This window comes from Stutzerimonas stutzeri, assembly GCF_000590475.1.
Lineage (GTDB): Bacteria > Pseudomonadota > Gammaproteobacteria > Pseudomonadales > Pseudomonadaceae > Stutzerimonas > Stutzerimonas stutzeri_D.
In genome coordinates this window covers 342,172-399,842 of the sequence record NZ_CP007441.1, presented here as the reverse complement: position 1 = coordinate 399,842, position 57,671 = coordinate 342,172, and the positions used below count along the sequence as shown (strand labels likewise).

At 62.3% G+C, this 57,671-nt stretch carries 51 protein-coding genes and 2 pseudogenes (2 of these 53 only partly in view); 18 read left to right on the top strand and 35 right to left on the bottom strand.

The genetic code is table 11. From position 1 onward, the window contains the following. Positions 1-139: the end of an iron-sulfur cluster carrier protein ApbC gene (apbC, locus tag CH92_RS01860; RefSeq protein WP_025240103.1), read on the top strand. The gene continues 962 nt to the left of window position 1, outside the view; 139 of the gene's 1,101 nt are visible here — the last part of the coding sequence; its start codon lies off the left edge, out of view; its stop codon occupies positions 137-139. A gap of 59 nt (positions 140-198) precedes the next feature. Here apbC and CH92_RS01855 read toward each other — a convergent pair whose 3' ends face one another. Further along, positions 199-960, bottom strand: a complete 762-nt coding sequence (locus CH92_RS01855; protein WP_025240102.1) for a substrate-binding periplasmic protein — start codon at positions 958-960, stop codon at positions 199-201. 687 nt (positions 961-1,647) lie between these two features. On the opposite strand from CH92_RS01855, the gene CH92_RS01850 reads away from it, so the two are divergent. Further along, entirely contained in the window at positions 1,648-3,615 is a 1,968-nt protein-coding gene (locus CH92_RS01850; protein WP_025240101.1) for an AAA family ATPase, read from the top strand. Positions 3,616-3,723: 108 nt separating this feature from the next. Here CH92_RS01850 and CH92_RS01845 read toward each other — a convergent pair whose 3' ends face one another. The 5 genes and pseudogenes from CH92_RS01845 to CH92_RS01825 all read right to left on the bottom strand — a co-directional run bounded on the left by CH92_RS01845 (position 3,724) and on the right by CH92_RS01825 (position 8,512). Next, positions 3,724-4,341, bottom strand: a complete 618-nt coding sequence (locus CH92_RS01845) for a TPM domain-containing protein (RefSeq protein WP_025240100.1) — start codon at positions 4,339-4,341, stop codon at positions 3,724-3,726. 129 nt (positions 4,342-4,470) lie between these two features. Continuing rightward, positions 4,471-5,171 (bottom strand): annotated as a pseudogene (locus tag CH92_RS22390) (TPM domain-containing protein). Next, positions 5,168-5,791 carry a LemA family protein gene (locus CH92_RS01835; protein WP_025240099.1) on the bottom strand — a complete coding sequence of 208 codons (624 nt, stop codon included), beginning with the start codon at positions 5,789-5,791 and terminating at the stop codon, positions 5,168-5,170. Before CH92_RS01835 ends, CH92_RS22390 begins: the two are co-directional and overlap by 4 nt. Positions 5,792-5,875: 84 nt before the next feature. Then, positions 5,876-7,099, bottom strand: coding sequence for a CaiB/BaiF CoA transferase family protein (locus CH92_RS01830; protein ID WP_025240098.1), 1,224 nt, complete (start codon positions 7,097-7,099; stop codon positions 5,876-5,878). 231 nt (positions 7,100-7,330) lie between these two features. Beyond that, entirely contained in the window at positions 7,331-8,512 is a 1,182-nt protein-coding gene (locus CH92_RS01825; protein WP_025240097.1) for an acyl-CoA dehydrogenase, read from the bottom strand. Between the two features lie 183 nt (positions 8,513-8,695). Here CH92_RS01825 and CH92_RS01820 point away from each other — a divergent pair, with 183 nt between their 5' ends. Continuing rightward, positions 8,696-9,601 (top strand): LysR substrate-binding domain-containing protein, encoded by a 906-nt coding sequence (locus CH92_RS01820; protein WP_025240096.1) that lies wholly within the window; start codon positions 8,696-8,698, stop codon positions 9,599-9,601. A 144-nt stretch (positions 9,602-9,745) separates the two neighbouring features. On the opposite strand, the gene yghX is transcribed toward CH92_RS01820, so the two are convergent. From yghX to glcD, 15 genes and pseudogenes are all read right to left on the bottom strand, one after another. Next, complete coding sequence (yghX, locus tag CH92_RS01815; protein ID WP_025240095.1) at positions 9,746-10,636, bottom strand: YghX family hydrolase; 891 nt, start codon at positions 10,634-10,636, stop codon at positions 9,746-9,748. A gap of 166 nt (positions 10,637-10,802) precedes the next feature. Continuing rightward, positions 10,803-12,161 (bottom strand): annotated as a pseudogene (locus CH92_RS01810) (heavy metal sensor histidine kinase); the annotation flags it as partial. Next, entirely contained in the window at positions 12,151-12,828 is a 678-nt protein-coding gene (locus CH92_RS01805) for a heavy metal response regulator transcription factor (RefSeq protein WP_025240093.1), read from the bottom strand. The pseudogene CH92_RS01810 and the gene CH92_RS01805, both read right to left, overlap by 11 nt. Positions 12,829-12,838: 10 nt before the next feature. Beyond that, complete coding sequence (locus CH92_RS01800) at positions 12,839-15,934, bottom strand: multidrug efflux RND transporter permease subunit (RefSeq protein ID WP_025240092.1); 3,096 nt, start codon at positions 15,932-15,934, stop codon at positions 12,839-12,841. Beyond that, the gene (locus tag CH92_RS01795; RefSeq protein ID WP_025240091.1) at positions 15,931-17,094 is read right to left on the bottom strand and encodes an efflux RND transporter periplasmic adaptor subunit; all 1,164 of its coding nucleotides are present in this window, start codon (positions 17,092-17,094) and stop codon (positions 15,931-15,933) included. Before CH92_RS01795 ends, CH92_RS01800 begins: the two co-directional genes overlap by 4 nt. 159 nt (positions 17,095-17,253) lie before the next feature. Beyond that, positions 17,254-17,640: a hypothetical protein gene (locus CH92_RS01790; RefSeq protein WP_025240090.1), complete on the bottom strand. Its 387-nt coding sequence runs from the start codon at positions 17,638-17,640 to the stop codon at positions 17,254-17,256. 113 nt (positions 17,641-17,753) lie between these two features. After that, complete coding sequence (locus CH92_RS01785) at positions 17,754-18,026, bottom strand: HU family DNA-binding protein (protein ID WP_021207208.1); 273 nt, start codon at positions 18,024-18,026, stop codon at positions 17,754-17,756. Between the two features lie 150 nt (positions 18,027-18,176). Next, positions 18,177-19,379 carry an NAD(P)/FAD-dependent oxidoreductase gene (locus CH92_RS01780; RefSeq protein ID WP_025240089.1) on the bottom strand — a complete coding sequence of 401 codons (1,203 nt, stop codon included), beginning with the start codon at positions 19,377-19,379 and terminating at the stop codon, positions 18,177-18,179. A 1-nt stretch (position 19,380) separates the two neighbouring features. After that, complete coding sequence (locus CH92_RS01775; RefSeq protein WP_021207210.1) at positions 19,381-19,548, bottom strand: rubredoxin; 168 nt, start codon at positions 19,546-19,548, stop codon at positions 19,381-19,383. A gap of 157 nt (positions 19,549-19,705) precedes the next feature. Further along, entirely contained in the window at positions 19,706-21,415 is a 1,710-nt protein-coding gene (locus tag CH92_RS01770; protein ID WP_025240088.1) for an L-lactate permease, read from the bottom strand. Between the two features lie 216 nt (positions 21,416-21,631). Further along, positions 21,632-23,815, bottom strand: a complete 2,184-nt coding sequence (locus CH92_RS01765; RefSeq protein WP_025240087.1) for a malate synthase G — start codon at positions 23,813-23,815, stop codon at positions 21,632-21,634. A gap of 23 nt (positions 23,816-23,838) precedes the next feature. Next, positions 23,839-24,243 (bottom strand): heme-binding protein, encoded by a 405-nt coding sequence (locus CH92_RS01760; protein WP_025240086.1) that lies wholly within the window; start codon positions 24,241-24,243, stop codon positions 23,839-23,841. A 50-nt stretch (positions 24,244-24,293) separates the two neighbouring features. Then, positions 24,294-25,511, bottom strand: coding sequence for a glycolate oxidase subunit GlcF (gene glcF / locus CH92_RS01755; RefSeq protein WP_025240085.1), 1,218 nt, complete (start codon positions 25,509-25,511; stop codon positions 24,294-24,296). 8 nt (positions 25,512-25,519) lie between these two features. After that, a complete protein-coding gene (gene glcE, locus CH92_RS01750; protein ID WP_025240084.1) occupies positions 25,520-26,578 on the bottom strand; it encodes a glycolate oxidase subunit GlcE in 1,059 nt (352 codons plus the stop codon). Beyond that, on the bottom strand, positions 26,578-28,077 hold the full coding sequence (glcD, locus tag CH92_RS01745; RefSeq protein ID WP_025240083.1) for a glycolate oxidase subunit GlcD: 1,500 nt from the start codon (positions 28,075-28,077) through the stop codon (positions 26,578-26,580). Before glcD ends, glcE begins: the two co-directional genes overlap by 1 nt. Positions 28,078-28,313: 236 nt before the next feature. On the opposite strand from glcD, the gene glcC reads away from it, so the two are divergent. The 6 genes from glcC to CH92_RS01715 all read left to right on the top strand — a co-directional run bounded on the left by glcC (position 28,314) and on the right by CH92_RS01715 (position 34,446). Next, positions 28,314-29,084 carry a transcriptional regulator GlcC gene (gene glcC, locus CH92_RS01740; RefSeq protein ID WP_025240082.1) on the top strand — a complete coding sequence of 257 codons (771 nt, stop codon included), beginning with the start codon at positions 28,314-28,316 and terminating at the stop codon, positions 29,082-29,084. Between the two features lie 132 nt (positions 29,085-29,216). Then, positions 29,217-29,756, top strand: coding sequence for a chorismate--pyruvate lyase family protein (locus tag CH92_RS01735; protein ID WP_025240081.1), 540 nt, complete (start codon positions 29,217-29,219; stop codon positions 29,754-29,756). 48 nt (positions 29,757-29,804) lie between these two features. Next, positions 29,805-30,701 carry a 4-hydroxybenzoate octaprenyltransferase gene (ubiA, locus tag CH92_RS01730; RefSeq protein WP_025240080.1) on the top strand — a complete coding sequence of 299 codons (897 nt, stop codon included), beginning with the start codon at positions 29,805-29,807 and terminating at the stop codon, positions 30,699-30,701. A 134-nt stretch (positions 30,702-30,835) separates the two neighbouring features. Further along, positions 30,836-31,525 (top strand): phosphate regulon transcriptional regulator PhoB, encoded by a 690-nt coding sequence (gene phoB, locus CH92_RS01725; protein ID WP_025240079.1) that lies wholly within the window; start codon positions 30,836-30,838, stop codon positions 31,523-31,525. Between the two features lie 135 nt (positions 31,526-31,660). Then, positions 31,661-32,962, top strand: coding sequence for a phosphate regulon sensor histidine kinase PhoR (phoR, locus tag CH92_RS01720; protein ID WP_025240078.1), 1,302 nt, complete (start codon positions 31,661-31,663; stop codon positions 32,960-32,962). Between the two features lie 98 nt (positions 32,963-33,060). After that, positions 33,061-34,446, top strand: coding sequence for a hemolysin family protein (locus CH92_RS01715; protein WP_025240077.1), 1,386 nt, complete (start codon positions 33,061-33,063; stop codon positions 34,444-34,446). Between the two features lie 304 nt (positions 34,447-34,750). Here the strand turns inward: CH92_RS01715 and CH92_RS01710 are convergent, their stop codons facing one another. Together CH92_RS01710 and CH92_RS01705 are read right to left on the bottom strand one after the other, a co-directional pair. Then, complete coding sequence (locus CH92_RS01710) at positions 34,751-35,647, bottom strand: peptidoglycan DD-metalloendopeptidase family protein (RefSeq protein WP_025240076.1); 897 nt, start codon at positions 35,645-35,647, stop codon at positions 34,751-34,753. Between the two features lie 166 nt (positions 35,648-35,813). Further along, on the bottom strand, positions 35,814-36,725 hold the full coding sequence (locus CH92_RS01705; RefSeq protein WP_025240075.1) for a response regulator: 912 nt from the start codon (positions 36,723-36,725) through the stop codon (positions 35,814-35,816). 679 nt (positions 36,726-37,404) lie between these two features. Here CH92_RS01705 and CH92_RS01700 point away from each other — a divergent pair. From CH92_RS01700 to CH92_RS01680, 5 genes are read left to right on the top strand one after another with little or no spacing between them, the layout of a single operon-like run. Beyond that, positions 37,405-38,613, top strand: a complete 1,209-nt coding sequence (locus CH92_RS01700) for an ABC transporter substrate-binding protein (protein ID WP_025240074.1) — start codon at positions 37,405-37,407, stop codon at positions 38,611-38,613. A gap of 5 nt (positions 38,614-38,618) precedes the next feature. Then, positions 38,619-39,422 carry an ABC transporter ATP-binding protein gene (locus CH92_RS01695; protein WP_051517582.1) on the top strand — a complete coding sequence of 268 codons (804 nt, stop codon included), beginning with the start codon at positions 38,619-38,621 and terminating at the stop codon, positions 39,420-39,422. After that, entirely contained in the window at positions 39,415-40,125 is a 711-nt protein-coding gene (locus CH92_RS01690) for an ABC transporter ATP-binding protein (protein ID WP_025240072.1), read from the top strand. The genes CH92_RS01695 and CH92_RS01690 overlap by 8 nt, the downstream gene beginning before the upstream one ends. Continuing rightward, on the top strand, positions 40,125-41,012 hold the full coding sequence (locus CH92_RS01685; RefSeq protein ID WP_025240071.1) for a branched-chain amino acid ABC transporter permease: 888 nt from the start codon (positions 40,125-40,127) through the stop codon (positions 41,010-41,012). The genes CH92_RS01690 and CH92_RS01685 overlap by 1 nt, the downstream gene beginning before the upstream one ends. Position 41,013: 1 nt before the next feature. Continuing rightward, the gene (locus tag CH92_RS01680) at positions 41,014-41,997 is read left to right on the top strand and encodes a branched-chain amino acid ABC transporter permease (RefSeq protein WP_025240070.1); all 984 of its coding nucleotides are present in this window, start codon (positions 41,014-41,016) and stop codon (positions 41,995-41,997) included. Between the two features lie 6 nt (positions 41,998-42,003). Here the strand turns inward: CH92_RS01680 and CH92_RS01675 are convergent, their stop codons facing one another. The 4 genes from CH92_RS01675 to CH92_RS01660 form a co-directional block, all read right to left on the bottom strand. Further along, positions 42,004-42,777 carry a ParA family protein gene (locus tag CH92_RS01675; protein WP_025240069.1) on the bottom strand — a complete coding sequence of 258 codons (774 nt, stop codon included), beginning with the start codon at positions 42,775-42,777 and terminating at the stop codon, positions 42,004-42,006. An 89-nt stretch (positions 42,778-42,866) separates the two neighbouring features. After that, positions 42,867-43,661, bottom strand: coding sequence for a thymidylate synthase (locus CH92_RS01670; protein WP_025240068.1), 795 nt, complete (start codon positions 43,659-43,661; stop codon positions 42,867-42,869). Positions 43,662-43,767: 106 nt separating this feature from the next. After that, positions 43,768-44,568, bottom strand: a complete 801-nt coding sequence (gene lgt / locus CH92_RS01665) for a prolipoprotein diacylglyceryl transferase (protein WP_025240067.1) — start codon at positions 44,566-44,568, stop codon at positions 43,768-43,770. Between the two features lie 10 nt (positions 44,569-44,578). Then, positions 44,579-45,361 (bottom strand): sulfite exporter TauE/SafE family protein, encoded by a 783-nt coding sequence (locus CH92_RS01660; RefSeq protein WP_025240066.1) that lies wholly within the window; start codon positions 45,359-45,361, stop codon positions 44,579-44,581. A gap of 193 nt (positions 45,362-45,554) precedes the next feature. Between CH92_RS01660 and CH92_RS01655 the strand changes: the two genes are divergently transcribed. Next, on the top strand, positions 45,555-46,334 hold the full coding sequence (locus CH92_RS01655) for an NRDE family protein (RefSeq protein ID WP_025240065.1): 780 nt from the start codon (positions 45,555-45,557) through the stop codon (positions 46,332-46,334). A gap of 7 nt (positions 46,335-46,341) precedes the next feature. On the opposite strand, the gene ptsP is transcribed toward CH92_RS01655, so the two are convergent. Together ptsP and CH92_RS01645 are read right to left on the bottom strand one after the other, a co-directional pair. Next, positions 46,342-48,615: a phosphoenolpyruvate--protein phosphotransferase gene (gene ptsP, locus CH92_RS01650; protein WP_025240064.1), complete on the bottom strand. Its 2,274-nt coding sequence runs from the start codon at positions 48,613-48,615 to the stop codon at positions 46,342-46,344. A 19-nt stretch (positions 48,616-48,634) separates the two neighbouring features. Further along, on the bottom strand, positions 48,635-49,114 hold the full coding sequence (locus tag CH92_RS01645) for an RNA pyrophosphohydrolase (RefSeq protein WP_025240063.1): 480 nt from the start codon (positions 49,112-49,114) through the stop codon (positions 48,635-48,637). A 179-nt stretch (positions 49,115-49,293) separates the two neighbouring features. Here CH92_RS01645 and CH92_RS01640 point away from each other — a divergent pair, with 179 nt between their 5' ends. Together CH92_RS01640 and CH92_RS01635 are read left to right on the top strand one after the other, a co-directional pair. Further along, positions 49,294-49,947 (top strand): HAD family hydrolase, encoded by a 654-nt coding sequence (locus CH92_RS01640; protein WP_025240062.1) that lies wholly within the window; start codon positions 49,294-49,296, stop codon positions 49,945-49,947. Positions 49,948-49,963: 16 nt separating this feature from the next. Continuing rightward, on the top strand, positions 49,964-51,184 hold the full coding sequence (locus CH92_RS01635) for an MFS transporter (RefSeq protein ID WP_423833199.1): 1,221 nt from the start codon (positions 49,964-49,966) through the stop codon (positions 51,182-51,184). An 18-nt stretch (positions 51,185-51,202) separates the two neighbouring features. On the opposite strand, the gene CH92_RS01630 is transcribed toward CH92_RS01635, so the two are convergent. Together CH92_RS01630 and ilvA are read right to left on the bottom strand one after the other, a co-directional pair. Next, a complete protein-coding gene (locus CH92_RS01630; RefSeq protein WP_025240060.1) occupies positions 51,203-51,643 on the bottom strand; it encodes a DUF2269 family protein in 441 nt (146 codons plus the stop codon). 71 nt (positions 51,644-51,714) lie between these two features. Continuing rightward, positions 51,715-53,229 (bottom strand): threonine ammonia-lyase, biosynthetic, encoded by a 1,515-nt coding sequence (ilvA, locus tag CH92_RS01625; protein WP_025240059.1) that lies wholly within the window; start codon positions 53,227-53,229, stop codon positions 51,715-51,717. 173 nt (positions 53,230-53,402) lie between these two features. Between ilvA and rpiA the strand changes: the two genes are divergently transcribed. Further along, positions 53,403-54,077: a ribose-5-phosphate isomerase RpiA gene (rpiA, locus tag CH92_RS01620; RefSeq protein ID WP_025240058.1), complete on the top strand. Its 675-nt coding sequence runs from the start codon at positions 53,403-53,405 to the stop codon at positions 54,075-54,077. 15 nt (positions 54,078-54,092) lie between these two features. Here rpiA and CH92_RS01615 read toward each other — a convergent pair whose 3' ends face one another. From CH92_RS01615 to CH92_RS01600, 4 genes are all read right to left on the bottom strand, one after another. Then, positions 54,093-55,001, bottom strand: coding sequence for an SdiA-regulated domain-containing protein (locus CH92_RS01615; protein ID WP_025240057.1), 909 nt, complete (start codon positions 54,999-55,001; stop codon positions 54,093-54,095). A 104-nt stretch (positions 55,002-55,105) separates the two neighbouring features. Further along, positions 55,106-56,017, bottom strand: a complete 912-nt coding sequence (locus CH92_RS01610; RefSeq protein WP_025240056.1) for an SdiA-regulated domain-containing protein — start codon at positions 56,015-56,017, stop codon at positions 55,106-55,108. A 105-nt stretch (positions 56,018-56,122) separates the two neighbouring features. Then, positions 56,123-56,788: a fumarylacetoacetate hydrolase family protein gene (locus CH92_RS01605; protein WP_025240055.1), complete on the bottom strand. Its 666-nt coding sequence runs from the start codon at positions 56,786-56,788 to the stop codon at positions 56,123-56,125. A gap of 52 nt (positions 56,789-56,840) precedes the next feature. After that, positions 56,841-57,671, bottom strand: partial view of an FAD-binding oxidoreductase gene (locus CH92_RS01600; protein WP_025240054.1) — the 3' portion only. It continues 573 nt past the right edge of the window; only the last 831 of its 1,404 coding nucleotides appear in the window; its start codon lies beyond the right edge, outside the window — the gene reads right to left on this strand; its stop codon occupies positions 56,841-56,843.

The window sequence follows — 57,671 nt, the reverse complement described above, 5'->3', positions numbered from 1 at the left end:
TGGCCAGCCCATCATTGTCAGTGATCCCAGCGGCAGCCTGGCGCAGGCCTATCTGAACATTGCCCGGAAAGCCGCTGCACGGCTTTCCCTGCGTAGCCGCAAGACACAGGCGCCGCTGCCGGAGGTGATCGAGGCCTGAACCAACCCAGCGGGCCAGCCAGACGGCTGCCCCCTGAGCTGCGTGGAGTTATTCCCGACTCAGTTGTTCATGTAGCGCTGCGTAGCCATTTGCAGCAGCCCCTCTTGTTTCATCTGATCCAAGGTGCGCTGGAGCTTCTGGATTACCTCGTCGGGTGTTTCTTTATTCAGCGCCAGGTACAGATCCACCCTGTTAAGCGTCAATGCAACCTCTAGCGCGCCGATGCCCGCTTGCATCGCTTCGTAATCGCCGGACGGATTGGTTGTCGCCCATAAGTCGAATTGGCCAGCCTTGAGTTTGTCCGGCGTCTTGATCAAGGATTTATGAAGCTCAAACCCGCGATTGATCAGATATTGACTGCCCACACTGCCGTCCTTCGACCCGATGCGGTACTTCTTCGCATCGTCAAGACTGGCAAGCTGGATAGGGCTTCCAGGCATTTTCAACAGTACGATTTGGATTTCGCTCAGCGGGCCAACCCATTTGTATTTGGGCTCTCGCTCGGGCGTGCGGCTAAGGGAAAACACGGCGAACCCATGCTTTTCCTCGGCTAATTTCTGCAAACGGTTCCATGGAAAGCGAAGCGTCATTTCATAGTCGATGCCGGCCCGTTTGAAGAGCTCGGCCACGACATCGGCATCGATACCGTCAATCGACTCTTCTCTAGCGAAGTTCTTACCGTCGGTGGCCATGCTGAAGGGTGGAAAGTTTTGCGTTAGCAGGTTGATTTTTACCTCGTCGCTGTTGGCGAAAGCGGAAGGTAAAAACACGAGTGATAGCGCTAAAAGAACGAAGCTAAGATTCTTGTTTTTTATAGGCACTTTCTAATTCCCAGTTTTTCGATTTGGAAGCCCTTCCAATCATGTCCTCGTCCTCTGGGGCAGCAATCCAGACAAATCCGACGCGATTAACAGGCTTCTGCATCATTAATGCGTGTTGAGCTGTGTCAGCGGGCCAACTTTAGGCTGGATGGTCCGGGTGTGCACTTGGCAAATAAGAGCGCTTGAACGTAAGTCCCATAAAAAGCGTGCTTGCTGCTCATCAGAAGTTTGTTTTAAAAACGAGCAGGCTGTCTTTTTTCTAATCGCGATAGAAAACGGTTTTTTTATTCGACAATTTTTGATCGGCTATTAATACCGTCTGGACCTCTGGAGCGCCGGACCTGGCTAATGCCTCTTCGTCAAACCTGCTCGGCGACCCTATCGGCACGCGCCGTCAGTTTCTCGATACCTCTTACCGAGAGCATTTAGTTCTACAACCGGACGGTCATTCGTCGCAAACCCGGACGCCATTCGTCGCGTTGGCCCTCCCATGGTGGCACTTGCCGTATTCTCGCCGGCTATCGGAGTCCCAGAACCCGATTCGCAGTCCGGCATATAAATCGCATCCCGTAAGTCCGTACTGCCCAGCGCCAGCCTATTGGCGCTCGCGGGTTTACCCGCGAACAACTGTGGTCCGCCTCCCGGCGGTTGTTTGTCGAAACATCGGGCTTCCCGATTGGATGTGAAATGAAAACACCACGTCTGTTACAAGGTCGCCGCGGCCCTGTGCTCTCCATTTTGCTGCTTCTGTTGATCGCCGCCTGCGTGGCGTTCTGGCAGCTGCGCCCTACCGCTCCGTCAACGCCGACAACCGGCGCTGCAGCCAGCATGCTCGAAGCGCTGCGGGAATCCACTGATCCGTGGGAAGCCAACCGTCAGGATCTCTCGGTGCTGATGGGCGATCTGCGCAGCGCCACAATCGCCAGCGCCGCGCTGGGCAAGGATGCCGTCTATATCAGCCTGCACGACGGCCTGCGCTACTGGATCCCGGACCAGTCCGGGCGTGTCGCGCAACTGTTGCTCGATCAATACGCCAGCAGCGAAGGCCAGCTGTTTCCGCTGACGCTGTTCGAAACTGATGGCGAAGCGCCTTGGTATAAGGCGCTGCTGCCCTATGCTCCCTTCATCCTGCTATTGCTCGCCGCCCTAAGCTACCTGGCAATCAAGAGCCAGGCATTTCGGGTGCAGCGCAAGGGCAGCGGCATCGCCTTTGCCGACGTGATCGGCGCCAGCGAAGCCAAACAGGCGCTCACCGACGTCACCGACTATCTGCGCGACCCCGCTGCCTACGCCGCGCTGGGTGCCCGGCCACCAAAGGGCGTGCTGCTAACCGGCGAGCCCGGAACCGGCAAGACCCAGCTGGCCAAGGCCCTGGCGACCGAATCCAACGCCAGCTTCATCCAGGTGACCGGCAGCGACTTTTCCTCGATGTACTTCGGCGTCGGCATCCAGAAGGTCAAGGCGCTGTTTCGCACCGCGCGCAAGCAGGCGCCGTGCATCATCTTCATCGACGAGATCGACGGCATCGGCAAGCGCGCCGAGCAGCAGCGCTCCAGCGATGCCGAGAGCAACCGCATCATCAACCAGTTCCTCGCCGAAATGGATGGCTTCGACGGCGCCAGCGGCGTGCTGGTGCTGGGCGCGACCAACTTTCCCAACTCGCTGGACCCTGCGCTGGTGCGCGAGGGTCGCTTCGACCGTTCGATCGCGGTGGGCCTGCCGGGCCTCGGGGATCGGGAGGCATTGTTCCGCCTGTACGCCGGGAAGATCCGCGCCGGCCAGGACCTGGATTTCGCCCAGTTGGCACGCAACACCGTCGGCCTGACGCCCGCTGCCATCGCCTATATCGCCAACCACGCCGCCCTGCTCGCGGCACGGAGCGGGGCCAGCGAAGTCAGCATGGCGCTCTTCGTCGATGCCGTGGAAACCTGTCGTATCGGCGAGCAACCTTCGGGCGTCACGCCGATGTCGGCCAACGATCGCAAGCGCATTGCCGTGCATGAGGCCGGTCATGCGCTGGTAGCCGCCGCGCTGAAAGTCGGTCGGGTGGAAAAGGTCACTATTCTGCCGCGCGGCCAGGCCCTGGGCGTGACGCTGGTAACGCCGGTGGAAGACAAGCGCCTGCACATGGAATCCGAGCTGCGCAACCGCATCCAGATGCTGCTGGCCGGGCGTAGCGCTGAGCAGCTGTATTTCCACGAAGTGTCGTCCGGCGCCGGCCAGGATCTGCAGGAAGCCTCGAAGATCGCCCTGTCGATGGTCGGTGCGCTGGGCATGGGTCCGAACGGCTCGCTGCTGAGCCTGCAAGCGGTGCGCGACGCCCATATCGAATTCGATTCGGGTGAATCCATCCGCGCGGCGGACACCCTGCTCAAGCAGCTGGACCGCGACTGCATGGCGTTGCTGCAGCGCATGAAGCCTGCGCTGGACGAAATCGCCGAGCGCCTGCTTGCCGAGGAAACGGTGCCCGGCGAAGAGGTACTCGCGGCCATCGACCGGCTGCCCGAGCATCATCACGAAGCCAGCGTCAGCTCGATCATCGGCCACGCCATGAGCAGCATCGATCGCGTCGCGGCCAGCGCCATGGAGAACGGCCCATTCCTCGACTTGACTCCGGTTGAGCAACCCGAAGACGACGGCCCGGGCATGGTCTGAATCAGCGGCTTAGCGGCGTTGGTAGAAGCGATGCGATCACACGCATCGCTTCTACCGTTCAGGCGGATCGACAGACAGTCATGCCGACACGCAAATCGCGGGGCTGGCTCAGGACAGCACCACCAGATGATTCGGTAGCTCGTTGCGCTCGTGCGTAGCAGGAACGTGCTGTTTGAGCAGCGAGCCGCAGGCCTCGATGCAACCCAGGAACCCTTGGAGTACCTGTCCGTTGCGGACCTTCGCGGTAAAGTCCGCGACGATCGACTCCCAGGCGCCGTTATCGATGCGACTGGAAATGCCCCGATCCACCAGAATTTCCACATAACGCTCGGCTTCGCAGACGAAGATCAGCATCCCGGTACCCGCAGCGGTGTGGTGCAGATTCAGTTCGATGAACTGCCGCCGCGCCAGATTGCAGGCCCGCCAATGGCGGACCGAGCGAGGAATCAACCGACTGGTCAGGCTGGGAATGCGAAAGATCACCGCCAGCACGATAAAGGTCAGCCATTGCACCAGCAGCAGTTGCCAGCCCGCCAGCCATCCAGTGAAGAACAGCAGCGCACCCGGCAGCAACAGCGCCAGCAGGCTGGCCCAGAGCAACGGGATGTAATGGTAGTCGTCGGCCTGGGCCGCCAGCACCGTCACCAGTTCGGCGTCGGTGTCACGCTCGATGCGGTCGATCGCCTCGGCGACCTGTTGCAGTTCGCTTTCGGTCAGTAGGGTCATTGTCTGTTCATCACCGATGAAGATTCTCGTTGTGCTGCGCTGATTGGCTCGAGGACTCGGTGGCTGGATGCCAGCCCGCCATGCGATCCCGTCCGTGAGTCGCTGGGGTTCGCCGCGCGGTCCGTCGGATCACCAGCCACCGGAAGCACCCCCGCCGCCGAAACCGCCACCGCCGCCGCCGAAACCACCAGCAACGCGCGTCCGGCGCCACGACCACCGCCGCGCCCGCCACGGCCACCGCCGATCACGAAGATCGCGACCAGCATTAGGAAGAAGCCGAGAATGCCGAGCCCGCCTGGCTCCTGCCCGCCCATGGGCATGGCCGGCTGCATGCCCGCTGTTTGCAGCGGATCGCCACCCAGCACGCGAATGATCGCGGCAGTGCCATCAGTGATGCCGCGAGCGAAATCGCCCTGTTGGAACGCGGGGGCAATGATGCTGCTGATAATCACCGAGGACTGCGCGTCGGTCAGACGTCCCTCGAGCCCATAACCTACCTCGATGCGAATCTTCCGACCATCGCGGGCGATGATCAGCAATGCGCCGCTGTCCTCTTCCTTCTGACCGATTCCCCATTCGCGTCCCAGCTGGAGGCCAACCTCCTCGATACTGCGACCTTGCAGATCGGGCAGCGTGACCACCACCACTTGCTCACCGGAGGCCTGCTCATGGGCGGCAAGCATGCCGGTCAGCCTCGCCTCGGTCTGGGTATCAAGCAATTCGGCCTGATCCACCACCCGGCCTGTCAATGCGGGCACTTCGAACGTCTGGGCCAGCAGGCTGCCGGCCCAAAACAGCAGTGCTAGAAACAGGGGTAGCGTTCGTATCATTGAAACTGCACTTTCGGCGCCTGATCGGCGTTCTCGGCCGTCGCCTCGAAGTTCTCGCGGATCGGCATGTCGCTGTACATCAGCGTGTGCCAGATACGCCCGGGGAAGGTGCGAATTTCGGTGTTGTAGCGCTCAACCGCCGCAATGAAATCCCGGCGCGCCACGGAGATACGGTTTTCGGTGCCTTCGAGCTGCGATTGCAAGGCCAGGAAGTTCTGGTTGGACTTGAGATCCGGGTAGCGCTCGGAAACCGCCATCAGTCGGCTCAGCGCACCGGTCAGCTGATTTTGCGCCTGCTGGAATTGCTGCAGCTTCTGCGGATCGTCGAGGTCGTCTGCGCTGATCTGGATCGAGGTGGCCTTGGAACGCGCCTCGGTGACTGCAGTAAGGGTGTCCTGCTCCTGGCGGGCATAGCCTTTGACCGTCTCGACCAGGTTGGGAATAAGATCGGCGCGACGCTGGTACTGATTTTCCACCTGCGACCAGGCCGCTTTCACCTGCTCGTCGTATTGAGGAATGTTGTTGATGCCGCAACCGGCCAGCAGCCAGGACATGAACAGGACAACCATGAGTTGCCAGGTAGTACGTAAACGCTGCGTCTGCATGATTCGCTCGTCCATCCAAAAAACCAGGGTACAGCAATAAGGATGGCCTGACGGCGAGAGAGTTCAGCCAGCCCAAGTCAGGCCTCGGGCTTCGGGTCGTCAGATCACCCCGGACTGCCGCAGGGAAAGGATCTTGTCGAAGCTCAGGCCAAGCAGCCCCTGCAGAACGGTTTCGCTGTGCTCGCCAAGTACCGGAGGTGCCCTGCGGTATTCCACCGGAGTATCGGAAAGACGGATCGGGCTGGCCACCTGCGGCACGCTGCCCGCCAACGGATGCGGCATGTCCAGGCGCAATCCGCGCGCCTGCACGTGAGAGTCGGCGAACACCTGCGCCAGGTCGTTGATCGGCCCGCAGGGCACGCTGGCCTGCTCCAGCAGCGTGACCCATTCGGCGGTGGTGCGAAATACCGTGACTTGGCGGATCAGCGGCACCAGCTCCTTGCGATGGGCCACGCGCGCCTTGTTGCTGGCGAAACGGTCATCGGTCGCCCACTCCGGATGTCCGGCGACTTCGGCGAACTTGCGGAACTGTCCATCGTTGCCGATGGTGAGGATGATGTCGCCATCGGCGGTGGGGAAATCCTGATAAGGCACGATGTTCGGGTGCGCGTTGCCCATGCGCTTGGGCGCTACGCCGGTGGTCAGGTAGTTCATCGCCTGGTTGGCCAGGCAGGCGACCTGCACATCCAGCAGCGCCAGTTCGACATGCTGCCCGACGCCACTTTGCTCGCGACTGTTGAGTGCCGCCAGTACACCGACAGTGGCATAGAGCCCGGTCAGGATATCGGTCAGCGCCACGCCAGCCTTCACCGGCCCGGCGCCTTCCTCGTCCTCTGCGCGGCCGGTCAGGCTCATCAAACCGCCGAGGCCCTGGATCATAAAGTCGTAACCGGCGCGATTGGCATAAGGGCCATCACTGCCGAAGCCGGTGATCGAGCAATAGATCAGCTTCGGATTGATTGCCTTGAGGCTTTCATAGTCCAGACCGTAGGCGGCCAAACCACCGACCTTGAAGTTCTCAAGCAGCACATCGCAGTTGGCGACCAGATCGCGAATGATCCGCTGGCCTTCGGGCTGGGTGAAGTCCAGCGTCAGCGACTGCTTGTTACGGTTGGCCGACAGGTAATAGGCCGCCTCCGAGGTGTTCTCGCCCTGCTGGTCTTTCAGGTACGGCGGGCCCCAATGACGAGTGTCGTCGCCCGTGCGCGGGCGCTCGACCTTGATCACCTCGGCACCAAGATCACCCAGAATCTGCCCGGCCCAAGGACCGGCGAGCACGCGCGAGAGGTCGAGGACGCGGATATGGGACAAGGCACCAGGCATGGATATTTCTCGGTAAGGCGGTTGAGATGGACGAAGCTCTAAAGCGGCAAACCCAAACACGGGTTACCGCCTTCAGGCGTTGGGTTTCATGTAGGAGCGAGCTTGCTCGCTCCTACCAGACCGGTCGACTACGTAGGGTGGATGACGCTTCACCCATCCACCAATCGGAGTTGGGGCTATCGGCGGAGCGGAAGGTGGATGAAAAGAGCGTCATCCACCCTACGGGCAGGCTTAGAAAAACGCCTGGATACCCGTCTGCGCGCGGCCAAGGATCAGCGCATGCACATCGTGGGTGCCCTCGTAGGTATTGACCACCTCGAGGTTGACCAGATGCCGGGCCACACCGAACTCGTCGCTGATGCCGTTACCGCCAAGCATGTCGCGAGCCAGCCGTGCCACGTCCAGCGCCTTGCCACAGCTGTTGCGCTTCATGATCGAGGTGATTTCCACCGCCGCGGTGCCTTCGTCCTTCATCCGGCCGAGGCGCAGGCAGCCTTGCAGTGCCAGAGTGATCTCGGTCTGCATGTCGGCCAGCTTCTTCTGGATCAGCTGATTGGCAGCAAGCGGGCGGCCAAACTGCTGGCGGTCCAGGGTGTACTGACGCGCGGTGTGCCAGCAGAACTCGGCGGCACCCAGCGCGCCCCAGCTGATGCCGTAACGGGCCGAATCCAGGCAGGTGAAGGGGCCGCGCAGACCGCGCACGTCCGGGAAGGCGTTCTCTTCCGGGCAGAACACATTGTCCATGACGATCTCGCCGGTGATCGAGGCGCGCAGGCCGACCTTGCCGTGGATCGCCGGAGCGCTCAGTCCTTCCCAGCCTTTTTCCAGCACGAAGCCGCGGATGGCGCCCTCGTCATCCTTGGCCCAGACCACGAAGACGTCGGCGATCGGGCTGTTGGTGATCCACATCTTGGCGCCGGACAGGCGATAGCCGCCGTCGACCTTCTTCGCCCGCGTAACCATGGAGCCCGGGTCGGAACCGTGGTTCGGTTCGGTCAAACCGAAGCAGCCGATATATTCGCCGCTGGCCAGTTTGGGCAGGTACTTCTGCTTGGTTTCTTCATTGCCGAATTCGTTGATCGGCACCATCACCAACGAGGACTGCACGCTCATCATCGAACGGTAGCCGGAGTCGATGCGCTCGACCTCACGGGCGATCAGGCCGTAGCAGACGTAGTTCAGACCGCTGCCGCCGTAAGCTTCGGGAATGGTCGCGCCGAGCAGGCCGGTGTCACCCATCTCACGGAAGATCGCCGCGTCGGTGCGTTCATGGCGGAAGGCTTCGAGCACACGTGGTGCCAGCTTGTCGTCCGCGAACTGCTGCGCACTGTCGCGCACCATGCGCTCTTCATCGGTGAGTTGCTGATCGAGCAGCAGCGGGTCGATCCAGTTGAAGCTTGCTTTGCCGGCCATGGGGAGTCCTCTTGTCGCAGACGGTGAACCGGGCTCGCGGCCCGACGTAACATTCGATGGATTGATCCTAGAAGCTGCGCGCAGGTCGCGCAAACGAGTAATCCGCAACTATCTGTGCGTTTTGCGCACTACCGCGTATGCTTGACGCAGTAATTACATGACGTTTAGTGAGGCAGTCGCATAATGCGCCGCAAGATCCCCAGCACCGCCGCACTCATCGCCTTCGAAGCGGCGGCACGTCACCAGAGCTTTACCCGGGCCGCCGAAGAGCTGGCGCTGACACAAAGTGCAATCTGCCGCCAGATCGGCGGGCTGGAAGAATTTCTGGGGCTGGAGCTGTTTCGCCGCTCACGTCGCGGTGTGAAGCTGACCGAAGCCGGCCAGTCCTATGCACGACGAGTCGCCACGCAGCTGGACGCGGTCGAGCGCGACACCCTGTCTGTGATGGGCCAGCAGGGTGCGCAAACCATCGAACTGGCGCTGGTGCCGACGTTCGGCACTCAATGGCTACTGCCCCGCTTGCAGCAGTTCCAGGCGCTGCATCCGGAAATCACGGTCAACCTGACTAACCGGACTCGACCATTCCTCTTCGCTGACACCGACTTCGATGCGGCGATCTACTTCGGCGACGGCGAATGGTCCGGCACCGTGGCGCATTACCTGATGCCCGAGGATTCTCTTCCGGTCTGCAGCCCTGGATTGCTCAACGGCGCGGGTCAGCTTGAGGCGCAGACCATTGCGGAGATGCCGTTGCTGCAGCAGACCACCCGCCCCTACGCCTGGCGACAGTGGTTCGACTCGTTGGGGATGAAAGTGACGCGCGACATGACCGGCCCGCGCCTGGAGCTGTTCTCGATGTTGGCCCAAGCCGCCGAGCATCAAATGGGCGTGGCGCTGATTCCACCCTTCCTGATCCAGCGCGAGCTTGCCGAAGGCCGCCTCGTCATCGCCCACGCCCATGCCTACCGCCGCGAAGATCAGGCCTATCAGCTGATGATTCCCGAAAGACGGGTCGAGTCCGCCGCAATGAACGCCTTTCGCGACTGGCTGCTGGACGAAGCGCGTAGCTGGATGGCGCAGCAGGCGTAGGCCGGTCAACGATTGTCACATCAGACCTGGAGCGCAGCCTCTGACTCTAAGCGCGACGCGCACTGCGTTTTGTGAGCGGCCGGCTCGATGGTTAAGCCCATGACCGGCCTGCTGGGTGTTTTGATGTGGCAGGAGTCCTGCCCGCTACTTCAGATACTTGTTGAACCATGCAATGGTGCGGTCCCAGGCGAGTTCTGCCGCGGCCTCGTCATAACGCGGTGTCGAGTCGTTGTGGAAGCCATGGTTGGCGTCGGGGTAGATGTACGCCTCGTAGGTCTTGTCGGCGGCCTTTAATGCCTGTTCGTAAGCCGGCCAGCCTTCGTTGATTCGGGTGTCGAGCTCGCCGTAGTGAAGCAGCAGCGGTGCCTGGATTTTTGGCACGTCGGCTATATCAGGCTGACGCCCATAGAAGGGAACCGCGGCACCCAGCTCCGGGTAGGCCACGGCGGCGGCATTGGCGACACCGCCGCCGTAGCAGAAGCCCGTGATGCCGACTTTGCCAGTGGTGAGTTCGTGGGCCATCAGCCATTCGATGGCGGCGAAGAAGTCATTCATGAGCTTCTCCGGATCAACCTTCTGCTGCAGCTCGCGACCTTTGTCGTCATTACCCGGGTAGCCACCTACCGAGCTTAGGCCGTCCGGTGCGAGCGCGATAAAGCCGGCCTTGGCGACGCGCCGCGCGACATCCTCGATGTATGGGTTGAGACCGCGGTTCTCGTGGGCAACGACCACCGCCGGCAGTTTCCCCGCGGCGTTGGCAGGGCGGACCAGATAACCGCGGACGCTGCCGTGGCCATTGGGCGACGGGTAGGTGATGTACTCCGGGACGATCTCCGGATCGGTGAAATCCACTTGCTGCGCCAACGCATAATTCGGGCTCAAGGCGGACAGAATACCGGTCGCCGAGAGGCCGCAAAGGGCGGTAAAAGCACCCGCGCGGTCCAGGAAGTCCCGGCGGCTGATCTTGCCGTGGGCGTAGTAGTCGTACAGTTCGAGCAATTGCGGGGAAAAGTCTTTTGCGGTCAAACGGGCCATCTTTGCTCTCCTTTTTGGGGTCAGGTATCGGTTGTTACCAACCAGTCACACATCCACAAAGCGGTTCGCGTGGCCGCAGTGGCCACGCTCAAGACGGAGTTATCAGGCCGGCACGTGCGAGCTCGCCTGCTGATAGGGGTTCAGACAGCCCAGGCGCCGAACACGCGGGCAGGCACATGCCGAAGGTGTTGATCCCTTCCGCACTTCGAACGTATACATCGCCGCTGTGCATCACCGCGATGGCCTTGACGATCGCCAACCCCAGCCCATGGTTGGCGCCGCTGTTGCTGCGTGACGGATCGATCCTGAAGAACCGCTCGAACAAGCGCGACAGGTGCTCTTCGGCAATCGCTTCGCCCGGGTTGGCCACGCCGATTTCGATCCATCGATCCTTTTCCCTGATCCGGACCTGCACGCTCTGCCCTGCTTGGGTGTGCTGAACGGCATTATTGATCAGGTTGATCAGCGCGCGGCGCATATGGGCCTTGTCGATCAGCGCCTGAGCGTCGCCACTGACCTGCACCGTCACTTGCGCGTCATCCAGAATGAAATCCAGATACTCCAGCGTGGTGGCGACTTCATCAGCCAGGGAAACGGACGTAAGCCCGGTGGCTTTGCTGCCCTGATCGGCGCTGGCCAGGAACAGCATATCGATGATGATCGAGCGCAGCCGTTCGAGCTCTTCAAGATTCGATTGCAGCACCTCGAAATAATCCTCCGCCGAACGCCCACGGGTCAGCGCGACCTGCGTCTGGCCGATAAGGTTGGTCAAGGGTGAACGCAGCTCGTGCGCGACATCCGCGTTGAACGATTCAAGCCGTTCGTACGCCTTCTCGACCCGATCCAGCGTCGCGTTGAAGGCGGTGGCGAACTGCGCGAGTTCCGGCGGCAGCGAGGACAGCTGAAGCCGTCCGCTGAGGCGCGGCGGTGTCAGCTTCAAGGCTTCTTCGGATAGCCTGATCAGCGGCTTCAGACCGATGCGCGCAACCCAATAGCCCAGGGCGGCGGCCAGCAGGATGCCGGCAAATGCCAGGCCGACCAGCACCAGAAGCAGATGGCGCTGGGTCTGCCAGAACGCTTCGGTGTCGATACCGATCAGGAAGCGCAGCGCGGGTCTCGGGGCGTTGGCGGGAAGCTCGCGGAGCAGGACCTTGAACGGGTACCCGTAGCCGGCCAGCGTGAAGTCGTGCATGCCTTCAGGCCCCTGGGCGAAGCGCCGGAGGCGCTCGTCCGGCGCCCCAAACTCGAACGCGGGATCATCGCTGACCACCCAGAACCGAATCCGGCTGTCTTCCTCGCCAAGCAGCGTGAGCTTGTCGCGCATCTTCGCCCAGTGTTCAGGCGTGCCATAGCGATTCAGGGATGCATCGAGCACGCTGTAGCGAGCCTCCAGCTCCGCCTCGGGCAACAGCCCCAACCCCTTGTCCACCTGTTGGTAGAGCGTCCAGCCGATCAGCAGGAAAATCACCGTGGCCACGAGCGTGAACAGTCCGCTCAGGCGCAACGCGATGGAATCAGTGGACACGACGGTCTTCCAGCACGTACCCCATGCCACGGATGGTGTGCAGCAGCTTGTGCTCGAACGGGCCGTCGAGCTTGGCCCGCAGCCGCTTGATCGCCACCTCGACCACATTCGCATCGCTGTCGAAGTTGATGTCCCAGACCATCTCGGCAATGGCCGTCTTGGAGAGGATCTCGCCGTGCTGGCGCGCCAGTACACTGAGCAGCGAAAACTCTTTGGCGGTGAGATCGAGGCGGGTTTCGGCGCGGGTGGCCTTGCGGCTGATCAGATCGACCCAGAGATCGGCGATTGTGATCTGCACCGGTTCATGTCCGCCGCCTCGGCGCGTAAGTGCCTGGAGGCGCGCCACCAGCTCCAGAAACGAAAAGGGTTTGCCCAAGTAGTCGTCGGCGCCTTCGCGCAGACCCCGTACGCGATCCTCCACTCGCTCGCGCGCGGTGAGCATGATCACCGGCGTCTGCTTGCGCGCGCGCAAACTGCGCAGCACGCCGAACCCGTCCAGGCCCGGCAGCATCACGTCGAGGATGATCACGGCATAGTCACGCTCGAGCGCCAGATGCAGACCTTCGATGCCATCCGGCGCGCGGTCGACGGTATAGCCCTGCTCGGTCAGGCCCCGGTGCAGATAATCCGCGGTTTTTTCCTCGTCTTCGATAACCAGAACACGCATGGCGTCAGCCTCAGTGATCGATCGCCGGTTGGAATTCGGGCGCGCGGCGATGAAACAGCCGCTCCAGCCACAAGTATATGACCGGTGTCGTAAACAACGTCAGCGCCTGGCTGACCAGCAAACCGCCGACCACCGCGATGCCCAGAGGCTGGCGCAACTCCGCACCAGGGCCTGAGCCGATGATCAGCGGCACCGCGCCGAGCATGGCCGCGAGCGTGGTCATGATGATGGGCCGGAAGCGGGTCACGCCCGCTTCGTAGATGGCCTCCCGAGGCGATAGCCCGCGCCTGCGCTGGGCGTCCAGGGCGAAATCGATCATCAGAATGCCATTTTTCTTGACGATGCCAATCAACAGCACCAGCCCGATCAGCGCCATGATCGAAAAATCCTGGCCGAACAGCCAGAGCATCACCAGCGCGCCAAGCCCGGCCGAAGGCAAGGTGGAAATAATGGTCAGGGGATGGACGAAGCTCTCGTACAGCACACCGAGGATAATGTAGACCGCGACCAGCGCCGCAAGGATCAGCCATGGCTGACTCGCCAGCGAACTCTGGAATGCCTGCGCGGCCCCCTGAAAGCTACCACTGATTTCGGCTGGCATGCCGATCTCGTTTTTCGCCTGTTCGAGCATCGACACCGCATCGCCCAGGGCAACGCCCGCGGCGAGGTTGAACGAAAGATTGGCCGCCGGCGACATGCCGTCGTGGCTGATCGACAAGGGGCCGCTGACCGGTGCGTCGACTTTCGCCACCGCGAACAGCGGCACCATCTCGCCACTCAGCGGCGAGCGCAGGTAGAAGTAATCCAGGCTTTGCGCGCTCCCGCGGTGATGCTGACTCACCTCCAGGATGATGTTGTATTGGTTCGTCTCGGTCTGATACTCGCTGATCTGGCGCTGGCCAAAGGCATCGTACAGCGCTTGGTCGACATCGTTAATCGTCAGGCCGAACCGCCCCGCCGCGACGCGATCGATGCTGATGTGGGTGGTGCTACCGCCCAGCTGCAAGTCATTCGAAAGGTCCCGGAATGCCGGATTCTGCCGTAGCCGCTCGGTCAGTCGCTCGGTCCAGGCGTTGAGCGTCGGACCGTCATTGCCCTTGAGCACATACTGATACTGGCTGCGGCTGGGGCCGGCGCTGAGGTTGATGTCCTGGCCTGCACGCAGGTACAGGACGATCCCGGGCACGGCGCTGAGCTTGCTGCGCACCCGATCAATGAATTCACTGGCGGACACGTCGCGCTGGTCGCGGTCCTTCAGCGAGATCCAGAAGCGGCCATTGGCGATGGTCTGGTTGCTGCCCGTCGCACCGACCGCATGGGAAAAAGCCCGCACGGCCGGATCGGCACTGACAATTCTGGCCAGCGCAAGGTGCTTCTCGACCATGTCGGGATAGGACACATCCGCCGCTGCCTCGCTCGTGCCGAGGATGAAGCCGGTGTCCTGGATGGGGAAAAAGCCTTTGGGGATAAATACGTAGCCTGCCACCGCGAGCGCCAAGGTCAGGCTGAACAAGCCCAACATCAATCGCTGATGGGCCAATGCACGATGCAAGCCCTTGGCATAACGCGCCCGCAGCCGCTCGCCGATGCCGGGACGAGCCCCGGCCTTATGCTCGGGAGGCCGCATGAACAGCGCCGCCAACGTCGGCGCCAAGGTCAGCGACACCACCACCGATATCAGAATGGTCGAGGTGGCGGTGAGTGCGAATTCCTTGAACAGCCGCCCCACGACCCCGCCCATAAACAGCAGCGGTATGAAGGCGGCGATCAGCGACACGCTGATGGACACGACGGTAAAGCCGATTTCGCTGGCGCCCTTGATCGCCGCCTCACGGCTGCTTTCGCCCGCTTCGAGATGCCGGTGAATGTTCTCGATCACCACGATGGCATCGTCGACGACAAAGCCCACCGCAATCACAATGGCCACCAACGTCAGGTTGTTGAGGCTGAATCCGAACAGGTACATCAACGCAAACGAAGCGACCAGCGAAACGCCGAGCACACTGGAGACAATGAGCGTTGCCGACCATTGCCGCAGAAACAGCGCCATCACCCCGATCACCAATACCACGGCGATCAGCAGGGTGAGTTCCACTTCATGCAACGACGCGCGGATGGTCCCGGTGCGGTCATTGAGCACTGCTACTTCGATCGAAGCTGGTAGCGCGGCCCGCAGACGCGGCAAGGCAGCCTGAATGCGGTCGACCGTCTCGACGATGTTGGCGCCCGGTTGACGTCTGATCACCAGATTGAGACTCGGCTCCTCGCCAGCCCACGCCTGCACGTAGTCGTCTTCCGAGCCCGCAAAGACCTGAGCGACATCTTTGAGCTGGACCGGTGCACCGTCGACGTAAGCGATAACTAACCGCTCGTACTCTGCCGGCTGGAACAGTTGGTCATTGGTCGCAAGGCTGGAAATGCTCGACTCGCCGTATAGCGCGCCTTTGGCCAGGTTCAGGTTGGTGCTCTGAATCGCCTGGCGGATATCGGTCAGGGTAAGGCCCACAGCCGCCAGTTTGTCCGGCGAGGCTTGCACGCGGATAGCCGGACGGCGCTGGCCGGTGATGTTGATCAGCCCCACACCGTCGATCTGGCTGATCTGCCGGGCCAACACCGTTTCCACTTGATCGCTGAGCTCAGTGGCGGGCATCAGTGTGGAGCGCACCGTAAGCACGAGCACCGGACTGTCGGCCGGATTGACCTTTCGCCAGGTGGGCAGGCTGGGCATGTCCTGCGGCAACTTGCCCGCGGCGCTGCTGATCGCCGCCTGGACCTCCTGCGCAGCGGTGTCGATGCTCTTGTCGAGGGAAAACTGCAGGATCAGCTTGGTCGAGCCCAGCGCACTGCTGGAGGTCATCTGGCTCATGCCGGCGATCGAGCTGAACTGCACCTCCAGCGGTGTGGCTACCGATGACGCCATCGTCTCCGGGCTGGCGCCGGGCAACTGCGCAGAGACCTCGATGGTGGGGAATTCGGCTTCTGGCAGCGGCGCAACCGGCAATCGCGGATAGGCGATCAGCCCCATCAAAAGCATCGCTACGGTCAACAGCAGCGTAGCGACCGGATGATGTATGCACCAGGTGGAAACCGAGCCGCGGCCATTCATGGTTGGGCCTGCCGTGCAGCCGTCTGGTCAGATGCCGGCCCCTCACCCAGCGGCTCGACCTCGATACCTGGTTTGAGCCGAGACTGGCCATCGCTGACGATGGCATCGCCGGCTTGCACACCCTCGATGATGAACAGCTCATCGCTCTGATGGATGACTTCCACCGGCTGGACCTCGGCGACATTGCCGTTGAGCCGATAGACGAAATGATTGTCCAGCCCGCGCAACACCGCTTTGGGCGGCACGGTCAACACATCCGAATAAAGCGCCGTCTGCACCTTGACGTTTACCAGTTGGCCGGGCCAGAGCGCTTGCTCGTTGTTCTCGAATTCGGCCTTGGCCCGCAGCGTGCCAGTGGTCGCCGAAATCTGATTATCGATCAGTCGCAGCCGGCCCTCGCCAAGCGATACCTCCCCGAGCGCGCCATCGCTGTTGAAAGCGATCACGCGCGCGGCCTGCGGCGCCTCGAGCAACTGCTGCAACCTGGGCAACATCGATTGCGGCATGGAGAACTCAACCGCGATCGGGGCCATCTGCGTAACCGTGAACAACCCCTGGGCATCACTGGCAAGAAGGAAGTTGCCTTCGTCCACATTGCGAATGCCCACCCGACCCGTGACTGGCGAGAGGATGCGGGTGTGCGAAAGTTGCACCTGGGCTGCGGCGATCGCAGCCTCGTGCCCGGCGACGGTCGCCTTGAGCTGATTGAACAGTGCCTGCTGCTGATCGAAGGTCTGCCGGGACACCCCGTTTTCGGCAATCAGCTGGCGGTAGCGATTCAGGTCGATTTCCGCGCCCTTCAATTGCGCCCGGCTTTGCCCGAGCTGAGCCCTGGCCTCGGCGAGACTGGCCCGTAAGGCACGGTCGTCAATGGTCGCGAGCAGATCGCCCGATTTGACCCATTGCCCTTCCTTGACGTGCAGACCGACCAGCTTGCCGTCGATCTGGGTGCGTATCACCACGCTATGCAGCGACGTGACCCGGCCTATGCCGCTTGCATAGTCGGTCACGTCCTGCTGCTGGACACGAACCACGCGAACAGGAACCGGTTTGGGTTTTGCCACTGGAGCCACAGAGGGCTCGGCAACCAGCCAGCGCGCGGTGAGTACCAGCAGCGCCAGTACGCCCAGGGCCAGGATTGCTTTGTATCGTGTACGCATAGAGGAACGCCGGAACGAGTGCAAAGGGAGTTCGAAGTTCTTCTTATAACCCGCTGTTCCGGTCAGCAGGGTGACCATAAGCTGACAAAACTGTCAGCGAGGAGCCCGGCGAACCGAAGCCCGCCAGAGCGTCTCGGTCGGGTTGGAAGCGCCAACGACTCACGCCGCTACGGGCTTTTTCTTGCGTGGCTTGAGGTACTTGGTCAGGCCCTGGAACCACATCACCAGCGCGGGGTTGCCCTGGATCTGGATCTCTTTGTTCTGGATGCCCTGCATAAAGGCCAGTTGCTTGTTCTTGGCGTTCATGGTGGCGAAACCGTAGGCGCTGTCCTTGAAGCCGATGGCGAAGGCCGGTTCGGTCGCTGGCCCGCCGTGACTGGTGACGCGCTGCTCCTTGACCCGGTAGTGGCGCGCCACTTTGCCGTCGAGGGTATGCAGCTGGAAGGTCAGGTCCTTGTCACCGAGTTGCTTCTGGAAGTCAGGATTCGTGCGGCTGGCCTTGGCCATCAAACGGCCAAGCATCCAGAGGAGAAAACGAAATTTCATGCATGTTCCATACAGATAGTGAAATTTCGCGCATTGTAGCGACTTATTGCTGATTTTCTAGCATTGCGTACGAGGAAACACCCGGAGCCTGGCCGGCCCCGGGCGACGCGGCATCAGTTGATCGCGTCTTTCAGCATCTTTCCCGGCTTGAAAGCCACGGTATTGCTGGCCTTGATGGTGACGGGCTCGCCCGTCTGCGGGTTCTTGCCCGTACGAGCACCTCGATGACGCTGAATGAAGGTACCGAAACCAACCAGGGTCACGCTGTCCTTGCGGTTCAGCGCGTTGGTGATTTCATCCAGTACGGCGTTGAGTACACGGTTGGCCTGATCCTTGGTGAGATCGGCCTTGTCGGCGATGGCGGCTGCGAGTTCCGGTTTGCGCATGGGTAGCCTCTAAGACTTTATTGTTGTTCTGCTTCGCTGTTCTCCGAACAGCGTTCCGACGCGCTGCAACAGCTCTACACTGCGGCAGCGCCACAGGGAGCATGGCACGCTGATAGCACTCGCGCCAGCCCCCGCCAGCGCTTTCCCGGATCAATCTGGAGACTTTAACGACAGAACTTGAGGCACTTCCGCCAACACGGGTGGAAGCTGCTTATTCAACGCCAAACGCTCCTGAACCGCCGTTCCGGTCAGGGCATAGCCCAGCAGACGGCCGTCTACCCCGCGGTACAGCGCCTTGAGGTCATTGCCTTCGCCCTCGACGTTCCAGCTGCCTTCGCTACCCGCTGCAGGCGGCGACACCACCAGCGGGCAAACCGGGGTTTTCACGGTGATCGGCATAGGCCCGTAGGTCACGGGCGTAGGCTGGCCAGCCAGGGTTTTGGCCAGCGCACGCACGCCGCTCATCAGCGGCATCACATAGAGCAGGTTGAGCCCTTCAACCTCGGCACAATCGCCCAAGGCATAGACGTGCTCGAACGACGTCTGCAGCAGGCGATCGACTTCGATGCCGCGATTGACCTGCAAACCGGCCGCCTCGGCCAGCTCGGTACGTGGTCGCAAGCCGACGGCGCTAACCACAAGATCGCAGTCGATTCGCTGACCGTCCGACAGTTGCGCCTGCAGGGCATCGCCCTGCCGCTCGAGCGTCTCGAGCACCGGCCCCAGATGAAACCGCGCACCCAGTGATTCCAGTCCGCGCTGCACCGCCGCGGCCGGTTCGACCGGCAGCAGTGAAGGCATGATCTGCTCGCAAGGCGCCACCAGTTCGACTTCGTAGCCGCCTTGCAGCAGGTCGTTGGCGAATTCGCAGCCAATCAGCCCAGCCCCGAGGATCAGCACGCGGCGCTTGCCGTGCGCCGCCTCGCGAAAGCGGCCGTAATCGAGCAGGTCGTTGATCGGGAAGATGGCGTCCTGCGCATCGCCGGCAACCGGCACGTTAATCGTCTGTGCACCCCAGGCGATGACCAGATCGCGGTAGGGCACGGGCTCGTTGCCGATCCAGACGCGACGACTCGCCGGATCGAGACGCGTCACCCGGGTATGGGTGCGGACCTCGGCGTTGAGCTGGATCGCCATCGTCCCGGCGACCGTCATACCGAGGGCGTCGGCATCCTTGTTCATGGTAAAGCCGGTCGAGAGCATCGGCTTCGAGTAAGAGCGGCCGTCGTCTGCGGTAATCAGCAATAACGGCGTCTGGCTATCGAGCTTGCGGAACTCCCGGGCCAGGTTGTAGCCGGCCAACCCGGTGCCGATGATGACCAGCGGAGCATCTTTGGGATTCGATTCGTTCATATCAGCCAATCGCGATCATTTCGAAATCCATCTTGCCGACGCCGCAGTCGGGGCAGAGCCAGTCTTCCGGCACGTCTTCCCAGGCGGTGCCCGGGGCGATGCCGTCGTCAGGCCAGCCCTCGGCTTCGTCATAGATGAATCCGCACACCACGCATTGCCACTTTTTCATCGTCCACCTCGATCAGTCTCGGTTGCGCTGCACGCTATACCAGAACACTGCGAACCGCCAAATGCCGGCATCCGGTGATAGACCGGGAGCCGGTGAAAGTTTTTCCGGACAAAATAAAACGGGCGGCCTAGGCCGCCCGTCCGGGTCATGCACGCCATTAGCTGGCGGCGGCGACTCCCACCAGCGGATCGCTGATACCCATCACGTAGAAGCCGATCAGGCCGATGGAACCTGCCAGCACGAGGTAGTACAGGGTCGGCAGCATGGTCTTGCGCAGCGTGATGCCTTCGCGACCGAGCAGACCAACCGTGGCCGAAGCCGCCACCACGTTGTGAATGGCGATCATGTTGCCTGCCGCGGCACCGACCGATTGCAGCGCCACCATCAACGCGCCGGAAATGCCCAGCAGGCTGGCGGTGTTGTACTGGAACTGCGAGAGCATCAGGTTCGACACGGTATTGGAGCCAGCAATAAACGCACCCAGCGCCCCCACGGCAGGCGCAAAGAACGGATAGACGCTGCCCACGCTGTCAGCCACCAGCTGTGCCATGGCCACTGGCATCGACACAAGATCGGAGCCATTAACGCCTGAGTTGATCAGGATCCGCACCATCGGGATGGTGAAGATCAGCACGAAGCCCGCGCCCAGTAGCGTCTTGCTCGATTCTGAGATGGCAGCGCCCAGCTGAGCGGCCTTCATCCGATGCAGGAAGAAGGTCACCAGCACCACCATGCAGAGAATCCCGCCGGGCAGATACAGCGGCTCCAGGGTGCCAGAAACGCCGGTTTCACCGAGAATGTCCTTCCAGCCGAAGCTCACCGACATCAGCGCGGTCTTCAGCGCCGGGAAGATACGGGACAGCACCAGGAACACAGCCAGCAGCAAATAAGGTGCCCAGGCCATCGGTACGGAGATCGGCGTGCGTCCGGCGACGTCATCGATCTTCATCTCGATCTTGCCCATCCACTCCACCGGCCACTCGCTGGCAGGAGCGAAATCCCAGCTGCTCTTGGGCAGCAGGAAGCCCGCCTTGGCCGCCGGAACGACGATGGCCAGGCCTACCAGGGCGCCGATCATCGACGGGAATTCCGGGCCGAGAAACACTCCTGCAGCAGCGTAAGGAATGACGAACGCCAGGCCAGTGAAGATAGCGAACGGCGCCATGCTCAGGCCTTCGCTCCACGACCGGTTGCGGCCGAAGAAGCGGGTCATGATGCAGATCATGATCAACGGCATCAGGATGCCGCACAGCGCATGGATGATTGCCACGCGGGAGAAGATCAGATGGAAGAACACGTCCCAGCTGCTGCCCGCTGCCGTTAGCTGGCCGCCCAGCGTCGCCTGGTCAAGACCACCTGCGACCCCCACCAGAATCGGCGTGCCTACCGCACCGAAGGACACCGGTGTCGATTGCACCATCATCCCCAGCACCACCGCTGTCAGGGCTGGGAAGCCCAGTGCAACGAGCAGCGGCGCAGCCACCGCTGCCGGGGTACCGAAGCCTGAGGCGCCCTCGATGAAGCAGCCGAACAGCCAGGCCACGATCAGCACTTGCACGCGCTTGTCGGGGCTGACGTTGGCGAAACCACGACGAATCGAAGCGATGCCCCCGGAGTGCTTGAGCGTATTGAGAAGCAGGATGGCGCCGAAGATGATCCAGAGGATCGCGGCGGTGAGAATCAGGCCTTGCAGCGTGGAGGCCAGGACCCGGTTGAAGGTCATGTCCCAGGCCATTAGCCCGATCAACGCAGTGAGGACGAAAACCAGCGGCATTGCGTACTTGGCCGGCCAGCGAAAGCCGATCAGCAGTACCCCCGCCAGCACCAGCGGCACGAAGGCCAGTATGGACAGCAGTGTCTGACTCATTGTTGGGTTCCTTGTTTTTTGTTGTGAACCACTTCTATCCGGGAAAGCCCGGCTCCACGCATGGCCAACGCTCGATGACGCCGGCCAAAGGTACCGGTCAGCACATCGCCGACCGCCCCCATGCTCAAAAGCCCCGGACGCCTTTTAAGCGCCCGGGGCTTGCAAATTACGCCAATGGCCGACCTGGGCCAGCCATCAGCAATCTCATGAATACCCTCAAACTCCCTTCTGCTGCTTGAAGCGCTGACGCCAAGCGTGCAGCAGCGGCTCGGTGTAGCCGCTCGGCTGCTCGCGGCCCTTGAACACCAAATCGCATGCCGCTTGAAAAGCAGCCGACTGGGCATAGTCAGCGGCCATCGGGCGATAGAGCGGATCACCGGCGTTCTGCTGGTCGACCACCTTGGCCATGCGCTCCAGGGTTTCGCGAACCTGCGCCTCGCCGACCACACCGTGGCGCAGCCAGTTGGCTAGGTGCTGGCTGGAGATACGCAGCGTGGCGCGATCTTCCATCAGGCCGACGTCATGGATGTCCGGCACCTTGGAGCAACCGACGCCCTGCTCGACCCAACGGACCACGTAACCGAGGATGCCCTGACAGTTATTGTCCAATTCTTGCTGGATCGCCTCGGCCGTCCAGTTGCGCTCAGGTGCGACCGGGATGGTCAGCAGGTCATTGGTCAATTGCTCGCGCTCGGTAGACAGGTCAACCTTTTCCAATTCGGCCTGAACGGCCTGCACGTCGACCTGGTGATAGTGCAACGCGTGCAGCGCGGCGCCGGTGGGGGACGGTACCCAGGCGGTGTTGGCGCCAGCCTTGGGATGGGCGATCTTCTGCTCGAGCATGGCCGCCATCAGGTCCGGCATCGCCCACATGCCCTTGCCGATCTGCGCCTTGCCGCGCAGGCCGCAGTTCAGGCCGACCAGCACGTTGTTGCGCTCGTAGGCCTGGATCCAGGCGGTGCTCTTCATGTCGCCCTTACGCAGCACGGCGCCGGCTTCCATGATGCTGTGCATCTCATCGCCAGTGCGGTCGAGGAAGCCGGTGTTGATGAACGCCACACGATTCTTAGCAGCGCCAATACAGGCCTTGAGGTTGATACTGGTACGGCGCTCCTCGTCCATGATGCCGACCTTGAGGGTGTGGCGCGGCAGACCGATCAAGTCCTCGACGCGACCGAACAACTCATCAGTGAAGGCCACTTCGGCCGGGCCATGCATCTTCGGCTTGACGATGTACATCGAACCGGTGCGCGAGTTGCCCTTGCGCTGTTGGTCATGCTTGGCGATCAGGCTGGTGATCACACCATCCATGATGCCTTCGGGAATCTCGTGGCCTTCGCCGTCGATGATCGCCGGATTGGTCATCAGATGCCCGACGTTGCGGATGAACAGCAACGAACGGCCATGCAGCGTCAGGTTCGAGCCGTCGGCTGCGGTGTATTCACGATCCTCGTTCAGGCGCCGGGTGATGCGCTTGCCGCCCTTCTCCAGGTCTTCGACCAGGTCGCCCTTCATCAGGCCCAGCCAGTTGCGGTAGACCAGCACCTTGTCGTCCGCGTCGACCGCGGCGGTGGAGTCTTCGCAGTCCATGATGGTGGTGACGGCGGCCTCTACCACTAGATCCTTGACCCCGGCGGCATCAGTCTGGCCGATCGGGCTGTTCGGATCGATCTGAATCTCGAGGTGTAAGCCGTTGTTCTTCAGCAGCACGGCCTTCGGCTCGAGGGCTTCGCCTTGGTAGCCAACGAACTTCTCCGGCTGCTTCAGGCCGGTGACGCTACCGTTCTCCAGGGTGACCTTGAGCTGGCCGTCCTGCACGCGGTAGCTGACGGAATCGGCATGGCTGCCTTCGGCCAGCGGCGCGGCCTGATCGAGGACGTTGCGCGCGAAGGCGATGACCTTGGCGCCGCGTACTTCGTTGTAGCCGGGGCCCTTCTGCGCGCCGTTCTCTTCGCTGATGGCATCGGTGCCGTAGAGCGCGTCATACAGCGAGCCCCAGCGGGCGTTGGCGGCGTTCAGCGCATAACGCGCGTTGCCGATCGGCACTACCAGCTGCGGGCCGGCCTGGGTGGTGATTTCGCTGTCGACATTGCTGGTGCTGATCTTCACCTCGCCCGGCTCGGGCTGCAGGTAGCCGATGGATTCGAGGAAGGCGCGATAGGCCGGCATGTCGCTGATCGGGCCGGGATTGCTGCGGTGCCAGTCGTCCAGTTCGACCTGCAGGCGATCGCGCTCGGCAAGCAGGGCGCGGTTCTTCGGCGCCAGGTCGTGGACCAGTTGATCGAAACCGCTCCAGAAAGCGGCCGCCTCGACACCGGTACCGGGCAGGACTTCGTCTTCGACGAAACGGTGCAGGTTGGCCGCCACCTGCAGGCGACCCAGGGTTACGCGTTCGGTCATGTTCTTCTCCTGAATTTCGTCGATCAGTTGGCGACTGCCGCGACGCCGGCCTTGGCTACCTGTGCATCTTGCGTGGCGGTAACGCCGGAGACGCCGACCGAGCCGATCACCTGACCATCGACGATCACCGGCACACCGCCTTCCAGCGAGCAGACCACTGGGGCGGACAGGAAGGCGTTGCGACCGCCGTTGACCATATCCTCGTAGCCCTTGGTTTCGCGACGACCGACCGCGGCGCTGCGTGCCTTTTCGGTGGCGATGTAGGAGGCGATCGGAGCACAGCCGTCCAGACGCTCAAGCGCCAGCGGGTGGCCACCGTCATCGGCCACCACGATGGTCACGGCCCAGCCGTTGTTCTGCGCTTCGGTACGCGCGGCGGCCAGGATGGCGGTCACTTCGGTCTGAGTCAGCATGGCTTTGGTTTTCATGTTCTCTCCTGTCGATTCGATGTGCGTCACGGCGCGATTGGGGTTTGGGGTTACTGCATCGCCTCCTCGACGATCTCGATCCAGTGCCTGACCGGTGTTCGCCCGGCACCGTCGAGGTGCGTCTGGCAACCGATGTTGGCGGTGACGATGACTTCAGGTTTGCCGCTTTCCAGCGCAGTGAGCTTGTTGTCGCGCAATTGCTTGGACAGCACTGGCTGGGTGATCGAATAGCTGCCCGCCGAGCCACAGCACAGATGCGCATCGGGCACCGCGGTGAGCTGGAAGCCGAGCCGGGTGAGCACGTCTTCGACCGCGCCGCCGAGCTTCTGTGCGTGCTGCAAGGTGCACGGGCAATGAAAGGCCATGCGCTTGTCGGCCTTTACGTTCAGCCGCTCGAGCTCGGCGCTGCGCATCACTTCAACCAGATCCTTAGCCAGCATGCTTACCCGAGCTGCTTTGGTCGCGTAGGCCGGGTCGTCCCGTAACAGATGACCATAGTCCTTGATGAACGCACCGCAACCGCTGGCGGTCTGCACGATGGCTTCAGCGCCGCCTTCGATGGCCGGCCACCAGGCGTCGATGTTGCGCCGCGCACGGTCTAATCCGGCTTCCTGAGCATTCAGGTGATAGTCCACCGCGCCGCAGCAACCCGCCTCGCGCGCCGAGCTCACGCTGATGCCAAGACGATCGAGCACGCGAGCCGTCGCAGCATTGGTGTTAGGCGACAGACTTGGCTGCACGCAACCTTCGAGCATCAGCACGCGACGCGTATGCAACACCTGCGGGCGCGGCTTGGCCGGGGTGATCTGGCGCGGCATGTGTGACTTGAGCGTGTCGGGCATCAAGGGACGCAGCGCGTTGCCGGTGCCGAGCAGGGCCTTGAACAGGCCCGGACGTGGCAGCACGGTGCGCAGCCCAGTGCGCAGCAGGCGTTCGCGCGCCGAGCGCTGCACCTGCTGCTCCATGAAGTCGCGGCCGATATCCAGCAGGTTGTGGTACTGCACGCCGGACGGGCAGGTGGTTTCGCAGTTACGGCAGGTCAGGCAGCGGTCCAGGTGGGTCTGGGTGCTCTCGGTGACTTCGCCGCCTTCGAACATCTGCTTCATCAGGTAGATGCGCCCGCGCGGGCCATCCAGCTCATCGCCGAGCAGCTGATAGGTCGGGCAGGTGGCGTTGCAGAAGCCGCAATGCACGCAGGAGCGCAGGATGCTCTCGGCCTCCTCCGCCCGTGGCAGCTTCTTCGCGGCCTCACTCAGATTCGTTTGCATGGTTAGGACTAGACCTCGGAATACATGCGGCCGGGGTTGAAGATCCCCTGCGGGTCGAGTTGCGTCTTCAACTGACGGTGGTAGCGCAGCAACGGCTCGGCCAACGGCTGGAACGGGCTGCTGGTAGCGCCAGCGGTAAAGCAGATGGCATGTCCGCCGACTTCACTGACGATGCTGCGAATGGCCTGAGCATCGGCATCGGATTTGAGCCAGCGTTGGGCACCGCCCCAGTCGATCAGCTGCTCGCCGGGCAGCGCCAGTACCGGTGTGTCGGTGGGCAGCGACAGGCGCCACAGCGGCCGGGCGTCACTGAAAAAGCCCAGGCGCTGTTCGCGCAAGTCATTCCAGTAGCCAACGTCCAGTGCCTCGCCACCGATGCGGTCACAGGCGGCGTTGACCGAACCTTCGCCGCCTTCCAGTCGCAGATGCAGTGCCTGGCCGTCATGGCTGGCCGCGGTGATCGGCACCGGTTGCTGGCCCCATTCGGCGAGATTGAGCAGCGCACGGTCAACCGGCATCTCGACCCGCAGGCTGCGGCATAGGCGCGCCTTGGGCAGCACCTTGAGCGATACCTCGGTAATCACGCCGAGGCAACCGAAGCTGCCGGCCATGAGGCGCGACAGGTCGTAGCCGGCGACGTTCTTCATCACTTCGCCGCCGAATCGCAGGTGCTTGCCATGGCCGGTAATCACCCGCGAGCCGAGCACGAAATCGCGCACCGAGCCGCTCCAGGGCCGGCGCGGACCGGACAGGCCCGCCGCGATCATCCCGCCAACGGTGGCGCCTTCGCCCAGGTGCGGCGGTTCGCACGGCAACATCTGGTTGGCTTCGTCGAGGGCCGCTTCCAACTCCGCCAACGGCGTGCCGGCGCGGGCAGTGACCACCAGTTCGGTCGGGTCGTAGGTCACGATGCCGCGATGGGCGCGCGTGTCGAGCAGCGTGCCCTGCACCTCGCGACCGAGAAATGCTTTGCTGCCGCCACCCTGAATACGCAGTGGGGTGTTGCTGGCCAACGCCTGGTTGACTTGGTCGAGCAGCTGCTGGCTGTCGTCGAAGGAAACCGTCATCAGAAGCGCTCCAGTTCAGGGAAGGGCAACTGTCCGCCATGAACGTGCATGCCGCCGAATTCGGCGCAGCGATGCAGCGTCGGGATGTTCTTGCCAGGATTGAGCAGTCCGCTGGGGTCGAACGCCGCTTTCACCGCGTGGAACAGGGTCAGCTCGTCGGCATTGAACTGGGCGCACATCTGGTTGATCTTCTCGCGCCCGACGCCGTGCTCGCCGGTGATCGAGCCACCGACCTTGACGCAAAGCTCGAGAATCTTGCCGCCCAGCGCCTCGGCGCGCTCCAGCTCGCCCTCGGTGTTGGCATCGAAGAGGATAAGCGGGTGCATGTTGCCGTCGCCGGCGTGGAACACGTTGGCCACGCGCAGGCCGTATTCGGCGGAAAGATCACTGATGCCCTTGAGCACGCCTGGCAGCTCGCGTCGTGGGATGGTGCCGTCCATGCAGTAGTAATCTGGCGAAATCCGCCCGACCGCGGGGAAGGCATTCTTGCGTCCGGCCCAGAACTTGACCCGCTCGGCCTCGTCCTTGGCTAGCCGCACTTCGGTGGCGCCGGCCAGCTTGAGCACCTCGCCGACGCGAGCGCAGTCGTCGTGAACGTCCGCTTCGACGCCATCGAGTTCGCAGAGCAGAATCGCCTCGGCATCCACCGGGTAACCGGCATGGATGAAATCTTCAGCGGCGCGGATCGACAGGTTGTCCATCATCTCGAGGCCGCCGGGGATGATGCCCGCCGCGATGATGTCGCCGACCGCGCGCCCGGCCTTCTCCACCGAGTCGAATGCCGCCAGCAGCACCTTGGCCACCTGCGGTTTTGGCAGCAATTTGACCGTGACTTCGGTGACGATACCGAGCATGCCCTCGGAGCCTGTGAACAGCGCCAGCAGGTCGAAGCCCGGCGAATCCAACGCGTCGGAGCCCAGCACCATGCGCTCGCCTTCGACGGTGAGGATCTCGACCTTGAGTAGGTTGTGCACGGTCAGCCCGTATTTCAGGCAGTGCACGCCACCTGCGTTCTCAGCGACGTTGCCGCCGATGGAGCAGGCGATCTGTGACGAGGGATCCGGGGCGTAATAGAGGTCATAGGGCGCCGCCGCTTGGGAAATCGCCAGATTACGCACACCGGGCTGGACGCGAGCGAAGCGACCGGCCGGGTCGACTTCGAGAATCTTGTTGAAGCGCGCCATGACCAGCAGGATGCCTTGCTCCAACGGCAGCGCACCGCCGGACAGACCGGTCCCGGCCCCGCGCGCCACCACTGGCACGCCACGCTTGTGGGCGATTTTCAGCAGCGTTTCGACCTGCTCGATACGCTCGGGCAGCACCACCAGCATCGGCGTGGTGCGGTAGGCGGACAGACCATCGCACTCGTACGGTTTGAGATCTTCGCCACGGTGGAGAATGTCCATACCGGGCAGTTGCGCCTGCAGGTCGGCCAGCAGCGCCGCCTTGTCGACCTTGGGCAGCTCGCCGTCGACGCGTTCGTCGTAGAGGATATTCATGGCAGTCAGGCTCTTCTTTCGTTCACCGTCAGCACGGCCAGCTGCGGTGGTTTGACGCATCATTAGTCCGACACCTTGCTGCCGTCCACCTCGAAAACCACTGGTCCTACCAGTTTCTTTCACGACCCTTTCGATCTACGGATCTAAAATGCCCAAATAACGGGACCTCGCACCGGGTTATGGCTGGATGCGGTAGACTTCCGCCAAACTGGTCCTACCAGTGGTTGAGCTCTATTATGCTGATTGAAAATACTCAGGAACGCCGCCAGCTGGCGGACATAGTGGCCGAGCGCATCGAGCGCCTGATCGTCGATGGCGTACTCAAGGTCGGCCAGACGCTGCCGTCCGAGCGACGCCTATGCGAAAAGCTCGGCATCTCGCGCTCGGCGCTGCGCGAAGGTCTGCGCGTGCTCCGCGGCCGCGGCATTATCGAAACCGCCCAAGGGCGCGGCTCCCACGTGGCGAGGCTGTCCGGCGAACAGGACGCAAGCCCACTGATGCATCTGTTCAACTCACAGCCGCGCACCCTCTATGATCTGCTCGAAGTCCGCGCCCTGCTTGAGGGCGAGTCGGCGCGCCTGGCAGCGCTGCGCGGCACCGAGGCCGACTTCATCCTGCTACGCCGTCGCTACGAAGAAATGCTCGCCGCGCATGCTGAAGAAGCGGCCGACCCGCGGGAGCACGCCCGCCTCGACCATGCCTTTCATCTGGCTGTCAGCGAGGCCTCGCACAACCCGGTTCTGGTGCATACGCTGCAGTCGCTGACTGATCTGATGCTCTCCACGGTATTTGCCTCGGTGAACAACCTCTATCACCGGCCACTGCAGAAGCGGCAGATCGACCGGCAGCATTCGCGGCTGTTCCACGCCGTCACCGAGCGTCTGCCGGACCAGGCACAACGCGCGGCCCGCGACCATATCCACAGCATTCGCGACAACCTCAAGGAGATCGAACAGGAGGAGCAGCGCCTGGTGCGCGCCACGATGCGGCTGGAAGGCTGGACGTAAAAAGACGGCCGGGGCAAGCGGAGTGCCATTGGTAACCTGTCCGGTTTTTCTTGCGGCTCGAGCTCCCAGCCTCAGGCGGCCGCTTGGGCCCATGCTAGACTCGCCGCTTCTTTTCGCTGCCCGTTACTGCTCGTGCCTGACTCACTAGACTGGTTGCCCGCCGACCGCCTCCCCGCCCCACTCGCCCCTGACCTGCACGACTGGCTTTACGTCGACAAAGGCTCGCTCACCCGACGCCTGACGCAACTGGCCAAAGGCGCGTTCAGCGTGACGCCGCTCGCCGAGGGCTGGCAGGCGCTGCGCGATGACGAATGCGTAGCGCTGGGTGTCGCCAACGGCAGCCACGGGTGGATTCGCGAGGTCTACCTGCGCGGGCATCAGGAGCCATGGATCTTCGCCCGCAGCGTCGCCGCGCGCAGTGCGCTGGAACAGTCCGGGCTGGATCTGCCGCACCTGGGCAGCCGCTCGCTGGGTGAATTGCTGTTCACCGATCCGGCGTTCAGCCGTGGCACGCTACAGGCTCGCCAATACCCCGAAAGCTGGCTGCCAGACGAAGTTCGTCAACCGCAACTCTGGGCCCGCCGCTCCTGCTTCAGCCAGGGCGACCTGCGCGTACTGGTCGCCGAGGTCTTTCTGCCGGCCCTGTGGCGAGCCGCACGGATCGAGACCTGAGCCCGGCACAGACTGTCCTTGACCCACCCTCACCGATCGGAGACCGCCGTGTATCAGAAGCTTCTGCAATCGAGCAATCGCCTCCATCCACGCGCCTGGGACTTCATCCAGCTGATGCGCCTGGATCGTCCGATCGGCACCTATCTGCTGCTGTGGCCGACGCTCTGGGCGCTGTGGATTGCGGGTGAGGGCTCCCCGAGCGTCAAGAACGTGGTGATTTTCGTGCTCGGCGTCGTGCTGATGCGCGCCGCCGGCTGTGTGATCAATGACTTCGCCGATAGGAATCTCGACGGTCACGTCAGCCGCACCAAGGGCCGACCGCTGGCCACTGGCAAGGTCACGCCGAAGGAAGCCTGGATCCTCTTCGCCATTCTTGTCGCCCTCAGCTTCGGTCTGGTGTTGCTGACCAACGCCGCGACCATCTGGCTGTCCTTCGGCGCCCTCGGCGTCGCCGCGCTCTACCCCTTCATGAAGCGCTACACCTACTACCCGCAGGTGGTGCTCGGTGCGGCGTTTTCCTGGGGCATGCTGATGGCATTTACCGCCGAGCGCGGTGAGCTGCCACCGGAAGCCTGGCTGCTGTTCATCGCCAACGTGGTCTGGACGGTGGGCTACGACACCTACTATGCGATGGCCGACCGCGAAGACGATCTGAAGATCGGCATCAAATCCACCGCCATTCTATTCGGCGAAGCCGACCGGCTGATCATCGCCACCCTCCAGGGTCTCGCCCTGTTCTGCTTGATTTTGGCTGGCGTACGTTTCGAGCTGGGGCAATGGTTCCACCTGGGACTCAGCATCGCCGCGGCCTGCTTCGCCTGGGAATTCTGGAAAACCCGCTCGCGCAAGCCGCAGGCCTGCTTCAAGGCTTTCCTGCACAACCACTGGGCCGGGCTGGCGATTCTTGCCGGAATCGTGCTGGATTACGCGACGAAAACGAGCTGATAGCCGGAATCCGAAACCCGAAAATTCGACGCTGCAGCTTTTCTTCCAGCTGCGGGCTCCAAGCCTGCCTGTAACATCGCTGCAACATTTCCGTTATCTAATGCCGAGCGACAAGAAACGGACCGGGAGCGGACATGAACGGCAAATGCATACTGATCGTCGATGACGAAGCGCCGATCCGGGAGATGATCGTAGTGGCGCTGGAGATGGCCGGCTACGAATGCCTTGAAGCGGAAAACACTCAACAGGCCCACGCGCTGATCGTTGACCGCCAACCCGACCTGATCCTGCTCGACTGGATGCTGCCCGGCACCTCCGGCATTGAGCTGGCCCGACGCCTTAAGCGCGACGAGATGACGGCCAACACGCCGATCATCATGCTCACCGCCAAGGACGCGGAGGACAACAAGATCCAGGGTCTGGAAGTGGGGGCCGATGACTACATCACTAAGCCGTTCTCGCCCCGGGAACTGGTCGCGCGCTTGAAAGCGGTGCTGCGCCGCGCCGCGCCCACCGACAACGAAACACCGATCGAGATTGGCGGCCTGCTGCTCGACCCCATCAGCCACCGCGTCACCATCGACGGTACGCCAGCCGACATGGGCCCGACCGAGTATCGGTTGTTGCAGTTCTTCATGACCCATCAGGAGCGCGCCTATACCCGCGGGCAATTGCTCGACCAGGTATGGGGCGGCAATGTCTATGTTGAGGAGCGCACCGTGGACGTGCATATTCGGCGCCTGCGCAAGGCGCTCGGCGAGACCTATGAAAACCTGGTGCAGACCGTGCGCGGTACCGGTTATCGCTTTTCCACCAAGAGCTGAACGAAACCGCCTGCGAGCTGGTGTAACGCTGCAGGATCGGGCAGCCGTTCACTCAGATCCGAGCCGCCGGGCCTATGCCGGCGTTTCACAGCATGATTTCCGGGCGGCCCCAAGCGGCCTAAAGGAGCGTTAGCGGTGAACCAAGACTGGCAAGGCGCGCTGGTGCGCCAGCTGCTTATGCTGTTGGCCGGCTGCCTGCTGGTCGGCCTGATCACCGGCGAGTACGGCTGGGCCCTCGCCGCAGGCCTGAGCGGCTATCTCGGCTGGACGCTGTATCAGATGCGGCGTCTGCAACAGTGGCTCAGGCGCAGCCAGCCGGACGAGCCGCCGCCGGACGGTCACGGACTCTGGGGTGACATCTTCGACAATCTCTATCAGATGCAGCGCCGGGACCTACGCCAGCGCGGGCAGCTACAGGCGGTGATCGACCGGGTCCAAGGCTCGACCGCGGCGCTGAAAGATGCCGTCATCATGCTCGACAGCGACGGCAACCTGGAATGGTGGAACCCTGCCGCCGAACGCCTGCTGGGTCTGAAGAAGCCGCAGGATACCGGCCACCCGGTGACCAATCTGGTACGCCATCCGAGCTTCAAGGAGTATTTCGACAGCGGCCGGCATGAAGAACCGCTGGAGCTGTCTTCGCCGGTCAACGATCGACTCTGGTTGCAAGTTACCATCACCCGCTACGGCAACAGCGAACACTTGATGGTGGTACGCGACATCACCCGCCTCCACCAACTGGAACAGATGCGCAAAGACTTCGTGGCCAACGTATCCCATGAACTGCGCACACCGCTGACGGTGATCGCCGGGTATCTGGAGACGATGCTCGAGCACACCGACGAGATGCCGGCACGCTGGCCACGCGCGCTGAATCAGATGAACCAGCAGGCCGGGCGCATGCAGCACTTGCTCAACGACCTGCTATTGCTGGCCAAGCTGGAAGCCACCAGCCCCCCTTCTAACACCCAACCGGTGGCCGTCGCCGCCCTGCTGAATTCGATCAGGAGCGATGCCCAGGCGTTGTCGGCCGAGCGCAACCATGTAATCAGCCTCGAAGCCGATCCCACCTTGCTGCTCAAGGGCAGCGAGGCCGAGCTGCGCAGCGCGTTCTCCAACCTGATCTTCAACGCGGTGAAATACACCCCGGATGGTGGCGACGTCCGAATTCGCTGGTGGTGCAACGAGCACGGCGCGCATCTCGCTGTGCAGGACTCAGGAATTGGCATCGAATCCAAGCACCTGCCGCGGCTGACCGAACGTTTCTATCGGGTCGATTCGAGTCGCGCCAGCAACACCGGCGGTACCGGACTGGGCTTGGCCATCGTCAAGCATGTGCTGCTGCGCCATCAGGGACGCCTGGATGTGAACAGCACGCCGAACAAGGGCAGCACCTTCACCTGTCATTTCCCGCTGACCCAAGCCACGGTTCGCTAAGCACCGCCCATCAGCTGCGACCGGCATCGCCGCTGGCGCCTTGAAATAAACGAGAGCCGGCCCCATCCTTGGGCCGTCTTCGACTACCCGACACTTCAATGGACCCTTCCCCCAGCTTCGCAAGCAGTTACGCCGCCTCCTCCTATTTCGCCGATTTCGGCTTGATCCTTTTCGCTTTGTTTCTGGTTCTGCTCAACGGTTTCTTCGTGGCGGCCGAGTTCGCCATGGTCAAGCTCCGCTCGACCAAAGTCGAGGCGATCGCCAAGGAGCACGGCTGGCGCGGGCACATCCTGCGCAAAGTGCACAGCCAGTTGGATGCCTATCTATCCGCCTGCCAGCTGGGCATCACGCTGGCTTCGCTAGGCCTCGGCTGGGTCGGTGAACCAGCCTTTGCTCATCTGCTCGAGCCGGTGCTGGCCTCGGTGGGTATCGAGTCGCAAGCCGTTGTGCATGGCATTGCGTTTTTCACCGCCTTCTTCATCATTTCCTACCTGCACATCGTTGTCGGCGAGCTGGCCCCCAAGTCCTGGGCGATCCGCAAACCCGAACTGCTATCGCTGTGGACGGCCGTGCCGCTGTACCTGTTCTATTGGGCCATGTACCCGGCGATCTACCTGCTCAATGCCAGTGCCAACGCCATTTTGCGCATGGCTGGCCAGGGAGAGCCGGGGGGGCACCACGAACATCACTACAGTCGCGAAGAGCTGAAGCTGATCCTGCACTCGAACCGCGCGCTGGACCCGGCCAATCAGGACATCAAGGTGCTGGCGTCCGCGGTGGAAATGAGCGAACTGGAAGTGGCCGACTGGGCCAACTCGCGGGAAGACCTGTTGCAGTTGGAGCACGATGCGTCGCTGGCGGAGATCCTCGAATTGATCCGCCGGCACAAATACAGCCGCTATCCCGTGTTCGATAGCACGCAGGGCGATTACGTCGGCCTGCTGCATATCAAGGACCTGCTATTGGCGCTGGCCGGCGATGAACAACTGGCGCAGCGCTTTGAACTAGCCGCCCTGCTGCGTCCGCTGGAGCGGGTATCCCGACACCTGCCGCTGAATGCACTACTGGACCAGTTCCGCCAGGGCGGTGCGCATTTCGTGCTGGTGGAAGAAGGTGATCACAAGGTGGTCGGCTTCCTGACCATGGAGGACGTGCTCGAAGTGCTGGTCGGTGACATCCAGGACGAGCACCGCAAGACCGAGCGCGGCATCCTCGCTTATCAGCCCGGAAAGCTGCTGGTACGTGGCGACACGCCATTGTTCAAGGTGGAGCGGCTGCTGCAGGTCGATCTCGACCATATCGAGGCCGATACGTTGGCCGGACTGATCTACGAAACCCTGAAGCGGGTTCCGGAAGAAAACGAAGTGCTGTACATCGAGGGCCTACAAATCGTCATCAAGAAGATGCGCGGCCCGAAGATCGTGTTGGCCAAGGTGCTGCGGCTGGACCAGGAACACAGTAATAATTCCAGCTCGCAGGCCTGAGCCCTTATCTGCGGAGGGTTCGGGCGGCGTTCCGTGATCCCAGGGCGAAGCCCTTGCCAGGCACCACGCCGTCGAGATCCAGTGAGTGGGCCTGGTGGTGATCGGGCTTTATGCCGCGGCACTGGCGCTGCTTCTGTGGCGCCATCGCCCGGCCCTACAGCGCATCGGCGCCAGCCAATGATTGCAGCGCCTGTTTTCACGTGCAGCAGTGGCTTGCCGTGCCGAGGATCCAGGGGAAATTGCGCGCGATGACCAAATGGCCATCAGCGCCTCGCCGTCGGCTTGAAGCTGGCCGGAGTCAGGCTCAGTCTCCGCCGACAGCGAAATTCGGCAGGCTGTTGACCGGCTGGGAAAAGTCGAAGGGAATCGACTCGACTGCCAGGCCAACGTTGCGCTGCACCACGAAGTGCAGGTGCGGGCCGGTGCTGTTGCCCGTATTGCCGGAGCGTGCGATGCGGGTTCCCGTCTCGACTCGCTGACCTTCGCGAACGTTTACCGAGCCTCTCATCAGGTGCAGGTAGACGCCCATGGTCCCGTCATCGTGGAGGATCCGCACGTAGTTGCCGGATGGATTGTTGCCGCGTCCGCTCTGGCTGTTCTCGATCTTGACCACCATGCCGCCGCGCGCCGCGACGATGGACGTGCCCTCGGGCATGGCGATGTCGGCCGCATAACGACCCTTCGGGGTGAAATGGCTGTACTTGCCATTGGCACCCTGGGTAAGGCGGAACGGACCGCCGCGCCAGGGCAGCGGATACTTGTAGGGTTTGGGCAGCAGACGCGGATCGCCCAGGGCGTGGCGCAACTTGGGGGTGTATTTCAGGGGCTTGGCAGGATCGAGTGGAGCCAGGGTCGCCAGGCGGATCTGGCTGCGTGGCGGCAGTACCCAGCGGATCGGCTCGTCCGGCGCGCCAACGGCATTCTCTACGCCGGTCAGCTTGAGCTCGATATCCACGGGCGCGAACAGATCATTGCGCACCAGCAGGGTCTCGCCAGCGGCATGCTTACGGGTTTCCAGCTTCACCTGGGCGTCCAGCGTCTCGACCATGCGGTCGTTGAAGGTAAACACGCGCGCGCCCGGTGCGGCCTGGTCGCTGTAGGTGACCACGCCGTTGGCGTCGGTGTATTTGTAGATGGTCAGGGCCGAGGCGGACGAGGCCAGCCAGAACAACCCGAGACAAAGAATAATGCGCCCCAACATAACGGCAGACTTCATGTGGTTATGTATTCAGAGCGCTGCAGACTAGCAGCGCAGCGGGGCCTGCGCGAGCCACCGACTGTCGGGCTGTGAAATCGTTCCCCCAAAGCGCCTCTTTTCGGATGAGCGGCGCCATTGAACTATCGCTTGATCCGTCCTATCTAGCCGGCTAAGCGCCCGGCACGAAGTGCCGCTGCGCGGTGCCGCGGGCAATCAACCGAGACAGATAATCGAGCTTCTGCGGGTCACGGTCGACGAAACGGAAAGTCAGCTGCAGCCAGTCGGTGTCCGGCGTCGGCTCCAACGCTGCGACCGCATGCAAGTAGCCGTTCAAACGCGCCACCTCGCCGCCCTCCCCCTGCTCCAGATCGAGCACGGCGCTTTCCAGCACTTGCGGCAGGTTCTCGCTGCGCTTGACCACCAGTAGACCCTCTTTGAGGCTCAGCGCCTTGATCACGCAGGCAAGCGTCCCGCTCGCCAGGCGCAACTGGCCCTGGCCGCGACCGCCACTGGCGGCCGTCGGTTTGGCGGCACCGGGCTGAACCAGCGCAGCGAGTCCGGGTGCCGGCGATTTAACCGGTGCAGCGGATGCAGGCTTGATCACGTCGGCCTTGCCACCGGTAAGTGCCGCCAGCGAGTCATTGGCCATCCCGGTGTTCGTTGGCCGGGCCGGCGCGCTGGCCGCCAGTGCATCAAGCTTGCCGGCGCGGCCCAGCGCCTTGCGCACCTTGGTCGTCAGCTGTTCATTGGAGAAAGGCTTACCGATGAAGTCGGACACGCCGGACTGGATCGCCTGCACCACGTTCTCTTTGTCGCCACGGCTGGTGACCATGATGAACGGCGTCGTCTTGAGCTTCTCGTGAGCACGACACCAGGTAAGCAGCTCGAGCCCGGACATCTCGGGCATTTCCCAGTCACAGAGAATCAGATCGAATGTTTCACGATCGAGCATCTGCTGAGCTTTGCGCCCGTTCACTGCATCCTCGATTCGGATGCCGGGGAAGTGGCTGCGCAACCCTTTCTTGACGAGATCCCGGATGAAAGGCGCGTCATCCACTACCAGCACACTGACCTTGCTCATCAATCGCTCCTGCTTGAATGGTCGCCAGCATAGCGGTAGCCGCCAGTTGAAAAAAGCACAGCCGACCAGCGTGGCACTTTAACTCTACTCGGCCAGATGATCGTCATTTGCCCGGCGCCCTCGACTGGAATTGACAATCGACTGGCTTCGACTGAGCGCCAGGATGAGCTCAGTCTCTGCCGTAGCCATCGCATTTGGCGCGCCAACATAGGCCGAAGACAACGTTGCGTCTGTTTTTTTCACCCGGCGAACCTTGACGGAAGCGTCAAGCTCGCACGCTGCGCCGGGCGAGGGCAGCTAACCTGTCCCGCTCGACCGAATTGACCAGTTGCGTCTGGCCGAACCCCTGCTACGTTTAGTTCTAACAATAACTAGAAACAGTCGTATGCCAGGCCGAATGACCACAGCCCCAGCGTCTCACGTCTACCGTGCCCCGACACGACGACAGATCACCTCTTCCGGCGCAGTTCCCGTTGCTGCCGCAGCCCTGTTTTTTTATGCGATCGACATGCCTCATGGATGCACTCGGCCCCGATACCGCAGCGTATGCCAACGCTCGATCGTTGTGATGGTCGGCAGGCCCGCCTGCAGCCCCGTCACCCACACCGAACCGTCCCGTCGTGGCAGCCCGCAAGGGCCGTCCTGTAAGCGGTCAACCCCTGCAAGGAGATAGGCGATGATGAAGCTTCTGGCAATTGCAACGGCAACACTCAGCGCGGCGGCCGCAATTCCCGCGACGGCTGCCGAGATATCCGATGGCAAGGTGAAAATCGGCATTCTCAACGACCAATCCGGTGTCTACGCCGACTTCGGCGGCAAATGGTCCTTTGAGGCGGCGAAAATGGCGGCCGAGGACTTCGGTGGCAAGGTGCAGGGCGTGCCGATCGAGATCGTGACCGCTGACCATCAGAACAAACCCGATATTGCCTCCAACATCGCCCGTCAGTGGTACGACCGAGAGCAGGTCGACTCGATCATGGAGCTGACCACCTCTTCCGTAGCGCTCGCGGTACAAGGAATTTCAAAGGAAAAGAAGAAGATCGATCTGGTCACTGGCGCGGCGACGGTGGAACTGACCGGCAAGCAGTGTTCGCCCTATGGCTTCCATTGGGCCTACGATACCCACGCACTGGCGGTTGGCACCGGCGGAGCGCTGGTATCCCAAGGCGGTAACAGCTGGTTCTTCCTCACCGCCGATTACGCCTTCGGTTACTCGCTGGAAGAGCAGACCAGCGAGTTCGTCAAAGCCAAAGGCGGCGAGATCAAAGGCGCCGTGCGGCATCCGCTGGCGACCAACGACTACTCCTCATTTCTGCTACAGGCACAGTCGTCCGGCGCCCAGGTCATCGGCCTGGCCAACGCAGGCATGGATACCGCCAATGCCATCAAGCAGGCCGCAGAGTTCGGCATCGTCGCCAGCGGTCAGCGCTTGGCAGCGCTGCTCTTCACCCTCTCGGAAGTACACGGTCTCGGCCTGGAAGCCGCACAAGGGCTGACCCTCACCGAAAGCTTCTACTGGGACCGCGACGATCAATCCCGCGAATTCGGCAAGCGCTTCTTCGAGCGCACCGGGCGCATGCCGAACATGATCCACGCCGGCACCTACTCCGGCGTGATGCAGTACCTCAAAGCAATCGACAAGGTCGGCACCGATGAAACCGAAGCGGTTGCCAAGGCCATGCATGAAATGCCAGTGGACGACCTCTTCGCTCGCAACGGCAAGGTAGGCGCCAACGGCCGCCTGATCAGCGACGTGTATTTGATGGAAGTGAAGAAGCCCGACGAAAGCAAGGAACCCTGGGACTACTACAAAGTTCTCGCCACGGTTCCGGGCGATGAGGCCTACATCAAGCCCGCCGAGAGCGGCTGCGACCTGGCCAAGCAATAAGCATGATGACCCACAGCGATTCAGTTGTAGATCGTGCGGGGTCGGCGGCGGGCGCGCAATCGTCCGTCGTGCTCTCGGCGCGCGGGCTGCGCCGGGATTTCAAGGGTTTCGTGGCGGTGAACGATGTCGACCTGGACGTGCATCACGCCCGGGTCCATGCATTGATCGGGCCCAACGGCGCCGGAAAGACCACGGTATTCAACCTGCTGACCAAGTTCCTGCAACCATCCAGCGGCACCATCACGCTGCTCGGAGAAGACATCACTCGTACCGATCCGGCCAAGGTGGCACGCATGGGACTGGTGCGCTCATTCCAGATTTCAGCCGTTTTCCCGCACCTGACAGTGCTGGAAAACGTACGTGTGGCGCTGCAGCGTCCGGGCGGCCTGGCAACGCAGTTCTGGCTGCCGCTGCGCTCGCTGAACCGGCTAAACGAGCGGGCCATTCAATTGATCGAGTCGGTTGGCCTGCAGGATGCCTGTCATAGCCCGGCGGCGGATCTGTCCTACGGTCGCAAGCGAGTCCTGGAGATTGCCACCACCCTCGCCCTGGAGCCAAAGGTCTTGCTGCTGGACGAGCCGATGGCGGGTATGGGCCACGAGGACGTGCACATCGTGTCCGAAATCATCCGCGAGGTGGCGCGCGAACGCGCGGTCCTGATGGTCGAGCACAACCTGAAAGTCGTCGCCGATCTTTGTGATCAGGTGACCGTGCTCCAACGAGGGGAAATCCTGACCTCCGGTGATTACCGCAGCGTGAGCCAGGATGCACGCGTCCGCGAGGCGTATATGGGGACGGAAGATGAATGACGCGACCCCGCTGTTGAGTGTTCGCGAGCTGAACGCCTGGTACGGCGAAAGCCATGCTCTGCATGGCATCGACCTGGACGTCCATCAGGGCGAGACGGTGACGCTGCTCGGCCGCAACGGCGTGGGCAAGACCACGGCGCTGCGCTCGATCATGGGCATCATCCGCAAACGGACCGGAACCATCCAGTTCGATGGTCGCGACATGATGCACGTACCACTGCATCGAGCTGCCCACGCGGGAATGGGCTTCGTGCCGGAGGAGCGCGGTATCTTCGCCACCCTGACGGTGGACGAGAACCTCAATCTGCCGCCAATCATCGCCAAGGGAGGCATGTCCACCGGCGAGATCTACGAGCTATTCCCCAACCTCCAGGAGCGCCGCAACAGCGCCGGAACCAAACTGTCCGGTGGTGAGCAACAGATGCTCGCCATCGCACGCATATTGCGCACCGGCGCGAAACTGCTACTGCTCGACGAACCCACCGAGGGCCTGGCGCCGGTGATCGTCCAGCGCATCGGTGATGTACTGCTGACCCTCAAGCAGCGCGGCATGACCATCCTGCTGGTGGAACAGAATTTCCGCTTCGCCAGCAAGGTCGCCGACCGCTTCTACCTGGTCGACCACGGGCGGATCGTCGACAGCTTCCATGTCAGCGAGCTGTCGGATCGCATGACGATACTCAACGAGACTCTGGGGGTCTGATGACGGCGATCTTCGGCGTACCTATCCAGGCTTTTCTCGGGCAGTTGCTGATCGGCCTGATCAATGGCTCTTTCTATGCCATGCTCAGCCTGGGCCTGGCGATCATTTTCGGCCTGATCAAGGTGATCAACTTCGCCCATGGCGCGCAGTACATGATGGGCGCTTTTGCCGGTTATCTGCTGCTGAAGGTGCTGGGCATCGGCTACTGGCCGGCGCTGATCCTGGCACCGCTTATCGTCGGGCTGGTCGGCGCGGCGGTAGAGCGGTTGGCGCTGTCACGGCTGTACAACCTCGATCACCTCTACGGCCTGCTGTTCACCTTCGGCCTGGCCCTCGCGCTGGAAGGCGCCTTCCGCTACTACTACGGTTCGTCCGGCCAGCCCTACGCGGTGCCAAGCCTGCTGTCAGGCGGCTACAACCTGGGTTTCATGTTCTTGCCCAAGTACCGCGCCTGGGTCGTGCTGGCGTCGTTGTTGATCTGCGTGAGCACCTGGCTGCTCATCGAAAAGACCAAACTCGGTTCGTACCTTCGCGCCGCCACCGAAAATCCCACCCTGGTGCGCACCTTCGGCATCAACGTACCCCTGCTGCTGACTTTCACTTACGGGCTGGGTGCCGGCCTGGCGGGGTTAGCCGGAATTCTTGCCGCGCCGATCTACCAGGTCAGCCCGTTGATGGGCTCGAACCTCATCATCGTCGTGTTCGCCGTGGTGGTGGTGGGCGGCATGGGGTCGATCCTCGGCGCGGTCATCACAGGCTACATGCTGGGGATTCTCGAAGGCCTAACCAAGGTGTTCTACCCCGAGGCATCCAATATCGTAATCTTCGTGGTCATGGCGATCGTGCTGCTCGTGCGCCCTGCGGGCTTGATGGGAAGGGATGGCTGATATGCAGCAAACGACCGCAATCTCCGCAGCTAAGCGAAAGCGCTGGAATGCCGAGACGATCCTGATCCTCATCGGTGTCGTCGGGCTGGTCTTGGCGCCCCTGCATTTTTATCCCGTATTCCTGATGAAGGTGATGTGCTTCGCGCTGTTCGCCTGCGCCTTCAACCTGCTCCTGGGCTACACCGGCATTCTCTCGTTCGGCCACGCGGCGTTCTTCGGCGGCGCCGCCTACTTCACCGCCCACGCGGTCAAGCAATGGGGCCTGACGCCCGAGCTGGGTATTCTGGTCGGCGTGGTCGGCGCCGCTTTCTTGGGCCTGGTGATCGGCTTCCTGGCGATCCGCAGGCAAGGCATCTATTCGACGATGATCACGCTGGCGCTGTCGCAGATGTTCTTCTTCTTTTGCCTGCAAGCGCCCTTCACCCATGGCGAAGACGGCATCCAGGGCATTCCGCGCGGTCATCTGTTCGGTCTGATCGACCTGAAAGAGCCGCTGAACATGTATTTCTTCGTGCTGACGATGTTCCTGCTCGGCATGCTGGCGATCTGGCGAATCATCAACTCGCCCTTCGGGATGATCCTCAAGTCGATTCGCGAAAACGAGAACCGGGCGATCTCCCTCGGCTACACCGTGTCGCGCTACAAGCTCGGCGCTTTCGTCATGTCGGCCGCGCTGGCAGGCCTGGCAGGTGGGCTGAAGGCCTTGGTGTTCCAGTTCGCCACCCTTACCGACGTCAGCTGGCAAATGTCCGGCGAGGTGGTACTGATGACGCTGCTCGGCGGCATCGGCACGCTGGTGGGCCCGGTGTTCGGTGCCGCGCTGGTGACCACGCTGGGCAATTACTTCGCGACGTCGGAGCTGCCGGTCACCCTGGTGACCGGCATCATCTTCATGGTTTGCGTACTGATCTTCCGCCGCGGCATTATCGGCGAGCTCTACGCCTCCCGCCTGGGCCGCAGAATAGAGCGCTCGCGCGACGAGTGAACCGGGTCAGGCCTGCCCTTCCAGATACGCGTGTAGCTCGACGAACTGCTGGGTCAGCTTGTGCCGCGGGTCAAAGTGGATCAACGGCGTGCAGACCTGGTGCGACTCGCGCATCCGCACCGAACTCATCAGATGCACCGGCAGCACCGGCAGCCCCTCGGCCAGCAGCTCATCGATGATCTGCTGCGGGAGCGCTGCACGCGGTTGGAACTGGTTGACCACGATGCCTTCGACTTCAAGCCCCTCGTTGTGGTCTTCCTGCAGTTCTTCGATTTCAGTGAGCAGGCTGTACAGCGCCTGACGCGAAAAGCTGTCGCAGTCGAAAGGTATCAGGCAACGATCGGCACCAATCAATGCCGAGACGGTAAAGAAATTCAGCGCTGGCGGGGTGTCCAGGTAGATGCGCTCGTACTCCTCGGAAAGGCTTTCCAGCAATTTCCGCAGCTTGTTGATCTTGTGTTTGGCTTCCAGCTTGGGTTGCAGATCGGCCAGTTCAGCCGTCGCGGTGATCAGATGCAGATTATCGAATGACGTTTCGGTGATCGGCGGCCGTGCTTTCTTGCCGGCCGCGCCACCTGCCAATACCTGCTTGAAATAATCGGCGATGCCCGTGGGCAACGCATCTCCCGTCAGGCCTGACAGGTAATGGCTGGAATTGGCCTGCGCATCCAGATCGACCAGCAGCGTGCGATACCCCTGCGCCGCGCTCACCGCCGCCAGGTTGCAGGCAATGCTGGACTTTCCGACACCGCCCTTCTGATTGAACACGACCCTGCGCATGCCATACCCTCGAAACCTGAGCGGTCGAGTCTATACGGCAAATGTGACAGCCGGGTTACCCGGAGAGGCAAAGCCGACCAAAGCCGCATTCAGACGGCAACAGGGGCCTTGATGTGCGGATGTGCTTCGTAGCCCACCAGCTCGAAGTCCTCGAAGCGGAAAGCGAACAGATCTTTCACCGCCGGGTTGAGCTTCATCGTCGGCAGTGGCAGCGGCTCGCGGGTCAGCTGCAGATCGGCCTGTTCCAGGTGGTTGGCGTACAGGTGGCAGTCGCCGCCGCTCCAGATGAAGTCACCCGGTTGCAGATCGCAGACCTGCGCGACCATCAAGGTCAACAGCGCATAGCTTGCAATGTTGAAGGGGACCCCGAGGAAGATGTCTGCAGAGCGCTGGTACAGCTGGCAACTGAGCTTGCCCTCGGCAACATAGAACTGAAACAGCGCATGGCACGGCGGCAAGGCCATCTGGTCGACCAGGGCAGGATTCCAGGCCGAAACGATCAGCCGGCGCGAGTCCGGGTTGTTCTTGATCATCTCAACCAGCTTGGCGATCTGGTCCACCGATTCCCCATTGGGGGACGGCCAATTGCGCCACTGGTAGCCATAGACCGGGCCGAGCTCACCGTGCTCGTCGGCCCACTCGTCCCAGATGCGCACGCCGTTTTCCTGCAGGTATTTGATATTGGTATCGCCCTGAAGGAACCACAGCAACTCGTGAATGATGGATTTAAGGTGGCACTTCTTGGTGGTCACCAGCGGGAAGCCTTCGGCCAGGTCGAAACGCATCTGGTGGCCGAAGACGCTGTAGGTGCCGGTACCAGTGCGGTCGCTCTTGAAGGTGCCGTTCTCGCGCACATGGCGCATCAGGTCGAGATACTGTTTCATCGATGGGCTCGAAGCGGGCGCCGAGGCGCAGTGACAAGTAAGCGGGACATAGTAAAAGGCAGCGTCCGGCTTGTCGCGCACTTGGCGACAAGCCGGACGGCTGCAATCAGGCCGGCGCCTTGGCCGGCTCGTGACGATAGCCCCACGCGATCATGCCGAGGCCGATCAGGACCATGGGTACGCAGAGCAACTGGCCCATGGTCAACCAGCCAAACGCCAAGTAGCCGAGTTGAGCATCGGGGACTCGCACGAATTCGACGATGAAGCGGAAGATGCCGTAGCAGACGGCGAACAGACCGGACACCGCCATGGTCGGCCGCGGCTTGCTGGAATAAATCCAGAGGATGACGAACAACGCTACACCTTCCAGCGCGAACTGATAGAGCTGTGAGGGATGCCGCGCCAGCTGCTGCGGATCGGTCGGAAACACCATCGCCCAGGGCACATCGCTGGCCTTGCCCCAGAGTTCGGCGTTGATGAAGTTGCCGATGCGTCCGGCGCCCAGACCGATCGGCACGAAAGGCGCGATGAAATCCATCAGTTCGAAGAATTTCTTGCCGTTGCGCCTCGCGAAGATCCAGGTGCACAACAGCACGCCAATAAGCCCGCCGTGGAACGACATGCCGCCCTTCCAGACCTGCAGAATCAGCGTCGGGTCGTTGATATAGGAAGGCAGGTCATAGAACAGCACGTAGCCCAGCCGCCCCCCGACGATCACGCCCATGGCGACCCAGAACACCAGATCGGAGAGTTTGTCCTTGTCCCAGCTGGGATCGAAGCGGTGCAGCCGGCGCGATGCCAGTAGCCAGGCGCCACCGATGCCGATCAGATACATCAGGCCGTACCAGTGGATTTGCAATGGGCCTAGCGAAACGGCCACAGGGTCTATCTGCGGATAAGGCAGCATCCGGGTTTCCTCAGATCAAGAAGTTGATACCAACACTAAGCAGCAACAGTGCGAACAGACGCCGGAGCATCAGCGCCGATAGCCGATGCGCCAGTTGGGCACCGATACGCGCCGAGAACATACTGGTGAGGGCAATGCCCAGCACCGCCGGTAAATAAACGAATCCCAGGCTCCATTCCGGCAGATGCGCATCCTGCCAGCCGACCACCACAAAACTCAACGCGCCGACGATGGCGATCGGCATACCACAAGCCGCGGACGTCGCGACCGCCTGCTGAATGGGCACGCTGCGCCAACTGAGAAAAGGCACGGTCAGGGAGCCACCGCCAATACCGAAGATTGCCGAGGTCCACCCAACCACGACGCCTGCCAAAGTGAGGCCTGGCTTACCGGGCACGCCGCGGCTGGCCTTGGGCTGCAGTGGGAAAGCCATCTGGATCGCCATGGCAATGGCGAAAACGCCGATCATCTTCTGCAGCATCGGCCCCTGGATCGCGGCCGCGGTAAGGCTCCCCAACGCCGCGCCGAGCAGGATGCCGACGGTCATCCACAACACCACAGACCAGCGCACCGCGCCCCGGCGGTGGTGAGCCCTGATCGAATTCAACGAGGTGAATATGATGGTGGCCAGCGACGTGCCAACGGCCAGATGGGTCAGCACCAGCGGATCGAAGCCTTGCATGGTGAAGCTGAAGACCAGCACCGGGACGATGATCATCCCGCCGCCCACGCCAAACAGCCCGGCCAGCACACCCGCAAATCCGCCAAGAAGCAGATAAAGCAAAAACTCCATCAGGCCACCCTGGAAAACAAAGCGGCATGGTAGCGGAAAAGCTGGAAGCCAAGCGTAGGGTGTACGTGGCTTTTTATATCCACCAAGACTCCGCTCGAGTCCGTTGACCAGCCTCAAGCACCGCCATTTGCGGGTTGTGGCCGGATCGCCTTTTCGTCTAGCCTCAAACGCCAATGTGTCTCTCGGTCTTCCTATGTGCCTGATTGTCTTTAGCTGGCGCCCAAGCCACGCGCTGCCGCTGATCGTGGCCGCCAACCGCGATGAGTTCCATGCGCGCCCCAGCCTGCCGCTAGCAGCCTGGGAAGATGCGCCACATATAATCGCTGGACGCGATCTACAGGCCGGCGGCACTTGGATGGGCATTGGAACGGCCGGTCGCTTCGCCGCGCTGACCAATATTCGCGCGCCGGGAATGCCGATCGGGGCTCGCTCCCGGGGTGAACTGCCCGAGCGCTACCTGCGCAGCGAGCTCTCGCCTCAGGCCTACCTGACGGAGGTGACAGGTCACCTGCAGCACTATTCGGGATTCAATCTGCTAGTCGGCGATGCGCGTGAACTCTGGTATCTCAACTCAGCCATGGGCACACCAGAACAGCTGCCGGCCGGCACCTACGGTTTGTCCAATGCCGCACTGGACACGCCATGGCCAAAACTCGTGCGCGCTCGTTCAGCACTGCAAGAATGTCTTTACACACCGGTCACGGAAACACTGCTACAACTGCTGGGCGACTCACAGCCCGCCGCGGACGCCGAACTGCCCAGCACCGGCGTGCCATATGAGTGGGAAAAGAGGCTATCGAGCGTGTTCATTGCCGGCGCCGACTACGGGACCCGCGCCAGTACGGTCTTGATCCGCCGAGCGGATGGCTCGACGGAACTCACCGAGCGTCGCTTCGGCCCTGCTGGTCCGCTGGGAGAGAGTCGCATCAGCCTGCCGCCGCTCAGCCAGATGAGCGAGCCGATGCGCGTCTGATTCGCCTCTAGAGTGCGGCCGAAGGATTGACCATGCGGTCCAGACCGAGGTTGCGCAAGGTCAGCTGCAGCGTGGCGCGAATCACCTGAGGGCTGTCCATCACCATCACCTTGGCCAACAGCTCGCGCGCCGTCGCCGAGCTGATCTGGCGCAGCATCCACTTCACTTTTGGCAGGTTGGTGGCGTTCATCGACAGGCTGTCGAAGCCCATCGCCAACAGCAACATGGCTGCACCTGGGTCGCCTGCCATCTCGCCGCAGATACTGACAGGCTTACCTTCCTCATGGGCCTCGCGAACGATACGTTGCAGCGCCTCAAGAACGGCTGGGTGCAGGTAATCGTAGAGATCGGCCACGCGTGGATTGTTGCGATCGACCGCTAGCAAATACTGGGTCAGGTCGTTCGAGCCCACTGAGATGAAATCCACCTGACGCGCCAGTTCCCGGGTCAGATAGACCGCCGCCGGGACTTCGATCATCACGCCCACGGGCGGCATCTCGACATCCGTGCCCTCGTCGCGCACCTCGCCCCAGGCGCGATGGATCAAGTGCAGCGCCTCTTCCAGTTCGCGCGTGCCAGAGATCATCGGCAAGAGGATGCGCAGGTTGTCGAGTCCGGCGCTGGCCTTGAGCATGGCGCGGGTCTGCAGCAGGAAAATCTCGGGGTGGTCCAGTGTGACGCGAATACCGCGCCATCCGAGGAAGGGGTTTTCTTCCTTGATCGGGAAATACGGCAGGCTCTTGTCGCCGCCAATGTCGAGGCTGCGCATGGTCACTGGCAACGGATGGAAGGCCTGCAGCTGCTCGCGATAGATCGCCATCTGCTCCTTCTCGCTGGGAAAGCGCTCCTTGATCATGAAGGGCACTTCGGTGCGATACAGGCCCACGCCTTCTGCGCCGCGCTCCTGAGCCCGTACCACATCGGCCAGCAACCCGGTGTTCACCCACAGAGGAATGCGCACGCCGTCGGTGGTTTCGCAGGGCAACTCACGCAGGATGTCCAGACCTTCGGAGAGCTGACGCTCCTGCTCGGCCAGGACCAGGTACTGCTCGCGCAAAACCTTGGCCGGATTGGTAATGATCTCGCCGCGGGTGCCGTCGATGATCAGCTCTATCCCATCGACCTTCGAATACGGCAGATCGACCGCGCCCATCACTGTCGGAATCCCCATAGCGCGGGCGAGGATTGCCACATGTGAATTGCTCGAACCGAGCACCGAAACCATGCCCATCAACTTGCCTTCGGGCACTTCACCGAGCATGGCTGGAGACAATTCTTCGCTGACCAGAATAGTGTTATCCGGATAGGTCAGCGTCTGCTGGCGGGCCTGTTGCAGATAGCCGAGCAGGCGCCGGCCGATATCCTTGACGTCCGAGGCACGCTCGCGCAGATACGCATCGTCCATCATCTCGAAGCGGCCGACATGGTCGCTGACCACCTGGCGCAATGCGCCCTGGGCCCACTGTCCGGTGCGGATGACCTTTGACACTTCGCCGCCGAGGGCGGAGTCGTCGAGCATCATCAGGTAGACATCGAACAGTGCGCGCTCTTCCTTGCGCATCTGCGTGGCTAGCTTCTCCGAAAGTGCGCGCATATCTGCCCGCACAGCCTGGAGCGCAGCCTCGAACAGTTCGAGTTCGGCCGAGACGTTCGTGATGGTCTTGTCCGGCACCACATCCAGATCGGCGGGCGGTAGTACGACTACCGCAGTACCCACGGCCGCGCCCGGCGCACCGGGGATGCCGATGAAGCGGGTCTCCTGTATGCCTTTGCCCTGCCTGCCCAGGCCGCGGATCGAACCCGTCGCCTCGGCATGAGCAATGACCCCGGCGAGCTGCGCACTCATGGTCACGAGGAAGGCTTCCTCACCTTCGTCGAACAGGCGCTGCTCTTTCTGTTGAATGACCAGGACACCCATCACCCGCCGATGGTGGATGATCGGTGCGCCGAGAAAAGAGGCGTAGCGCTCCTCGCCTGTTTCGGCGAAATAGCGATAACGCGGATGTTCGGAGGCGTGTTCGAGGTTAAGCGGTTCCTCCCGAGTACCAACAAGGCCGACCAGACCCTCGTTGGGCGCCATGCTGACTTTGCCGATAGCTTTCTTGTTCAGGCCTTCGGTGGCCATCAGAACAAATCGACCGGATTCCGGATCGAGCAGGTAGACCGAGCACACATGGCTGGCCATGGCCTCCCGTACTCTCAGCACGATGATGCCCAAGGCCGCCTTGAGGTCCTTGGCGGCATTCACTTCCTGGACAATCTTGCGCAGCGTGCCGAGCATGCTCAGGGGCTTTCTCCCGTCAGTCCCGCGCCAGCAGGCGCGGGGCGAGTTCTTTTAAGGCGCGACGATAAACTTCGCGCTTGAAGGTAACGACCTGACCCAGCGGGTACCAGTAACTGACCCAGCGCCAGCCATCGAACTCGGGCTTGCCGGTAAGATCCATACGTACCCGGTCTTCGGTGCCGGTCAGGCGCAGCAGGAACCACTTCTGTTTCTGGCCGATGCACAGGGGCTGGCTGTGAGTTCGCACCAGGCGCTGCGGCAGACGATAGCGCAACCAGCCGCGGGTACAGGCAAGGATTTTCACATCCTGCTGCTCAAGCCCCACTTCTTCGTTGAGTTCGCGGTACAGCGCCTCTTCGGGTGTCTCGCGCGGATTGATGCCGCCCTGCGGGAATTGCCACGCATCCTGATTAATCCGTCGAGCCCATAGCACTTGCCCGGCATCATTGGTCAGGATGATGCCGACGTTGGGGCGAAAACCATCGGAGTCGATCACGGCATACAACCTCGCAAACGCATGTCGCGGCATTGTTCCACAAAAAGGCGAAAAGCAGAAAGCGCGCTGCACCGCCGTCGATCAACCGCTTCCAGCCTGCGGTTTGGCGCCTCGAGGGTGCCACGCGCCGGGCAATCCCGCTATGCTTCGCGTCCCTTTATCGCTCCGAGGAACGCGGCGTGCGCCTGGCTTTATTCGATCTCGATAACACCCTGCTGGCCGGTGACAGCGACCACGCCTGGGGCGAATTCCTCTGCCAACGCGGCCTGGTCGACGCTACCGATTACAGGGCGCGTAACGATGCCTTCTATCAGGACTACCTGGCGGGCACGCTGGATGTCGCGGCCTACCAGAATTTCTGCCAGGAATTGCTCGGTCGCAGCGAGATGGCGCAGTTGCAACAATGGCATAGCGAATTCATGCGTGACCACATCGAACCGATCGTGCTGGCCAAGGGCGAGGCACTGGTGCGCCAGCACCATGAGGCCGGCGACCGCGTAGTGATCATCACGGCGACCAACCGCTTCATTACCGGGCCTATTGCCGCGCGACTGGGCGTGGACACGCTGCTCGCCACCGAGTGCGAGATGCAGGACGGCTGCTACACCGGTCGCCTCACCGACGTGCCCTGCTTCCAGGAAGGCAAGGTCACTCGCATCGAGCGCTGGCTTCAGGAAAACGACCAGAGCCTGGACGACAGCTATTTCTACAGCGACTCGCGCAATGACTTGCCATTGCTCGAGCGGGTCAGCCATCCGGTCGCGGTCGACCCCGACCCGATTCTGCGCGAGATCGCCCAACAGCGCGGCTGGGAGATCATCAGCCTGCGCTGAGCCAGGAGGCGCCGTGATCCGCGAAGACGCAGGGAAACCGGGCATGCGACCGGTGGTGATGGTGTCGCTGGCCACGGCCCTCAGCCTGCTGGGCGACTCGATGCTCTACATCGCCCTGCCCCTGCATTGGCAGGAGGCGGGTCTGGACTCGCTGTGGCAGGTCGGCGCTTTACTGGCGATCAATCGCCTGGTTCGCCTGCCGATCAATCCGCTGATTGGCCTGCTCTACCAGCGAATCTCGTTGCGTACCGGCCTGCTGCTCGCCGTTCTGCTCGGCGCCATCAGTACCTGCGGCTACGGTTGGGCCCAGGGTTTCGTCGCCTGGCTTCTGTTACGTGCGCTTTGGGGTGTTGCCTGGTCGTTGTTTCGCATCGGCGGGTTGACTGCCGTGGTGCGCTGCGCCGAACCTGACGGCCAGGGTCATGCGATCGGGCTGTACAACGGCCTGTATCGCCTGGGCAGCCTGTTCGGCATGCTGTTCGGTGGTTTGCTGGTGGCGTTCATCGGGCTGCCGGCCCTGGCCTGGGCCTTTGGGCTGCTGTCATTGCTGGGGCTGCCGCTACTGCTGTTCGGTTTTCACCTGCCCGCCGCAAACGACGTCAAGCCACAGACGACGGAGACGCCCAGCAGCCGCTTCGTCAGCCGCGAGCGTAGCTGGCCGGTGATGTTCACGGGGCTCGTGATCGCTCTGCTCATACAAGGCATCTTTGCGTCGACACTGAGCGCGCTGATTGGCCATTACCAAGGCGTGGAACTGCAGCTGTTCGGCCTGTTGCTCAGCGCCACCGCTGCCGCTGGTGTTCTGCAAGCGCTGCGCTGGGCGTGGGAACCGTGGCTGGCTCGCCGGATAGGACGCTGGTCGGACGGACCGCAGCGGCGCCTGCCCTTGCTGGCCGCCTCACTGTTGTTGGGGGCCGCCAGCTTCGCGCCCATGGCCCTGAGCCTGCCGCTGCCCCTATGGCTGCTGGTGACGCTGCTGGCATTGCTGGCCGCCACGGCGTTGACCACGCTTGGCGATGCGCTCGCCGCCGAGACCGCCAGCCGCCTCGATGCGGTGCGGTTCATGACCCGCTATTCCATTGGCCAGGACCTCGGCGCCGCCTGCGGCCCGCTACTGGCGTATATGCTGTTCAGCCTCACCGGCGGCTTTGGCTGGCTCTACGCAAGCGGCAGCCTGCTGCTCGCCTTGCTCGCGGCGTATTGGTGGTATCGCTCGAAAACCAGAGACACGGCCTGATCGCCCTGCAGCGACCTTTCAGACCGGCTTGGCTCCCATCAGCCCCATGATCGCGACGAGTATCAGCAGAATCAGTCCGGCGTAGGCCAGCGCCAAGCGCGGCAGCTTGACCGGAGCCGGCGTGTCACCCAGACCCTGCCAGGCACGCAGGCGCCCGCCGAGTAACAGCGTGAGCGGCACCAGGATCAGGAACAGGATCGAGCTGCCCAGCAGCCAGAGCTGCCCGAGCGGGAAACCGGCCAGATGCGCCAGCCAACCGCCCGTGACCGGCAACAGCAACGCCAGGGCTGCCAACAGCGGGAGCGAAAACAGCCGCGTACGCCGCAGCTTCTGCTGTAGCACGGCCGCATCAGCCCGGCGCCAGGCCTTCCACAACATGACTACATGCGCGATCAACCCGAGCGTCAGGAGGATCGCCAGTGCGGCATGGACGATATTCAGCAACTGGTAATGTTCCATCTTTTCTCGCTAGTGGCCTGTTCGGTTGGTTTGACTGGCGCACGCTGAATACGGCGACCCTTTTCCCGGCGTTAGCCAAGAAACAGCTGATAGGCCGGATTGTCCGTCTCGTCCCAGTAGCGATAGCCGATCTTGTCCAGCGCGGCCGGCAGCAGATGACGCTCCTCGGCCGGCACCTGCAAGCCGGCAACCACGCGGCCATCCGCCGCGCCATGGTTGCGGTAATGGAACATCGAGATGTTCCAGCGTCCACCCAGGTTGTTGAGGAAGTTGAACAGCGCCCCTGGCCGCTCCGGGAACTCGAAGCGAAACACTACCTCGTCGCTGACCCCCGTCGCATGCCCGCCGACCATATGACGGGTGTGCAGCTTGGCCAGTTCATTGTCGGTCAGGTCGAGCACTGGAAAGCCCTTGGCCAGCAGACCTTCCACCAGCGCCGCGCGCGGATCGTTTTCCGGATGGGTCTGCACGCCGACGAAGATGTGCGCCTCGCGGTCCTGGTGGTAGCGGTAGTTGAATTCGGTGATCTGACGCTTGCCCAGCGCCTCGCAGAACGCCTTGAAACTGCCTGGCTGCTCGGGGATGGTCACGGCGATGATCGCCTCGCGCTTTTCGCCCAGCTCAGCCCGCTCGGCGACATGACGCAGGCGGTCGAAGTTGACGTTGGCACCCGAGTCGATGCCCACCAGCACCTGATTGGTTACGCCGTCGCGTTCGACGTAGCGCTTGATTCCTGCCACCGCCAGCGCGCCGGCCGGCTCGGTGATCGAGCGGGTGTCATCGTAGATGTCCTTGATCGCTGCGCAGATCTCGTCGGTGCTGACGGTGATTACCTCATCCACATGGTGCCGGCAGATGTCGAAGGTATGCTGGCCGATCTGTGCCACCGCCACACCGTCGGCGAACAGCCCCACCTGTGGCAGCACCACACGCTCGCCTGCCGCCAGCGCCTGTTGCAGGCAGTTGGAGTCGTCTGGCTCGACGCCGATGACCTTGATCTCCGGGCGCAGGTATTTGATGTATGCGGCCACGCCCGCGATCAGGCCGCCGCCGCCCACCGGCACGAACACCGCGTCGAGCCGGCCCTGGTGCTGGCGGAGAATTTCCATCGCTACCGTACCCTGCCCGGCGATTACGTGCGGATCGTCGTACGGGTGGATGTAGACGTAGCCCTTTTCCTCGACCAGCTTTAGCGAATAAGCCAGCGCCTCGGGGAAGGCATCGCCCTGCAGCACGACCTTGCCGCCGCGGGCGCGCACGCCCTGCACCTTCAGCTCCGGCGTAGTGCGCGGCATGACGATGGTGGCCTTGATGCCCAGCTCGCGCGCTGCCAGCGCCAGGCCCTGGGCATGGTTGCCAGCCGAGGCGGTGACCACGCCGCGCGCCAGCTCCTCGGGCAACAGCTGCGCCAGCTTGTTGTAGGCGCCGCGAATCTTGAACGAGAACACCGGCTGCAGATCCTCGCGCTTAAGCAGAATCTGGTTACCCAGCCGCTCGGAAAGCTGGCGTGCGGGCTGCAACGGAGTTTCGACGGCGACGTCATAGACGCGCGAGGTAAGGATCTTCTTGACGTACTGTTCGAGCATCGTGGGCTATCTTGGCAGGCTTTGCGGGGTCATCGAGTCTACTCTGCGAGCCACGCGCCGACCACCGACAATCAGAACGGGAAACACCCATACAGCTCGCTCCGCGCAAGACCCACCGCCAAGGCGCCGCTATACTCCCGCACCTTGTTTCTCTTCGCCCGGACCCTTACGCCATGACCCAGGATCAACTCAAGCAGGCCGTCGCTCAGGCCGCCGTCGACCTCATCGTCCCGCAGCTCAATGACCGCAGTATTGTCGGCGTCGGCACCGGTTCCACTGCCAATTTCTTCATCGACTTGTTGGCTAAACACAAAGGTACCTTCGACGGTGCGGTGGCCAGTTCCGATGCCACTGCCGAACGCCTCAAGGGCCACGGCATTCCGGTGTATGACCTGAACACCGTTTCCGAGTTGGAGTTCTACGTCGATGGCGCCGACGAAACAAACAGCCATCTGGAGTTGATCAAGGGTGGCGGCGCGGCGCTGACCCGGGAGAAGATCGTCGCAGCGGTAGCCAAGACCTTCATCTGCATCGCCGATGGCAGCAAGCTGGTCGATCGCCTCGGCGCCTTCCCGCTGCCGGTGGAGGTTATTCCCATGGCGCGCAGCCATGTCGCTCGCGAGCTGGTCAAGCTGGGCGGCGATCCGGTCTATCGGGAAGGCGTGGTGACCGACAACGGCAACATCATCCTCGACGTGCACAACCTGATGATCGGCTTCGCCCCGGATCTCGAAGCGCAGATCAACAACATCGTCGGTGTGGTCACCAACGGTCTGTTCGCCGCGCGCCCTGCCGATATCCTGCTGCTGGGCACCAAGGACGGCGTGCAGACACTGAAGCCTGAATAAGCAGGGACAGCACGGCTAATTGCTTTTGCGGAACACGTAGAACAGATTCGGTTCGCTCACCAGGTACAGCGTGCCGTCAGGCCCCATGGCGATGCCTTCGGCCTGCGGCACGTGCTTTTCCAGCCCGTGCTCGCCGGCCTTAAGCGACAGCGTGCTGATGGGTTTGCCGTGGGTATCCAGCTCGACGATCAGGCGCGACTCGTCCGACAGCGCCAGCAGGTGACCGGTCTGCTCGTCGTATTGCAGGCTGGAGAGGTCACGTACGAACAAGCCTGCATCGCGCTCGGGATCCTCACTGACGTGCACGGCCAGCGGCGGGCCATCTTCGGCATAGGGAAAGCCCTGGATCTCGTAGATGCGTACCGGGTCGCGCTCTTTGGCGACGAATAGCCGATTGCCGGCGACGTCATAAGCCAATCCCTCGAATCCCTTGTTGCCGTTCTGCCCGATGGCCAGCGAAAACTGCTGACTGGCCGCCGCATCGATCCGCTCAGTGCGCTCGTCAACCTCCACGCGCAACAGGCGCTGCAGTCGCTCATCACTGATTACATAGACGCCACGGGAGATATATTCGATCGCTTCCGGATCGCCGAATCCCGTCAGCGGGATTGCTCGCAACAGTTCCCCTTGAAGGCTGAGTTCGAGTAACTGTGGCGTGCCATTAGTGATGGCGATCAGGCTATTGCGGTCGGTATCGAAGGTCAGCGCCGACAGGTCGTCAGCGATGCCTTCGACCTGCCGGGCCTGGATGACCGCCCGGTAGTTCGGAAGCCACAACGAACTCACTTGGCGCGCATCGGCGTGGTACCACTGGCTGAGGTTGAACCAGGCACGCTCGAACGACTGGTAATGCACGCCAGCCGCGATGACCATCAGCAGAGCGAGGCTGGCCAGCGCAGCCGGTATCTTGGAAGTACGACGCATGGAGGCACTCAGCTGTAGGAAAGGAAGCGCGATTATCCGCCGCCTCGCTTACCCCAAACTTAACGGGCGAGGCGCAAGCGCTATGACCACGCGGCGCGCCAGTATCACCGTCGCCGACTGAAAACATAGAAGCGATTCGGCTCGCCGACGACATAGATGTCGCCGCGTTCGTCCATGGCAACGCCCTCGGCCTGATCGATGCCGTCCACCAGCCCGTTGAGTCCACCGAGCAAGCTGATGAAGCTGCGCGGCCGACCTTGCAGGTCGAGCTCGACCAGCAGCCGCGACTCGTCGGACAGCATCAGCGTGTGCCCAGTGCGCGGATCGAAGGCCACCGAAGAGATGTCGCGTACCAGCAGTGGCTGTTCCGGCTGCGCTTCTAACGCACCGGCAATGCCGCCGTCATCCGGTATCGACAGCTCGAACAAGCCCTGCGGGTCACGCTCTTTGGCCAGTAGCAAGCGTCGGGAGCGCGGGTTCCACGCCAGGCCCTCGAAGCCCTTGTTGCCGGCGCCCTCGAAGCCCAGGTCATAGCTGGCTATGTCCGCGAGGTCGAGGCTCTCTACACCCAGAGGCAACCGGAACACCGCGACCAGCCGCCGGCGCTCGTCGACGATGGCCATGCGTCCATCATCCAGCGCTTCGACCGCTTCGGGATCAGAGAAGCCGGTTAACCGAACACGCCGAAGCACCACGCCACCGGGAGAGAACTCGATCAGCTGCGGGTTCCGCCCAGTTACGGTAAACAGAGTGCCGGTCGCAGGGTTCCAGGTCAGCCCTGAGGTCTGGTCTTTTTCCAGGCCCACCAGTGTCGTTTCCAGGACCAGCTCGTAATCCGGCAACCAGATGCTCGCTGCACGTTGTTCGGCATCCGCCGATTGCTCTTGCCAGTAGAGTTCCAGCTGGTCATCCCAATGCAACAGCGCACCCGCTATCGTGGCGGCGATGATGCAGAGAGCAAGCAGGGCATAGAGAAACCGCTGCAGACGCGAACGACGGGAAGGTTTGGCTGACATGGAATGCTGATCCGAGGCGAGGCACGGATTACAGCACGGGCGGCCAGAGGGGCGATACCGCCAAAGCGCAGCCGGATGGGAGTGACTCCCACCCAACTGGATAGCTCAGAGCACGCGACTTTCGAAACGCGACAGCCCCGCCAGCTCGAGCGTCAGTTGATCACCCTGATTCAGCGGACCGACACCGGCTGGCGTGCCGGTCAGCACCACGTCGCCTGGCTGCAGGTTGAAATGAGCGGCGATGTGCTGCAGGAGCGGCAGGATGGCATTGAGCATCTGGCTGCTGTTTCCGTCTTGGCGCAACTCGCCGTTGATGGTCAGGCGAATGCCGATATCCTTCAGGTCGCTCACCGCATCGCCCGGGACGAAGGGCGCCAACACGCAGGCACCGTCGAAACTCTTGGCGATTTCCCAGGGGTGGCCCTTTTCCTTCAGCTTGGATTGCACGTCGCGCAGCGTCAGGTCCAGCGCCGGGGCGAAGCCGGAGATGGCATCGCGCACTTCTTCTTCGTTCGGCTTTCGCGACAGCGGTTTACCGATCAGCACCGCGATCTCCGCCTCGTAGTGCACCGCACCACGGTCGCTCGGAATGCTGAAACCGCCCTCCAGCGGCGCCGTGCAGCTGCCGGCTTTGATGAATAGCAGCGGCTCGGTCGGCACCGGGTTATTCAATTCCTTGGCATGTTCGGCATAGTTGCGACCGATGCAGACCACCTTGCCCAGCGGGTAATGAATCGGTGTGCCGTCGGTGTACTGGTGTTTGTAATTCATTGCGAAATCCTCAGGGGGAATAGCAAGCTGATGCAAATGGCTAAGCGCGGCTTCAGGCTTCAGGCAGGCTGAAAATTTTGCCAGGATTCATGATGCCGTTGGGGTCGAACGCCGCCTTGATCGCCTTCATGTAAGCAATTTCCGCAGCTGACCGGCTGTACTCGAGATAGTCGCGCTTGGTCATGCCGACGCCATGCTCGGCGGAAATCGAACCGTTGTAGCGCTCGACCGTCTCGAACACCCACTTGTTTACCGACGAGCATTTGTCGAAGAACTCGTCCTTGGACAACGCCTCGGGTTTGAGAATATTCAGGTGCAGATTTCCATCACCGATATGCCCGTACCAGAGCACCTCGAAATCCGGGTAGTTGCTGGTGACGATCGAATCGATGTCGGCGAGGAAGGCCGGCACCTTGGACACGGTGACGGAGATGTCATTCTTGTACGGCGTCCAGTGCGAGATGGTCTCGGAGATGTACTCGCGCAGCTTCCAGAGGTTCTGCAGCTGCTGATCGCTCTGGCTCATCACGCCATCGAGAACCCAGCCTTCGTTGACGCAATGTTCGAAGGTCGCCAGCGCCTGCTCGGCACGTTCCTCCGTGGTCGCCTCGAATTCCAGCAGTGCATAGAACGGCGTGCGGGTCTCGAAGGGCGCGGGGATATCGCCACGGCCGAGGATCTTGTCCAGGCACTTGTCGGAGAAAAATTCGAAGGCGGTCAGGTCGAGCTTGTCCTGGAAGGCATGCAGCACCGGCATGATCGAGTCGAAGTCCGGCGTGCCCAGCACCATGGCCGTGAGATTGGTCGGCTGGCGCTCCAGACGCATGGTGGCCTCGACGACGAAGCCCAGCGTGCCCTCGGCGCCAATGAACAGCTGACGCAG

Bases quoted from the DNA above. Each gene is read 5' to 3' on its own strand.
- CH92_RS01850 (WP_025240101.1), top strand. From the start codon at position 1,648: ATGAAAACACCACGTCTGTTACAAGGTCGCCGCGGCCCTGTGCTCTCC.
- CH92_RS01845 (WP_025240100.1), bottom strand. From the start codon at position 4,341: ATGACCCTACTGACCGAAAGCGAACTGCAACAGGTCGCCGAGGCGATC.
- CH92_RS01835 (WP_025240099.1), bottom strand. From the start codon at position 5,791: ATGGACGAGCGAATCATGCAGACGCAGCGTTTACGTACTACCTGGCAA.
- CH92_RS01830 (WP_025240098.1), bottom strand. From the start codon at position 7,099: ATGCCTGGTGCCTTGTCCCATATCCGCGTCCTCGACCTCTCGCGCGTG.
- CH92_RS01825 (WP_025240097.1), bottom strand. From the start codon at position 8,512: ATGGCCGGCAAAGCAAGCTTCAACTGGATCGACCCGCTGCTGCTCGAT.
- CH92_RS01820 (WP_025240096.1), top strand. From the start codon at position 8,696: ATGCGCCGCAAGATCCCCAGCACCGCCGCACTCATCGCCTTCGAAGCG.
- yghX (WP_025240095.1), bottom strand. From the start codon at position 10,636: ATGGCCCGTTTGACCGCAAAAGACTTTTCCCCGCAATTGCTCGAACTG.
- CH92_RS01805 (WP_025240093.1), bottom strand. From the start codon at position 12,828: ATGCGTGTTCTGGTTATCGAAGACGAGGAAAAAACCGCGGATTATCTG.
- CH92_RS01800 (WP_025240092.1), bottom strand. From the start codon at position 15,934: ATGAATGGCCGCGGCTCGGTTTCCACCTGGTGCATACATCATCCGGTC.
- CH92_RS01795 (WP_025240091.1), bottom strand. From the start codon at position 17,094: ATGCGTACACGATACAAAGCAATCCTGGCCCTGGGCGTACTGGCGCTG.
- CH92_RS01790 (WP_025240090.1), bottom strand. From the start codon at position 17,640: ATGAAATTTCGTTTTCTCCTCTGGATGCTTGGCCGTTTGATGGCCAAG.
- CH92_RS01785 (WP_021207208.1), bottom strand. From the start codon at position 18,026: ATGCGCAAACCGGAACTCGCAGCCGCCATCGCCGACAAGGCCGATCTC.
- CH92_RS01780 (WP_025240089.1), bottom strand. From the start codon at position 19,379: ATGAACGAATCGAATCCCAAAGATGCTCCGCTGGTCATCATCGGCACC.
- CH92_RS01775 (WP_021207210.1), bottom strand. From the start codon at position 19,548: ATGAAAAAGTGGCAATGCGTGGTGTGCGGATTCATCTATGACGAAGCC.
- CH92_RS01770 (WP_025240088.1), bottom strand. From the start codon at position 21,415: ATGAGTCAGACACTGCTGTCCATACTGGCCTTCGTGCCGCTGGTGCTG.
- CH92_RS01765 (WP_025240087.1), bottom strand. From the start codon at position 23,815: ATGACCGAACGCGTAACCCTGGGTCGCCTGCAGGTGGCGGCCAACCTG.
- CH92_RS01760 (WP_025240086.1), bottom strand. From the start codon at position 24,243: ATGAAAACCAAAGCCATGCTGACTCAGACCGAAGTGACCGCCATCCTG.
- glcF (WP_025240085.1), bottom strand. From the start codon at position 25,511: ATGCAAACGAATCTGAGTGAGGCCGCGAAGAAGCTGCCACGGGCGGAG.
- glcE (WP_025240084.1), bottom strand. From the start codon at position 26,578: ATGACGGTTTCCTTCGACGACAGCCAGCAGCTGCTCGACCAAGTCAAC.
- glcD (WP_025240083.1), bottom strand. From the start codon at position 28,077: ATGAATATCCTCTACGACGAACGCGTCGACGGCGAGCTGCCCAAGGTC.
- glcC (WP_025240082.1), top strand. From the start codon at position 28,314: ATGCTGATTGAAAATACTCAGGAACGCCGCCAGCTGGCGGACATAGTG.
- phoB (WP_025240079.1), top strand. From the start codon at position 30,836: ATGAACGGCAAATGCATACTGATCGTCGATGACGAAGCGCCGATCCGG.
- CH92_RS01715 (WP_025240077.1), top strand. From the start codon at position 33,061: ATGGACCCTTCCCCCAGCTTCGCAAGCAGTTACGCCGCCTCCTCCTAT.
- CH92_RS01710 (WP_025240076.1), bottom strand. From the start codon at position 35,647: ATGTTGGGGCGCATTATTCTTTGTCTCGGGTTGTTCTGGCTGGCCTCG.
- CH92_RS01705 (WP_025240075.1), bottom strand. From the start codon at position 36,725: ATGAGCAAGGTCAGTGTGCTGGTAGTGGATGACGCGCCTTTCATCCGG.
- CH92_RS01700 (WP_025240074.1), top strand. From the start codon at position 37,405: ATGAAGCTTCTGGCAATTGCAACGGCAACACTCAGCGCGGCGGCCGCA.
- CH92_RS01695 (WP_051517582.1), top strand. From the start codon at position 38,619: ATGACCCACAGCGATTCAGTTGTAGATCGTGCGGGGTCGGCGGCGGGC.
- CH92_RS01690 (WP_025240072.1), top strand. From the start codon at position 39,415: ATGAATGACGCGACCCCGCTGTTGAGTGTTCGCGAGCTGAACGCCTGG.
- CH92_RS01685 (WP_025240071.1), top strand. From the start codon at position 40,125: ATGACGGCGATCTTCGGCGTACCTATCCAGGCTTTTCTCGGGCAGTTG.
- CH92_RS01680 (WP_025240070.1), top strand. From the start codon at position 41,014: ATGCAGCAAACGACCGCAATCTCCGCAGCTAAGCGAAAGCGCTGGAAT.
- CH92_RS01675 (WP_025240069.1), bottom strand. From the start codon at position 42,777: ATGCGCAGGGTCGTGTTCAATCAGAAGGGCGGTGTCGGAAAGTCCAGC.
- CH92_RS01670 (WP_025240068.1), bottom strand. From the start codon at position 43,661: ATGAAACAGTATCTCGACCTGATGCGCCATGTGCGCGAGAACGGCACC.
- lgt (WP_025240067.1), bottom strand. From the start codon at position 44,568: ATGCTGCCTTATCCGCAGATAGACCCTGTGGCCGTTTCGCTAGGCCCA.
- CH92_RS01660 (WP_025240066.1), bottom strand. From the start codon at position 45,361: ATGGAGTTTTTGCTTTATCTGCTTCTTGGCGGATTTGCGGGTGTGCTG.
- CH92_RS01655 (WP_025240065.1), top strand. From the start codon at position 45,555: ATGTGCCTGATTGTCTTTAGCTGGCGCCCAAGCCACGCGCTGCCGCTG.
- ptsP (WP_025240064.1), bottom strand. From the start codon at position 48,615: ATGCTCGGCACGCTGCGCAAGATTGTCCAGGAAGTGAATGCCGCCAAG.
- CH92_RS01630 (WP_025240060.1), bottom strand. From the start codon at position 51,643: ATGGAACATTACCAGTTGCTGAATATCGTCCATGCCGCACTGGCGATC.
- ilvA (WP_025240059.1), bottom strand. From the start codon at position 53,229: ATGCTCGAACAGTACGTCAAGAAGATCCTTACCTCGCGCGTCTATGAC.
- rpiA (WP_025240058.1), top strand. From the start codon at position 53,403: ATGACCCAGGATCAACTCAAGCAGGCCGTCGCTCAGGCCGCCGTCGAC.
- CH92_RS01615 (WP_025240057.1), bottom strand. From the start codon at position 55,001: ATGCGTCGTACTTCCAAGATACCGGCTGCGCTGGCCAGCCTCGCTCTG.
- CH92_RS01610 (WP_025240056.1), bottom strand. From the start codon at position 56,017: ATGTCAGCCAAACCTTCCCGTCGTTCGCGTCTGCAGCGGTTTCTCTAT.
- CH92_RS01605 (WP_025240055.1), bottom strand. From the start codon at position 56,788: ATGAATTACAAACACCAGTACACCGACGGCACACCGATTCATTACCCG.